This is a genomic window from Burkholderia sp. PU8-34 (assembly GCF_053427725.1).
Genome location: NZ_JBSAXC010000021.1, coordinates 1 through 57,355, shown reverse-complemented (window position 1 = coordinate 57,355; position 57,355 = coordinate 1). Strand labels below are relative to the sequence as shown.

General features: G+C 68.0%; 45 protein-coding genes and 4 pseudogenes (1 of these 49 cut by a window edge). 19 read left to right on the top strand and 30 right to left on the bottom strand.

All coding sequences use genetic code 11. The features are described from left to right. The 3 genes in view from ACV22Z_RS31640 to ACV22Z_RS31630 are tightly spaced (at most 38 nt apart) and all read right to left on the bottom strand, a layout consistent with a single transcriptional unit that may run on beyond the window. Positions 1-95 carry the 5' end (the start) of an SDR family oxidoreductase gene (locus ACV22Z_RS31640; protein ID WP_448080176.1) on the bottom strand. 664 nt of this gene lie to the left of the window's left edge, so the window shows 95 of its 759 coding nt (coding positions 1-95); it begins with the start codon at positions 93-95; its stop codon lies off the left edge, out of view. Positions 96-133: 38 nt separating this feature from the next. After that, complete coding sequence (locus ACV22Z_RS31635; RefSeq protein WP_448080175.1) at positions 134-346, bottom strand: SDR family NAD(P)-dependent oxidoreductase; 213 nt, start codon at positions 344-346, stop codon at positions 134-136. Positions 347-349: 3 nt separating this feature from the next. Further along, positions 350-766: a nuclear transport factor 2 family protein gene (locus ACV22Z_RS31630; RefSeq protein WP_448080174.1), complete on the bottom strand. Its 417-nt coding sequence runs from the start codon at positions 764-766 to the stop codon at positions 350-352. A gap of 453 nt (positions 767-1,219) precedes the next feature. Here ACV22Z_RS31630 and ACV22Z_RS31625 point away from each other — a divergent pair, with 453 nt between their 5' ends. Both ACV22Z_RS31625 and ACV22Z_RS31620 read left to right on the top strand, forming a co-directional pair. Continuing rightward, positions 1,220-1,429: a hypothetical protein gene (locus ACV22Z_RS31625; RefSeq protein WP_448080173.1), complete on the top strand. Its 210-nt coding sequence runs from the start codon at positions 1,220-1,222 to the stop codon at positions 1,427-1,429. A 140-nt stretch (positions 1,430-1,569) separates the two neighbouring features. Further along, a complete protein-coding gene (locus ACV22Z_RS31620; protein WP_448080172.1) occupies positions 1,570-3,066 on the top strand; it encodes an FAD-dependent oxidoreductase in 1,497 nt (498 codons plus the stop codon). 184 nt (positions 3,067-3,250) lie between these two features. Here ACV22Z_RS31620 and ACV22Z_RS31615 read toward each other — a convergent pair whose 3' ends face one another. Beyond that, entirely contained in the window at positions 3,251-4,930 is a 1,680-nt protein-coding gene (locus ACV22Z_RS31615) for an acid phosphatase (RefSeq protein ID WP_448080171.1), read from the bottom strand. 470 nt (positions 4,931-5,400) lie between these two features. Between ACV22Z_RS31615 and ACV22Z_RS31610 the strand changes: the two genes are divergently transcribed. From ACV22Z_RS31610 to ACV22Z_RS31600, 3 genes are all read left to right on the top strand, one after another. Continuing rightward, positions 5,401-5,910, top strand: coding sequence for a BCAM0308 family protein (locus ACV22Z_RS31610; protein ID WP_448080170.1), 510 nt, complete (start codon positions 5,401-5,403; stop codon positions 5,908-5,910). A 46-nt stretch (positions 5,911-5,956) separates the two neighbouring features. Continuing rightward, positions 5,957-7,924, top strand: coding sequence for an ATP-dependent zinc metalloprotease FtsH (gene ftsH, locus ACV22Z_RS31605; RefSeq protein WP_448080169.1), 1,968 nt, complete (start codon positions 5,957-5,959; stop codon positions 7,922-7,924). 120 nt (positions 7,925-8,044) lie between these two features. Beyond that, a complete protein-coding gene (locus ACV22Z_RS31600) occupies positions 8,045-8,512 on the top strand; it encodes an OsmC family protein (protein WP_448080168.1) in 468 nt (155 codons plus the stop codon). Positions 8,513-8,541: 29 nt separating this feature from the next. Here ACV22Z_RS31600 and otsA read toward each other — a convergent pair whose 3' ends face one another. The 5 genes from otsA to ACV22Z_RS31575 form a co-directional block, all read right to left on the bottom strand. Then, positions 8,542-9,948, bottom strand: a complete 1,407-nt coding sequence (otsA, locus tag ACV22Z_RS31595) for an alpha,alpha-trehalose-phosphate synthase (UDP-forming) (protein WP_448080167.1) — start codon at positions 9,946-9,948, stop codon at positions 8,542-8,544. Between the two features lie 261 nt (positions 9,949-10,209). Beyond that, a complete protein-coding gene (locus tag ACV22Z_RS31590; RefSeq protein WP_448080166.1) occupies positions 10,210-11,994 on the bottom strand; it encodes an adenosylcobalamin-dependent ribonucleoside-diphosphate reductase in 1,785 nt (594 codons plus the stop codon). A 370-nt stretch (positions 11,995-12,364) separates the two neighbouring features. Continuing rightward, entirely contained in the window at positions 12,365-14,005 is a 1,641-nt protein-coding gene (locus ACV22Z_RS31585; protein ID WP_448080165.1) for a methyl-accepting chemotaxis protein, read from the bottom strand. A gap of 498 nt (positions 14,006-14,503) precedes the next feature. Beyond that, positions 14,504-16,531, bottom strand: a complete 2,028-nt coding sequence (locus ACV22Z_RS31580) for a TonB-dependent receptor (protein ID WP_448080164.1) — start codon at positions 16,529-16,531, stop codon at positions 14,504-14,506. Positions 16,532-16,809: 278 nt separating this feature from the next. Further along, on the bottom strand, positions 16,810-17,106 hold the full coding sequence (locus ACV22Z_RS31575) for a hypothetical protein (RefSeq protein ID WP_448080163.1): 297 nt from the start codon (positions 17,104-17,106) through the stop codon (positions 16,810-16,812). Here ACV22Z_RS31575 and adhP point away from each other — a divergent pair. Continuing rightward, on the top strand, positions 17,105-18,133 hold the full coding sequence (gene adhP, locus ACV22Z_RS31570) for an alcohol dehydrogenase AdhP (protein WP_448080162.1): 1,029 nt from the start codon (positions 17,105-17,107) through the stop codon (positions 18,131-18,133). The two genes, ACV22Z_RS31575 and adhP, sit on opposite strands and share 2 nt — an antisense overlap. An 87-nt stretch (positions 18,134-18,220) precedes the next feature. Here the strand turns inward: adhP and ACV22Z_RS31565 are convergent, their stop codons facing one another. From ACV22Z_RS31565 to ACV22Z_RS31535, 7 genes and pseudogenes are all read right to left on the bottom strand, one after another. Beyond that, positions 18,221-19,357: an ABC transporter permease gene (locus ACV22Z_RS31565; RefSeq protein WP_448080161.1), complete on the bottom strand. Its 1,137-nt coding sequence runs from the start codon at positions 19,355-19,357 to the stop codon at positions 18,221-18,223. A gap of 2 nt (positions 19,358-19,359) precedes the next feature. After that, positions 19,360-22,161, bottom strand: a complete 2,802-nt coding sequence (gene rbbA, locus ACV22Z_RS31560) for a ribosome-associated ATPase/putative transporter RbbA (RefSeq protein ID WP_448080160.1) — start codon at positions 22,159-22,161, stop codon at positions 19,360-19,362. Then, positions 22,158-23,231 carry an HlyD family secretion protein gene (locus ACV22Z_RS31555; RefSeq protein ID WP_448080159.1) on the bottom strand — a complete coding sequence of 358 codons (1,074 nt, stop codon included), beginning with the start codon at positions 23,229-23,231 and terminating at the stop codon, positions 22,158-22,160. Before ACV22Z_RS31555 ends, rbbA begins: the two co-directional genes overlap by 4 nt. Before the next feature lie 59 nt (positions 23,232-23,290). After that, positions 23,291-24,115: pseudogene (locus ACV22Z_RS31550) on the bottom strand (TolC family protein); the annotation flags it as partial. Positions 24,116-24,490: 375 nt separating this feature from the next. Further along, entirely contained in the window at positions 24,491-25,939 is a 1,449-nt protein-coding gene (locus ACV22Z_RS31545; RefSeq protein ID WP_448080158.1) for a sialidase family protein, read from the bottom strand. 588 nt (positions 25,940-26,527) lie between these two features. Next, positions 26,528-26,959 (bottom strand): MarR family winged helix-turn-helix transcriptional regulator, encoded by a 432-nt coding sequence (locus ACV22Z_RS31540; RefSeq protein WP_448080157.1) that lies wholly within the window; start codon positions 26,957-26,959, stop codon positions 26,528-26,530. Continuing rightward, entirely contained in the window at positions 26,956-27,873 is a 918-nt protein-coding gene (locus ACV22Z_RS31535) for an alpha/beta hydrolase family protein (protein ID WP_448080156.1), read from the bottom strand. The genes ACV22Z_RS31540 and ACV22Z_RS31535 overlap by 4 nt, the downstream gene beginning before the upstream one ends. Positions 27,874-28,199: 326 nt before the next feature. Here ACV22Z_RS31535 and ACV22Z_RS31530 point away from each other — a divergent pair, with 326 nt between their 5' ends. Together ACV22Z_RS31530 and ACV22Z_RS31525 are read left to right on the top strand one after the other, a co-directional pair. Next, positions 28,200-29,165: an ABC transporter substrate-binding protein gene (locus ACV22Z_RS31530; RefSeq protein ID WP_448080155.1), complete on the top strand. Its 966-nt coding sequence runs from the start codon at positions 28,200-28,202 to the stop codon at positions 29,163-29,165. Beyond that, positions 29,116-29,310 (top strand): annotated as a pseudogene (locus ACV22Z_RS31525) (LLM class flavin-dependent oxidoreductase); the annotation flags it as partial. The gene ACV22Z_RS31530 and the pseudogene ACV22Z_RS31525, both read left to right, overlap by 50 nt. Positions 29,311-29,541: 231 nt before the next feature. Here ACV22Z_RS31525 and ACV22Z_RS31520 read toward each other — a convergent pair. The 7 genes from ACV22Z_RS31520 to ACV22Z_RS31490 form a co-directional block, all read right to left on the bottom strand. Next, a complete protein-coding gene (locus ACV22Z_RS31520) occupies positions 29,542-30,483 on the bottom strand; it encodes an ABC transporter substrate-binding protein (protein ID WP_448080154.1) in 942 nt (313 codons plus the stop codon). Between the two features lie 49 nt (positions 30,484-30,532). Continuing rightward, complete coding sequence (locus ACV22Z_RS31515; protein WP_448080153.1) at positions 30,533-32,335, bottom strand: amino acid ABC transporter permease/ATP-binding protein; 1,803 nt, start codon at positions 32,333-32,335, stop codon at positions 30,533-30,535. 79 nt (positions 32,336-32,414) lie between these two features. Next, positions 32,415-33,764: an LLM class flavin-dependent oxidoreductase gene (locus tag ACV22Z_RS31510; protein ID WP_448080152.1), complete on the bottom strand. Its 1,350-nt coding sequence runs from the start codon at positions 33,762-33,764 to the stop codon at positions 32,415-32,417. 27 nt (positions 33,765-33,791) lie between these two features. Beyond that, a complete protein-coding gene (locus tag ACV22Z_RS31505; protein WP_448080151.1) occupies positions 33,792-34,829 on the bottom strand; it encodes an LLM class flavin-dependent oxidoreductase in 1,038 nt (345 codons plus the stop codon). Positions 34,830-34,900: 71 nt separating this feature from the next. Next, positions 34,901-35,842 (bottom strand): ABC transporter substrate-binding protein, encoded by a 942-nt coding sequence (locus ACV22Z_RS31500; protein ID WP_448080150.1) that lies wholly within the window; start codon positions 35,840-35,842, stop codon positions 34,901-34,903. A gap of 70 nt (positions 35,843-35,912) precedes the next feature. Then, the gene (locus ACV22Z_RS31495) at positions 35,913-36,467 is read right to left on the bottom strand and encodes a GNAT family N-acetyltransferase (RefSeq protein ID WP_448080149.1); all 555 of its coding nucleotides are present in this window, start codon (positions 36,465-36,467) and stop codon (positions 35,913-35,915) included. Between the two features lie 287 nt (positions 36,468-36,754). Next, positions 36,755-37,780, bottom strand: coding sequence for a succinylglutamate desuccinylase/aspartoacylase family protein (locus tag ACV22Z_RS31490; RefSeq protein WP_448080148.1), 1,026 nt, complete (start codon positions 37,778-37,780; stop codon positions 36,755-36,757). Positions 37,781-38,125: 345 nt separating this feature from the next. Between ACV22Z_RS31490 and ACV22Z_RS31485 the strand changes: the two are divergent. After that, positions 38,126-38,524: pseudogene (locus ACV22Z_RS31485) on the top strand (cytosine permease); the annotation flags it as partial. Positions 38,525-38,686: 162 nt separating this feature from the next. On the opposite strand, the gene ACV22Z_RS31480 reads toward ACV22Z_RS31485, so the two are convergent. Then, the gene (locus ACV22Z_RS31480) at positions 38,687-38,959 is read right to left on the bottom strand and encodes a hypothetical protein (RefSeq protein ID WP_448080147.1); all 273 of its coding nucleotides are present in this window, start codon (positions 38,957-38,959) and stop codon (positions 38,687-38,689) included. 301 nt (positions 38,960-39,260) lie between these two features. Beyond that, complete coding sequence (locus tag ACV22Z_RS31475) at positions 39,261-40,808, bottom strand: diguanylate cyclase domain-containing protein (RefSeq protein WP_448080146.1); 1,548 nt, start codon at positions 40,806-40,808, stop codon at positions 39,261-39,263. Positions 40,809-41,085: 277 nt separating this feature from the next. Between ACV22Z_RS31475 and ACV22Z_RS31470 the strand changes: the two genes are divergently transcribed. From ACV22Z_RS31470 to ACV22Z_RS31460, 3 genes are read left to right on the top strand one after another with little or no spacing between them, the layout of a single operon-like run. Then, the gene (locus ACV22Z_RS31470; protein WP_448080145.1) at positions 41,086-43,965 is read left to right on the top strand and encodes a xanthine dehydrogenase family protein molybdopterin-binding subunit; all 2,880 of its coding nucleotides are present in this window, start codon (positions 41,086-41,088) and stop codon (positions 43,963-43,965) included. Beyond that, positions 43,962-44,666 (top strand): (2Fe-2S)-binding protein, encoded by a 705-nt coding sequence (locus tag ACV22Z_RS31465; RefSeq protein ID WP_448080144.1) that lies wholly within the window; start codon positions 43,962-43,964, stop codon positions 44,664-44,666. The genes ACV22Z_RS31470 and ACV22Z_RS31465 overlap by 4 nt, the downstream gene beginning before the upstream one ends. Next, a complete protein-coding gene (locus tag ACV22Z_RS31460; protein ID WP_448080143.1) occupies positions 44,663-45,916 on the top strand; it encodes a c-type cytochrome in 1,254 nt (417 codons plus the stop codon). The genes ACV22Z_RS31465 and ACV22Z_RS31460 overlap by 4 nt, the downstream gene beginning before the upstream one ends. Before the next feature lie 466 nt (positions 45,917-46,382). Here ACV22Z_RS31460 and pal read toward each other — a convergent pair whose 3' ends face one another. The 5 genes and pseudogenes from pal to ACV22Z_RS31435 all read right to left on the bottom strand — a co-directional run bounded on the left by pal (position 46,383) and on the right by ACV22Z_RS31435 (position 51,079). Further along, a complete protein-coding gene (gene pal / locus ACV22Z_RS31455) occupies positions 46,383-46,874 on the bottom strand; it encodes a peptidoglycan-associated lipoprotein Pal (protein ID WP_448080142.1) in 492 nt (163 codons plus the stop codon). 280 nt (positions 46,875-47,154) lie between these two features. After that, entirely contained in the window at positions 47,155-47,799 is a 645-nt protein-coding gene (gene petA, locus ACV22Z_RS31450; RefSeq protein WP_448080141.1) for a ubiquinol-cytochrome c reductase iron-sulfur subunit, read from the bottom strand. A gap of 68 nt (positions 47,800-47,867) precedes the next feature. Further along, on the bottom strand, positions 47,868-48,305 hold the full coding sequence (locus tag ACV22Z_RS31445) for a carboxypeptidase-like regulatory domain-containing protein (protein ID WP_448080140.1): 438 nt from the start codon (positions 48,303-48,305) through the stop codon (positions 47,868-47,870). A gap of 553 nt (positions 48,306-48,858) precedes the next feature. Next, the gene (locus ACV22Z_RS31440) at positions 48,859-50,127 is read right to left on the bottom strand and encodes a porin (RefSeq protein ID WP_448080139.1); all 1,269 of its coding nucleotides are present in this window, start codon (positions 50,125-50,127) and stop codon (positions 48,859-48,861) included. 399 nt (positions 50,128-50,526) lie between these two features. Continuing rightward, a pseudogene (locus ACV22Z_RS31435) lies at positions 50,527-51,079 on the bottom strand (toxin). A gap of 280 nt (positions 51,080-51,359) precedes the next feature. On the opposite strand from ACV22Z_RS31435, the gene ACV22Z_RS31430 reads away from it, so the two are divergent. The 7 genes from ACV22Z_RS31430 to ACV22Z_RS31400 all read left to right on the top strand — a co-directional run bounded on the left by ACV22Z_RS31430 (position 51,360) and on the right by ACV22Z_RS31400 (position 57,141). Next, positions 51,360-51,926, top strand: coding sequence for a TetR/AcrR family transcriptional regulator (locus ACV22Z_RS31430; RefSeq protein WP_448080138.1), 567 nt, complete (start codon positions 51,360-51,362; stop codon positions 51,924-51,926). A 220-nt stretch (positions 51,927-52,146) separates the two neighbouring features. After that, the gene (locus ACV22Z_RS31425) at positions 52,147-52,572 is read left to right on the top strand and encodes an organic hydroperoxide resistance protein (protein WP_448080137.1); all 426 of its coding nucleotides are present in this window, start codon (positions 52,147-52,149) and stop codon (positions 52,570-52,572) included. A gap of 43 nt (positions 52,573-52,615) precedes the next feature. Then, positions 52,616-53,653 (top strand): alpha/beta hydrolase, encoded by a 1,038-nt coding sequence (locus ACV22Z_RS31420; protein WP_448080136.1) that lies wholly within the window; start codon positions 52,616-52,618, stop codon positions 53,651-53,653. Positions 53,654-53,901: 248 nt separating this feature from the next. Further along, positions 53,902-54,471 (top strand): TetR/AcrR family transcriptional regulator, encoded by a 570-nt coding sequence (locus ACV22Z_RS31415; RefSeq protein WP_448080135.1) that lies wholly within the window; start codon positions 53,902-53,904, stop codon positions 54,469-54,471. A 58-nt stretch (positions 54,472-54,529) separates the two neighbouring features. Continuing rightward, a complete protein-coding gene (locus ACV22Z_RS31410; RefSeq protein WP_448080134.1) occupies positions 54,530-55,375 on the top strand; it encodes an SDR family NAD(P)-dependent oxidoreductase in 846 nt (281 codons plus the stop codon). A 223-nt stretch (positions 55,376-55,598) separates the two neighbouring features. Continuing rightward, the gene (locus tag ACV22Z_RS31405; RefSeq protein WP_448080133.1) at positions 55,599-56,456 is read left to right on the top strand and encodes an SDR family NAD(P)-dependent oxidoreductase; all 858 of its coding nucleotides are present in this window, start codon (positions 55,599-55,601) and stop codon (positions 56,454-56,456) included. A gap of 4 nt (positions 56,457-56,460) precedes the next feature. Beyond that, positions 56,461-57,141 carry an NAD-dependent epimerase/dehydratase family protein gene (locus ACV22Z_RS31400; RefSeq protein ID WP_448080132.1) on the top strand — a complete coding sequence of 227 codons (681 nt, stop codon included), beginning with the start codon at positions 56,461-56,463 and terminating at the stop codon, positions 57,139-57,141. The last annotated feature ends 214 nt before the right edge of the window (positions 57,142-57,355 follow it).

Genomic DNA, 57,355 nt, shown 5'->3' with positions numbered 1-57,355 from the left:
CGCGCGCCTTCGGCTGCAAGCAGCAGCGCATCCGCGCGGCCGACGCCGCTCGCCGCGCCGGTGATCAGCGCGACCTTGTTTGCGACTCGATTCATGGTCGGAGGGATTCCTGTGTATGAAAGGGAAGAACGGCTCATGCAAGACCGGGCGCGCGGCCGGCCTTCACCGCGTCGGTCAGCTGCCGCTGCGCGCGGTCGAGCGCGTCGCGGCGGCGGCCCATCAGCACGACGGACGCGCCGTCGGCGAGCAGCGCGCGTGCGCTGGCCGCACCGATGCCGGACGAGCCGCCCGTCACCAGCGCGGTCTTGCCGTCGAGCGGAAGAGAGGCGGGAAGAGAAGCGCGCATCGGTCAGCCCTCCAGCGGCAGGTCCTGCGCCCAATCGACGTGCAGCGTGCGCGCGGCGAAGCGCCATGCGCCGCCGTCGAACACGCAGCGATCGTGATAGCGCAGCCCCCAGTCGAGCTTGCGCTTCACGCCGTCGCGCACATACACATGGCACGCGACACCGTACGTCTCGACGGCCGCCTCGCCGCCGTCGAGCGTGACGAGCTGGTTGTGCACATGGTGCTGGGTCGTGTCGTAGCGCGAGATCGCGCCCATCCCGGCGACGATCGCGTCGCGGTCGCCGAACGCGAAGCCGGGGCCGGCGAGACGCGCGTCGGGGGTGAAGAGGGCGGCGAGCTGCCGCCAGTCGCGCCGGTCGACCGCCTGCGCATAGCGGCAGGCGAGTTCGTGCAGCGCGTGACGGGGATTCGAATCGGTCATGCCGGACTCCCGTGAAAGGACGGAGAAGGTGGCCGCGCAGCCACGGCGAAACGTCGGATGCGGCCGCATGGCGATGCGCAGGTTCGCATCCGGGCGGACGGGATTCATCACCCATACGGAGCAGGGACCGGCCCCGGGAAAACACGGAGCCGGCTCCGGGAAAGCGCGAGGCCCGCTCTGCAGCACGCACTCATCCCGCGGCGCAGCAACGCGCTTGCACACGCCCGGCGGGCGCTTGGCCGCACCGATGCTGCGCTTCAACGCGACGACGAACCTTCCGCTCACGATCGATGCTGCGACGCGTCATGCGCGGCCTCAGCCGCTCCGTGTTTGCCCTTAGTCGAAACGGACGATGGCCGCCGCGCTGCCGGCCGCTACCGTGCAGTCATCCGGAGCGGCGCCAGCCGTGCCGGACCCGAGACCGCACACACGGCGCATCTGGAGGGGACGATCATGAGACTGACGAATCGCATGCTGGGCGCACTCGCCGCAGGCACGCTCGCCGCCATCGCGATGGCACATTACGCGGCCGACGAGACGGCGCCGCCGCCGTATGCGCAGGGCACCCTGCAGTGCCGCTCGGTCGACGCGAACGGCTTGCCGACCGGCTGCGTGCCGATCGATCCTGCGCACTTCGGGTTCGCCGCGCTGCGCGGCATGTGACCGCTGCGCAACGCACGGGCAGGCGGCGCGCACCGCCGCGCGCCCGTTCGACTGCCCGTGAGCGGCGCCGCCGCCGGGCAGGGTTCCGCATTCGTTCAATCGTCGGCCCCGTCGACTTCCTTCACGCAGCCTCTCTCCCCATGTCCTCCGAATACTCGCTGACCCGCCCCCTGAACCTCCGTGACGTGCGCCATTGGGATGCCGATCACGACGTCGTGATCGTCGGCTTCGGCGCGGCCGGCGCGTGCGCGGCGATCGAAGCCGCAAGCGCCGGCGCCGACACGCTGATCGTCGAACGCGCGTCGAGCTACGGCGGCACGAGCGCGCTGTCGGGCGGCGAGATCTACCTCGGCGGCAGCGGCGGCACGCCCGCGCAGCGGCAGGCCGGCTTTCGCGACGACACGGAGGACCTGTTCCGCTACCTGATGCTCGCAGGTGGCCGCGACGCGGACGAGGCAAAGGTGCGCGCGTACGCGAACGAGAGCCTCGCGCATCACGACTGGCTCGTCGCGCAGGGGCTCACGTACAAGAACACGTTCATCGCCGAGCGGATCGTCGAGCCGGAAACCGACGACTGCCTGATCTGGTCCGGCAGCGAGGAGGCCTGGCCGTTCAGCGAGGCCGCGAAGCCGTGCCCGCGCGGCCACACGCCGCAATGGCCGGGCTGGGGCGGCGGCCAGATGCTGATGAACGTGCTGGCCGAACGCGTGCAGGCGCTCGGCGTCGCGACGCGCTACGACACGCGCGCGCTCGCGCTGATCGTCGACGATGCCGGTGACGTGTGCGGCGCGGTGCTGCGCGCGTATGGCGAGACCGCGTTCGTGCGCGCGCGGCGCGCGGTGATCCTGTGCGCGGGCGGTTTCGCGATGAACCGCGACATGGTGCGCCGCCACGCGCCGCTGCTGCTGCGCTCGGCCGATCCGATCGGCAGCCCCGGCGACGACGGCGCGGGCATCCTGCTGGGCGTGAGCGCGGGCGGCGTGGCGATCCACATGGACCAGGCGTTCGTCAGCCTGCCGTTCTATGCGCCGGAATCGCTGATCAACGGGATTTTCGTCAACGAACGCGGGCAGCGCTTCGTCAACGAGGACGGCTATCACGGCCGCACGGGCCAGCACGCGTTCCAGCAGCCCGGCGACCGGATCTACCTGCTCGTCGACCAGGCGAGCTATCAGGAACCACCCGCGATTGCGCGGATCGGCATCGCGGCGGCCGGCGAAACCTGGGAAGAGGTCGAGCGCGATCTGCAGATGCCGGCCGGCACGCTGACCGCGACCGTCCACGTCTACAACCGCCATGCGGCGCAAGGCGTCGATCCGCTGTTCCACAAGGCCGCGAAATGGCTGAAGCCGCTGAACGAGCCGCCGTTCGTCGCGCTCGACTGCCGGATCGACTACGCGTTCTATCCGCATTTCACGCTCGGCGGGCTCGACACGCTGCCGACCGGGCAAGTCGTCGACGCGACGCGCACGCCGGTGCGCGGCCTGTACGCGGCCGGCCGCACGACGTGCGGCTTGCCGCGCTGGGGCGCCGGGTACAGTTCGGGGCTGTCGCTCGCGGACGCGACGTTCTTCGGGCGGCAAGCGGGGCGTCACGCGGCGCGTGAGGACCGCGCCACGCTGAAGGATGCCGCGTAGCCGGGCTGCCGGCCCCCGACACGACGTCCGTTCACCGCCGGCGCATCGGCAGGACGCCGCCGCGATGACGACGACGGCCTGATCGGCGGCTGCGGCAGGCAAGGGGAAGCGACGAGGAAACCACGCAGAAAGGACGAGGAAACGACGGCGAGCGCGATCGGTCGCGCCGTCGTTTCCGTCGCGCTCAACCGATATCGAGCGCGTTCGTCAGATCCCCCGGCGGCATCTGTCCGCGCGCGGCGAACGCCCGGTCGCGCGCCATCACGCCGTCGAGCGGCGCGAGCCCGTGCACGCGGCTGATGAAGCGCAGGATCGAGTTCGTGTCGTACATCGTGTGGTCCACGTAGCCCTTCTTCGCGAACGGCGCGATCACGAGCGCCGGAATCCGCGAGCCGGGGCCCCAGCGGTCGCCCGTCGGCGGCGCGACGGGATCCCACCAGCCGCCGTTCTCGTCGTGCGTCATCACGATCACCGTGTTTGCCCATTGCGGCCCGCGCCGGATGTGCTCGATCACGGTCGCGATGTGCCGGTCGCCCGATTCGACATCCGCATAGCCCGCGTGCATGTTCAGGTTGCCCTGCGGCTTGTAGAACGTGACCGCAGGCAGGCGGCCCGCATCGATGTCGGCGAGGAAGCGGTTGGTCGACGGATCGTCGCCGAGCCGCGCGTCGCGCAGGTGGCGGCGTCGCGCGTCGGTGCCGGGCGCGTACTTGACGAAGTAATTGAACGGCTGATGGTGATACTGGAAATCGGGCACGGTGCCGGTGTCGCGATGCTCGAGCGCGAATTGCCACGCGCCGCTGTACCACGCCCAGTCGACGCCCTTGTCCGACAGCCGGTCGCCGATCGTCGCATATGCCTGCGGCGGCAGCACGCGGTGATCGGCCGGATCGGCATAGGTCGGGTTGCCGTTCTCGGGCGGCGGCACATAGCTCGGCTGATACGGCGGCGCCATCGTGTTCACGCCGTAGCCGTCGGGCGTGAGCGGGTTGTCGCGCGCGAACTTCGGCGGGCCGTCGAGCGCGGACGCCGGCGAATCGGCCGCCAGCTTCAGGCGCGTGCCGGCCGGGTCGTCGCCTTCGACGGCCGACAGCAGCTTCGCCGCTTGCGGATGCTTGTGCGCGTCCGGATACAGCGGCGCCTGCGCGGAAATCAGGAACATGTGGTTGAGCCACGAGCCGCCGAAAGCCGCCATGAAGAAATTGTCGCAAAGCGTGAATTCCTGTGCGAGCTTCCACAGCCGCAGCGTGTCCGCCGAATTCCGGTAATGCCCCATTACGAGGCCGCCCGAATCGGCCCACGCGGCGAACTGGTCGTTGCGGCCCGCGTTGATCTGCATCTGGTTCTGGTAGAAGCGGTGCCACAGGTCGCGCGTGATCACGCCGTTCGGCAGCGGCTTGCCGTGCGAGTCGCCGATCAGGAACGGCGCGTTCGGCAGCTTCTCGATGTCATGCTCGGCAATCATGTAGCGGCGGCCGTCGACCTCCTGCGCCAGCGGCACGAGCCCACCCCAGATCTTCGGCAGCACCGGCAGCGGCGTCTTGCCGTCGCGGTCGAGCTGCTGCGCATGCTCGCGCGATACCGTGCTCAACGGCGTCTGCACGCCGGGGAAATCGCCGTACAGGTTCGCGAAGCTGCGGTTCTCCGCATAGATCACGACGATGTTGCGCACGTGATGGCGCAGCGCGTCGTCGAGCCGGAGATCGGCCTCGGAGCGCGGCGCCGCGCTGGCCGATCGCGTGCTTTCGCAGCCGGCGAGCGCAACGCCGGCAACGCTCGCGCCGAGCGCGGCGATGCCGCCGAGCACGCGGCGGCGGTCGGGATCGTCGGGGAGGTCGTCGGGCCGGTCAGGGGTCTCGTTCACGTCGTGGGCTCCTCGGATGAGCGGGTGGATGGTCGTCGAATGCGTGGCAGGTCGGCGCGGGTGCCGCCGATGGTGACACCGATCGCGGCGCGCGCCAATTTGTCATGAAAATGTCACGAACGCGACTATAGCGCGATGAGGGTCGGGGTCAATGGAACAGGTCGGACAAAACAGCGCCGCGCACAGCGCTGCGAGACGCGCGGCAGCGAGCTAGACTGGATTTACGAGCCGCGTGCGCGCGCTCCGATGGCGCCGGCTGCCAGGCGCCACCGGCTGCGCGAACCGCGTGGCGTCGCGCGCGAGCCGGTGAAGCCGCCGGCCGCCGCGCCGCCGTGTGGGTCACGTGGAACCGCGCAGGCGGGACCACGATGCGGCACGAGAGAGTTGGTTGACGGCGCGCGCGGTTCGCGGGCCCGCGCATGACCGCGCGAACGCGCAAGCGCCCATTCATTTGACGAAACGAGGCGACGATGAACCACTCGAACTCCACTCCGATGCAGTCGGCCCTGCGGCGCGACCAGCGGCCGCCCGCCCATACCGACGACAGCTATCACGCGCCGAAGCGGCTCAAGACCGCGACCCGCTGCACGACGTGCGGCGCATCGTACGACGACGGACGCTGGACCTGGCACGCAGCGCCGGACGACGCAAAGGCGCAACAGTGTCCGGCCTGCAAGCGCACCGAAGATCGCGCGCCGGCCGGCGAACTGACCCTGAGCGGCCCGTACGTCGAGCGCCGCCGCGCGGACATCCTCGCGCTGCTCAACAATCAGGCGGACGACGAAACCCGTGCGCACCCGCTCGAACGGATCATGGAAATCGATGACGGGGATGCGTCGATGACCGTGCGCACGACCGGCGTGCACATGCTCCGGCGGCTCGGCAAGGCGATGGTGCGCGCGCACCACGGCAAGCTGACGCTGCATTACCCGGACGGCGAAGGGATGCTGCGCGCCGAATGGAAGCGCGCGGACGCATGAGCGCACGGAGCGTACGACGCCGCGCCCGCGTGTCCGGCCCGATGCCATGGACAGGAAATTCGACTATCCGGGACTGCTGATCGCGATCGGCTTCTTCGTGCTGTTCGCGGTGCAGTTGCTGATGCTGCACCCCGCGTCGACGTCGATCGCGTACAGCGATTTCCACCAGCTCGTCACCGCACGGCTCGTCGACGATCTCGAGATCAGTCCGGTGTCGATCTCCGGCACGCTGCGGATGCCTCAGGCGGCCGCGCTGCTGCCGGCGTCCGAGACGGCAGTCGTGAAGGAGGGCGGCGCACCGTGGCGCTTCACGACGAACCGCGTGACGGACGACCACCTGATCGACACGCTGACGGCCGCCGGCATCCGCTATCACGGCACGCCGGACACCGGCTGGCTCGCGTCGCTCGCGTCGTGGGTGCTGCCGCTGATCGGCTTCATCTTCATCTGGAACATGATGCTGCGGCGGCGCGGCGGGCTGCAGGACTTCAGCGGCATGGGCAAGAGCCAGGCGCGCGTGTACGTGCAGCAGGCCACCGGCATCACATTCGACGACATCGCCGGCATCGACGAGGCGAAGGCCGAACTGCAGCAGCTCGTCGCGTTCCTGCGCAATCCGGAACGCTACAGCCGGCTCGGCGGCAAGATCCCGAAGGGCGTGCTGATCGTCGGCGCGCCGGGCACCGGCAAGACGCTGCTCGCCCGCGCGGTCGCCGGCGAGGCCGCCGTGCCGTTCTTCTCGATCAGCGGATCGGCGTTCGTCGAGATGTTCGTCGGCGTCGGCGCGGCACGCGTGCGCGACCTGTTCGAGCAGGCGCAGCAGAAGGCGCCGTGCATCGTGTTCGTCGACGAGCTCGATGCGCTCGGCAAGGTGCGCGGCGTCGGCATGATGTCGGGCAACGACGAGCGCGAACAGACGCTCAACCAGCTGCTCGTCGAGATGGACGGCTTCCAGGCCAATTCCGGCGTGATCATCATGGCCGCGACCAACCGGCCCGAGATCCTCGATCCGGCGCTGCTGCGCCCGGGGCGTTTCGACCGGCACATCGCGATCGACCGGCCCGACCTGGGCGGCCGCAAGCAGATCCTCGGCGTGCACGTGAAGCACGTGAAGCTCTCATCCGGCGTCGATCTCGCCGAGCTGGCATCGCGCACGCCGGGGTTCGTCGGCGCGGATCTCGCGAACATCGTCAACGAGGCCGCGCTGCATGCAGCCGAACTCGGCAAGCCGGCCATCGAGATGGCCGACTTCGACGAGGCGATCGACCGTGCGATGACGGGCATGGAGCGCAAGAGCCGCGTGATGAACGAACAGGAGAAGGTGACGATCGCGTATCACGAGGCCGGCCACGCGCTCGTCGCGCAAAGCCGCACGCATTGCGATCCGGTCAAGAAGGTATCGATCATTCCGCGCGGCGTCGCGGCGCTCGGCTTCACGCAGCAGGTGCCGACCGAGGATCGCTACGTGCTGCGCAAGAGCGAGCTGCTCGACCGGCTCGACGCGCTGCTCGGCGGGCGGGTTGCCGAAGAGCTCGTGTTCGGCGACGTGTCGACCGGCGCGCAGAACGACCTCGAACGCGCGACCGCGATGGCGCGGCACATGGTCACGCAGTACGGGATGAGCCAGACCATCGGCCTCGCGACGTTCGACGATGCCGCACCGCGCGCGGGGATGCCCGGCTGGCAGCCGAGCGACGGCCGCTGCAGCGAGCACACGGCGAAGCTGATCGACGACGAGGTGCGCGCGCTGCTCGGGGACGCGCATGCACGGGTTGCCGCGACGCTCGGCGAGCGCCGCGATGCGCTCGAACGGATCGCGCGCCGCCTGCTCGAGTGCGAAGTGCTCGAACGCGACGAATTGCAGGGGCTGATCGCGCCGCCTGCCGACTTGCCACGCCGCGCTGCGGCCGACGCGGAAGCGCAGCAGGGCGCCGCGACGAGCGGGCCCGATGGCGCGCGCGCCGATGTGCATGACCTGATGACCTACGACGCGCCGCGCAAACCTGACCGCTGACGATCATTCACCGGATCAAGCCCGGAAAATGCCGATTGCACCGCGCGCGCCGCCGTGCGAAGAATCGATCGGCATCCGGCGCGTCGGCTCGCCTATCCCCCTTTTTCCGACGGAGTCGCCATGAGCGAAGAGCGTGTGTCGGTCGAAGTCGCACAACGCGACCGTTACCGATTCGAGGTCCGGTTTCCCGGCACGGACCTGCCTGTCATGCTGACCGACGAGCCATTGCCGCTCGGGCGGGGCGAGGGACCGAATCCGGTCCGCCTGCTGGCCGCGTCGGTTGCGAACTGTCTCGCCGCGAGCCTGTTGTTCGCGCTCGAGAAAAACAACACCGATCCGCAGCCGGTCACCGCGCAGATCGACGTCGACATGGTGCAGAGCGAAACCGGACGCGTGCGCGTCGGCGGAATGGCAGTGCGGCTGATGATCGGCAAACCGTGGGCCGATCTCGCGCTGGCGTCGCGCGCACTCGAGCAGTTCGACGCGCTGTGCGTCGTCACCGAAAGCGTGCGCACGGGCATACCTGTGTCGGTCGACGTGTGCGACGTGAACGGCGCGATCCTCGCGGACGTGCAGACGAGCCTTTGAGCGCGCTTCAGGGCTGCATCACGGCTGCTTCATGGCTGCGTGGCCGCCGCGGCCTCGGACGCCTCGGCGAGCGCGTCGAGAAAGCGCGTGCGCCACCAGTGCACGTCGAACTTGCGCACGGTCGCCATCAACGCCGAGTGACGCTGGCGCCGCTCGTCGAGCGACATCGCGAGCGCGCGCTGGATCGCCTGCGCGGTGCCTTGCGTATCGTAAGGATTGACGAGCAGCGCATCCTTCAGCTGCTCGGCCGCGCCGGCGAACCGTGACAGCACGAGCACGCCCGGATCGGTGTCGTCCTGCGCGGCGAGGAATTCCTTCGCGACGAGATTCATGCCGTCGCGCAGCGGCGTGACGAGCGCGACTCGGCTCGCGCGATACAGGCCCGGCAGCCGCCGGCGCGCGACGGTGCGGTGGATGTAGCGCATCGGCATCCATTCGAGCTCGCCGTAATCGCCGTTGATCGCGCCGCACAGGCTGTCCATCTCGCGCCGCAAATCGTCATACGCGCCGAGATCCTCGCGGCTCGGCGCGGCAATCTGGATCAGCGTCGCGCGGTTGCGGTTTTCCGGATACTGTTCGAGCAGCTGGCGAAATGCGTGCACGCGCTGCGGCAGCCCCTTCGTATAGTCGAGACGATCGACGCCGACGAGCAGCTGGCGGCGCGAATACTCGTCGCGCATCCGCTCGAACATCGCGATGCCGTCGCGATCGCCCGCGAGCGACGCGAATTCGTCGACGTTGATGCCGATCGGAAACGCGCCCGCCGACAACGTGCGGCCGAACGCGTGCAGCCGCCCGTCGGGCAGGCGCGCGGCGCCGGCTTCCGCTTCGACGTAATGCTCGAAGTGCAGCAGGTCCGCTTCGGTCTGGAAGCCGACGAGGTCGTACGCGAACAGCGAGCGCATCAGCCATTCGTGCTCCGGGATCGCCGCCATGATCGGCGGCGGCGGCATCGGAATGTGCAGGAAGAAGCCGATCGGGTTCATGCAGCCCATCGCACGCAATTCGGCCGCGAGCGGAATCAGCTGGTAATCGTGCACCCACAGCACGTCGTCGGGCCGCAGCAGCGTGCGCAGCTTGCGCGCAAAGAGCTGGTTCACGCGGCGATAGCCGTCAGCGAAACGTCGGTCGAATTGCGCGAGATCGAGCCGGTAGTGGAAGACCGGCCACAGCACGTTGTTCGAGTAGCCGAGGTAGTACGCGTCGTAATCCTGCGGATCGAGATCGATCGTCGCGAGCAGGATCCCGCCGACATTCTGCAACTGCACGTCGTCGCTGCGCCCGGGCGTATCGCCTTCGCCACGCAACCGTCCGCTCCAGCCGAACCATACGCCGCCGGTTTCCTGCAGGCTGTCCTTCACGGCAACGGCGAGCCCGCCGGCAGCGGCTTTGCGTGGATCTGCGATGCGATTCGATACGACGACGAGACGGCTCACCAGCTCTCCTGACGAATTGTGGGGAAGGGACTTGTGCGGCCATGCGGCGCGAAAGTTGCCGCCGTCGGCGCAATCGCGCACGACGGGGCCGCAATGATCGGACAGGTGTCAAGGCGCGCGACCCGCCGCCCGATCGGGAGTGCTTTTTTTAGGATACTCGGCATTCATCGGTTTTAAAAGCCTGCATCGTGCATGGGGTTACTCGAATCCTGCGATGTATACGCGGCGTCGGTGCCAATGCGCACCGATGCGCGGTGACGTTCAACACGCGTGCGTCTCCGTTTGCCCGGCGATGCCGCCGACGATCACCGACGCGAACGACGGATCGGGACGGAAGATCGTGATGCCTTTCAGGCGTTCGCGCCATGCGGCGAAGAACAGCGCGTCGACCTGCGCGAGCGAGCAGCGCCGGTCGACGTTGACGGTCTTCGAGATCGCCGCGTCGACGCACGGCTGCAACGCGGCGAGCATCGACACGTGATCGGCCGGATCGATGTCGCCGGCCTTCACGAAGTAGTCGGGCAGCGGCGCGTGATCGCCGTGCAGTTGCCGGAACAGCCGGTACGCATGATTCTCCGCACGAATCGCATGCACGTGGTTGTCGCCGGTGCGCACGTGGCGGCGCTGCACCCAGTCGATCGCGGGCTCGATGCCGTGCGAGCAGTTGTCGCCGAACGCGAGACTCACGCTGCCCGCCGGCGCGAACGACAGCAGATGACTGTTGCGCAGCCCGTGACGGGCAATCGCCTGGCGCACCGCGAGCGGCAGCGGCGCGCGATGCGCGGTGCTGTCGAGATAATCGGCGGGATCGTACGCGGGAAACACGCCGCGCTCGGCGGCGAGCGACGCCGATGCGGAGAACGCGTGCTGGCGCATCGTCAGCGCGATCTCGCGCGCGACCATCCGCGCGGCGCCGCTGTCGTAGCGCAGCCGCAGCATCGCCAGCGCATCGGCGAGCCCCGTCACGCCGATGCCGATGCGCCGCTTTTCGTGGGCTTCGCGCGCATGCGCCGCGAGCGGCCAGACCGTCAGGTCGATCACGTTGTCGAGCATGCGCACCAGCACGCGCGCCTCGTCGGCGAGCGTCGCGAAATCGAAATGCGGCTCGCCGTCGATGCCGAACGGATGGCGCACGAGCCGCGACAGGTCGATCGGCCCGAGCACGCAACTGCCGTAGGCGGGCAGCGGCTGCTCGCCGCACGGATTCGTCGCATCGATGCGCTCGCGCGCGCGCAGCGAATCGGCCGCGCCGATCGTGTCGAGAAACAGCAGCCCCGGTTCGGAACTGTCGCGCGCCTCGTTCACGATCACGCGCCACAGCGCGCGCGCCGGCAACGTTGCGTAGACCCAGTTGCCGTCCGGCAGCACCGTTTGCGTGCACGACGGCGCGCACGGCGGCACGCGATGACGCAGGATCCACGGCAGGTTGTCCGCGACCGCTTCCATGAACGCGTCGGTCACGCCGACCGACAGGTTGAACGTCGGCCAGCACCGCCGGCCGCGCTTCGCGCCGACGAACGCGACGATGTCCGGATGGTCGCAGCGCAGTACCGCCATTTGCGCGCCGTGCCGCGGCCCCTGGTACGGCAATGCGCGGCACAGCAGGTCGAAGCGGTCGATCGCCGCGCATACGTCGGGCGTATCGGGGCCACGCCGCTCGTAGGCCGCCGCGGGCGGCAGCGACGAAAAATCGTAGCCGACGCCGCCGCCCATCAGCAACGTGATGCGCGCTTCGTCGAGCGCCCGCGCAAGCGCCGCATGCACGGCCATGACCGACGCGTCGTCGGGCATCGCGACCGGATGCACGAAGCAGTTCACCATCGTGCCGTCCGGGCCTGCGCCCGCGTTCGCCATGATGCGGCCCGCGCCGATCGCGCCGCGCTGCATGTTGCGATAGAACTGCTGCTCGACGCGCGCGCGCGACGTCATCGGCTCGGCGAGCGCAAGCGCATGCGCGACGCGCCGGAATACTGCGGTGCGCGTCGTCTCGCCCCCACGCGCATAGCGATCGGCGAGCACTGCGGCACATACCGGCTGTTCGTCCATGGCGGCGCTTTCATGCGTGCGATAAGGACACTTTACGAAGCGCGCAAACGCCATTTTTGATTAAACGCAATTCGTCCACGGTAGGAAGAATGGCGGATCGGATGTCGGCTCGACAAGCCGTGCGTGCAGCGATCGAACGGGGCGCCGGTGCGATGAATCGGCGTGATGTGAAGTGTCGGCAGACGCTCCACGTCAGTGCGCGCGTCGTTGCAACAGCGCGTTCGTCGGACGGAGCGCAAACGTGTGCGCGCTGCCGACGCGCGCGTTTACGCGTGTTTGCGCATGTGTGCACCGTCACGCTCGAGCCGGCGACGCAGTCGCGGTACTCGAGCGCGACAATCCTGCGCACCCACGCACACCTCGCTGCGCGTTACGCCGCGGCCGACTGCCAGTCGCGCGCGCCGGCGGCCGCTGCGTGCGATGCGTGCGACGCGAATCGCGCGCGCTCGCCACCCGGCATCCGGAACGCGGCGACCGTCTCGGCGAGTTCACGCCCCTGCGCGTCGAGCGACTTCGACGCGGCCGCGGCCTGCTCGACGAGCGCCGCGTTCTGCTGCGTCGTCTGATCCATCTGCGTGATCGTCAGGTTGACCTGGTCGATACCGCGGCTCTGCTCGGCGGACGCGGCCGCGATTTCGCCCATGATGTCGGTCACGCGCGCGACCGCCTGCGTGACATCGGTCATCGTCCGGCCGGCTTCGCCGGCGAGCGTCGAGCCGTCGCGGATCGTCTGCACCGACGCGGTGATCAGCGCCTTGATCTCCTTCGCGGCTGTCGACGAGCGTTGCGCGAGGCTGCGCACCTCGCTCGCGACGACCGCGAAGCCGCGCCCCTGTTCGCCCGCGCGGGCCGCTTCGACCGCCGCGTTCAGCGCGAGGATGTTGGTCTGGAAGGCAATCCCTTCGATGATGCCGGTGATGTCCGCGATCTTCGACGAGCTGTCGCCGATCTCCGTCATCGTGTCGACGACGCGCCCGACCACATCGCTGCCGCGCTGCGCGACGTCCGACGCGTTCGCGGCAAGCGCGCTTGCCTGCTGCGCGTTTTCCGCATTGAGGCGCACCGTCGACGTGAATTGCTCCATCGTCGCGGCCGTCTCCTGCAGCGACGCGGCCTGTTCCTCGGTGCGCTGGCTCAGGTCGAGGTTGCCCGACGCGATCTCGCCGACTGCGGTCGCGATGCTGTTCGACGAATCGCGCACGCGGCTCACGATGTCGATCAGCCGTGCATTCATCGTATGCAACGCGTCGAGCAGGTCGCGCGTCTCGTCGTTGCCGCGCACGTGGATTTGACTGCCGAGATCGCCGTCGGCCACCGTGCGCGCGACGTCGACCGCCTTGCCGATCGGCCTGGAGATCGCCCGCGTGATCCACAGGCCGCCGCCGACCGCGAGCACCACCGCCAGCACGCTGATCACGACGAGCAGGTTGCGCTCGCTCGCATAGCGGGCCGCGAACGCCTGCGCGATCACGAGTTCGCGCGCGCGTGTGTGAGTCGCGTATGCGTCGGTCGCGTGCACGAGCTGCGCGAGCAGCGGGCGGCAATGGTCATTGATTTCAGCGATCGCTTCGTCCTTCTTGCCGCTTTGCGCGAGGCCGACGATGTTCAGCGCGACCGGGCCGTAGCTGCGCTCGATGCGTGCGATGTCGTCGACCAGTTCGCGCGCCCGGTCGGTCGCGCCGCTCCCGGCCCCGACCAGCTCATTCAGCTTCGCGAGGCGGTCCTGCACATCCTTGTGCGCACGCTGCACGTCAGCCAGTTCGAGTTCGACATCGGCCGGCTTCGTGACGAGCACGAGGTTGCGCGCCGCGATCGCACGCTCGTCGACCGCCGTGCGGATCTGCGCGGCCAGGTTCGCGCGCGCATTGACGCCGTTCATGTACCGCGAAAACTCGTCGTTCGTATCGGACAGTGCCTTGAGCGCCATGCCCGACACGATCACGACGACCGCGGCAAGCAGGCCGAAGCCGCCAAGCAGTTTTGCTTTGATGGACAGTCTGGCGATTTTCACGTTTGGCCTCTCGGAGGAAGGAGTAGCGGTAGGGTTGTTGTTGTTCAACCCGCTATCCGGGTCGTGCCGGCATTAACGGGTATTTTTGATCGACCTTTACCCTTCCTAAACCCTGATTTTTTCAAATTCACCGTTTTCGGGCGGGCCATCCGGCTCGACTGTTGCGGGATTTGAAAAGGCCAAAATCATTCGTGATTGAATTATTTATTGTCGAACAAGCAGCGAGGCCATTGCCGAAAACTCAACCGACCCGATTAAATCTGAATTTCACCAGTAAATACATTTCAATTTGCCTGATTGCATCCTTTCAATATGACTTTTATTGCTGCGATCGTTCGCAATACGCAATTGGAGCGCGGCCTGCGTGCATGACGTGACGCAGGCCCGTTTACCGGAGCGGCTGGTCGGCTGCACACCGCCACTCGCGCCGGCGTCCAGCCGGACAGGGCGGCGCGCATGCGCACCGCCGCTGCTGCGTGACGTCGACCGCCGGCGCGGTCAGAACGTCGTCCGCAAGCCGGCCATCACGCTGCGGCCGCCTTCCGGCGCGAAGCCGCGCACGACCGAGCTCGCGTAGCGGATGTCCTGGTTCGTCAGGTTGTCGCCGCGCAGGTACGCGAGCCAGTGCGTCGCGCCAACCCGGAACTTGTAGGTCAGCATCACGCCGAGCGACGTATAGCCGGCGGTCGGCAGGTCGTTGTCCGGCACGCGGTGCTGCGCCCACGCGTGCGTGACCTGCGCACGCGCGCCGAACGGCCCGTACCCGTAGTCGGCCGCGAGCGTCGCGCGCAGCGGCGCGATGCGCGGCAGCGGCTGGCCGGTGTCGACATTGCGCGCATGCGTGTAGTCGGCGATCAGTTCGAGATCGACCGTATGACCGCGCCGCGCGAACGCGCGCCACTTGCCGTCCAGTTCGACGCCGTAGAACTCGGCGCGCACGCCACGATAGACGGCCTCGTACAGCGCGCCGTCGGTGCCGGGCGCGACCGGCTCGCCGTCGCCGTCGACGACGCGGCCCGTATTGAACTCCGTCAGGTAGTTCGAGAAACGGTTGTAGAACATGCCGACGCTGCCGCGGTTCGGCCCGCTCGCGTAGCGCAGCGACAGGTCGGTCGACACCGCTTTTTCCTTTTGAGCGTTCGGATTGCCGATCAGGAACTGGCCGGTCGCGTCGTGCGGGCCGTTCGAATACAGCTCATAGAACGTCGGCGCGCGCTCCGTGTACGCGACGTTCGCGGCCACCGACCACATTGGCGTCAGCGCGAACAGCGCGCCTGCGGACACGCTGCCTGCGTTGACGTCACGCGGCTGCGCGCCGGCGAATTTCTCGACGCCCGCCGGATCGGGCTGCAGCTTCACATGCTCGTAGCGGCCGCCGACGCTCAGCTTCAATGCGTCCGACACCTGCCATTCCTCGAGCCCGAACAGCGCGACGCTCGTCGTGCGCGTGCTCGGCACGAGGGTTTCGTCGCCGAGCGCGGAGAACGTGTTCTGGCCGAACTGCACGCCGAGCGCCCCCTCGAACGGGCCGACCTTGCGGTGGCGCGCCTCGATGCGCGCTTCGTAACCACGATTGCGGAACATCGTCGCGGTTTCGCCGTGGTCGACTTCCTTGTGCCGGTAATCGGTGTACGCGAAGTCGAATTTGAGCTGCGAGAACGGCCCGCGCAGGTTGCGCAGCTCGGACGCGACCGTGAGGCGCTCCTGGCGCATCCGCAGGCGCACGTCGTCCTCGGCGACGGAACCGTAGTTCGACTCGTAGCCGCTGTACGACAGGCCCGTGAAGCCGTCCGCCCACGTGTACGATGCACCGACCGCGCCGCCGTGCACGCGGCCGTCGCTGTTCGGCACGCTGCCGTACGGCTGCGGCGCGTCCGGGCCGTCTAGCGCCCGCTGCGCGTCGCTATGCGCGTAGCCGGGAATTCGCAGCTTGCTCGTCTCGCGGTCGAACGCGTCGATGTGGAACGCGAAGCGGCCGTTGCCGCCTTCGACCTGTGCGGCGCCCGCGCGCACCGAATTCGCGCCGCCGTAACGTGCATCGAGCGCGCCCGTCACGCCTTCGATCGCGTCGCGCGGAATGCGGTTGTCGATCGTATTGACGACGCCGCCCACCGCATTGCCGCCGTACAGCAGCGCAGCCGGGCCGCGCACGATCTCGACGCGCTCGATCGTCAGCGGATCCTGCGGCACCGCGTGGTCGAACGACAGCGACGACGCGTCATACGCGGCGACGCCGTTCTGCAGCAGCCGGATCCGGTCGCCGTCCATCCCGCGGATGATCGGGCGGCCGACCATCGGGCCGTAGGTCGTCGTCGACACGCCCGGCAGGCCGTTCAGCGTTTCGCCGAGCGAATCGGCCTGGCGGCGCGTCAGCGCATTGCCGGACAGTTGCGCGGTTGGCGCGATCAGTTGCGCGTCGCCGAGCGGGTTCGCGGTCACGAAGATCGGCGCGAGCGCCACGCCGGCGGACTCGTTGGCTTCGGCGGGCGTATCGGTCTGCGCGTGCGCGACGGTCGCGAGCAGCATCAAGGAAAGCGGGGAGAGCGGGCGGAGGGGTAAACGAGGCTGGTCGCGCATGGTCGGTGTGGTCGTTCGGGTGAAGTCAAACCAGGCCACCGCGCGCGCTGGAAACGATATATTGTTGCATTCGCCGCGCGCAGTAACCCATCGGGATCGGGCCTGATGACGGGACTTGCACGTACGTGCCGGCGTAGGTGCCATGTCCCGGCGACGGCCGAGTCGGCGAAATGATACGTTATATCATTTCAAATTCAAAACGGAGGCTTTCATCCCGACTCGAGCAATCACGCGAAACCGGGGACGACAGCCGTTTTCGGCAGGCCTTCGGTCAGGCCGGTGAGGGGATGGAATCCGCACGCGCCGGCCGGGCAATCGTTCGCGCGTCCGGTTGAAATCGCCTGAGTCCGGCATCTGTTTTCACGCCCGCCGCCGTCGCGTCCCGCGCGCCGAATCCGCGCGCTGCGGCGTTTCGCGACAGGCTTTCGCCGCCACGCGCGGCCCGGCGCGTTGACGCGCATCAACCGTCCGCCATCCCGCGCGCGGATACTGGGGCGTTCATCGACCAGACAGGAGCGACGCATGACGCAAACCATGAAAGCCGCGGTGGTGCACGCGTTCGGCGAACCATTGCGCATCGAGGAGGTGCCGGTGCCGACGCCCGGCCCGGGCCAGATCCTCGTCAACATCAAGGCGTCGGGCGTCTGCCATACCGACCTACACGCGGCCGACGGCGACTGGCCGGTCAAGCCGTCGCTGCCGTTCATTCCGGGGCACGAAGGGGTGGGCGTCGTCGCGGCGGTCGGCGCTGGCGTCACGCATGTGCGCGAGGGCGACCGCGTCGGCGTGCCATGGCTGTACACGGCCTGCGGGCATTGCGAACACTGCTACAGCGGCTGGGAAACGCTGTGTCACCAGCAGCAGAACACTGGCTACTCGGTCAACGGCAGCTACGCGGAATACGTGCTCGCCGATCCGGACTACGTCGGCCATCTTCCCGCGCAGGTCGCGTTCGACGAGATCGCGCCGATCCTGTGCGCGGGCGTGACGGTCTACAAGGGCATACGCGTGACGGACACGCGACCCGGCCAGTGGCTCGCGATCTCCGGGATCGGCGGGCTCGGGCATGTCGCCGTGCAATATGCGCGCGCGATGGGATTGCACGTCGCGGCGATCGACGTCGCGCCCGAGAAGCTCGCGCTCGCGAAGCAGCTCGGCGCGGAGCTGACGATCGACGCGTCGACCGACGATCCGGCCGCGGTCATCCAGAAGACCATCGGCGGCGCGCACGGCGTGCTCGTTACCGCGGTGTCGAGGAGCGCGTTCGCGCAGGCGCTCGGGATGGTGCGGCGTGGCGGCACGGTCGCGCTGAACGGCCTGCCGCCCGGCGATTTTCCGCTGCCGATCTTCTCGACCGTGCTGAACGGGATCACCGTGCGCGGCTCAATCGTCGGCACGCGGCGCGACCTGCAGGAATCGCTCGACTTCGCGGCGGACGGGCTCGTGCGCGCGCACATCCATCGCGACCGGCTCGGCAACATCAACGACGTGTTCGCGAAGCTGCGCGCGGGGCAGGTCGACGGGCGCATCGTGCTGACCGACATGCAGTGATCCCGACGGCGTGCCGGCCTTGCCGCGACAAAGCGCGCGGCTCCCCGGCACGCCGCATTCCGTACCGCGTGCGGACCACCCGTCCGGTCACGCCATCTGCCCGATGGTCTTGCGGAACCGCTTCAACGACAGCAGGAACAGCACGCCCCCGATCGCGAACAGAATCGCAAACTGCGGCCACACCGCGTCGAGGCCCGCGCCGCGATACAGGATGCGTTGCGCGAGCTCGACGAAATGGGTCGTCGGCGCGGCGAGCATCACGTCCTGCACGGCCACCGGCATGCTCTCGCGCGGCGTCAGCCCACCGGACAGCAATTGCAGCGGCAGCAGCACCAGCACGAGCAGCATGCCGAACTGCGGCATGCTGCGCACGAGCGTCGCGAGAAAGATCCCCATCGACGTCGTCGCGAACAGGTGCAGCGCCATGCCGGCGACGAACAGGCCGAGCGAGCCCGGGATCGGCACCTGCAGCGCGCCTTGCACGACGAAGACGAGCGACGCCAGCGCCGCGACCGTCACGACGAGCCCCATCGACCAGACTTTCGCGAGCATGATCTCGGCGGGCGTGACCGGCATCACGAGCAGGTGTTCGATCGTCCCGTGCTCGCGCTCGCGGATCAGCGCCGCGCCCGTGAGGATCATCGACAGCATCGTGACGTTGTTGATGACTTCCATCAGCGCGCCGAACCAGACCTCGTCGAGATTCGGATTGAAACGCATGTGCACCGCGAGATCGACCGGAAGATCGGAGCCGCCGCGATAGCGGCGCACGAACGCGTCGATCTCGCCCGAGACGATCTGCTGCACGTAGCCGCTGCCCGTGAACGCCTGGCTCATCCGTGTCGCGTCGACGTCCAGCTGGATCGTCGCGGGGCGTCCCGCCAGCATGTCGCGCTGGAAGTTCGGCGGGATGTCGAGCGCGAACGTGTAGTCGCCGTCGTCGAGCCCTCGATCGGCCGACGCGGCCCCGACCATCGCGGGCGGCGTGAACTGCGGCGGAAAGAACGCCGCCGCGAGGCGAGCGGACAATGGCGACGCGTCCTCGTCGACGATCGCGATCGGCGCCTTGTGCAGCGTGTCGGGCCGCGCGGTGGCGGCGGCGTAGATCGACACGCTGAACGTGTAGACGATCAGCACGAGCAGGATCGGGTCGCGCGCGAGGCTCCACAGTTCCTTGATCCCGAGCCGGTAGATGGTCAGCAGACTGGTCAGCAGACGCTGCATGATCAGGTTTCCTGCTTTCTGAGCAACGCGACGGTGGCGATCAGGACGACCGGCACCGACGCGAGCATCGGCCAGAACTGCGTCCACAGATCGCCGAGCCCGAGCGCCTTGTTGTAGACGCCGCGGCTGATCGCGAGCATGTAGGTGGCCGGATAGATCGTGCCGATCCATTTGCCGCTGCCTTCGAGCGACGACAGCGGCGTGAGCAGCCCCGAGAACTGCACGACCGGAATCAGCGTGCCGATGATCGTCATGAAGATCGCGGCGATCTGGCTGCGCGTGAACGTGGACGCGAGCAGGCCGACACCCGTCGCCACGACGTTGAAAATGAGCACCGCGAGCAGCAGCGTCGCGAAGCTGCCCTTGATCCGCACGCCGAACGCGAGGTCCGCCAGCACGACCATCAGCAGGAAGTTCAGCATCGCGAGCACGATGTACGGCGCCTGCTTGCCGATCAGGAATTCGGTGCGCGTGACGGGCGTCACGTACAGGTTGACGATCGAGCCGAGCTCGCGCTCGCGCACGACGGCGAGCGCCGTCAGCATCGCGGGCAGCATCAGCAGCAGCATCGGCATGATTGCCGGGATCATCGCCGGCAGGCTCTTCACGTCGGGGTTGTAGCGATAGCGCACGGCAATGTCCACTGCCGGCGACAGCGATACGCCGAGCCGGCGCTTCGCTTCGTCGCGCAGCCAGTTTTCGTGCATGCCCGCCACGTAGCCGCGGATCGTCTCCGCGCGCATCGGCATTGCGCCGTCGATCCACATGCCGATCTGCACGCGCCGGCCGCGCGCGACGTCGCGCGCGAAATCGGGCGGGATCTCGATCGCAAGCGACAGCTTCCCGCTGCGCATGCGGCGATCGAGGTCGTCGTAACCCGACAGCGGTGCGCGCTGCACGAAGTAGCACGAGCCGGCGAGGTTCTGCGTGTAACCCTGGCTCAGCATCGTCTGGTCGCGGTCCAGCACCGCGAACGTGAGGTTGTCGACGTCGAGGCTGATGCCGATGCTGATCACGCACATCAGCACGAGCGAGCCGAGCAGCGCGAGCGTCGCCCGCACCGGATCGCGGCGCAGCTCCAGCACTTCGCGCCACATGTAGCTGCCGGCGCGCGCCAAACTGAACGCGTGAGCGGGGCGGGCCGACGCGCCGGGCGCCGGTGCGTCGGGCAGCCACCGCGCGTCTTCCGGCGCGGCCGCCGCCGCGTCGCTCGTGCGTTGCGCGTCCATCAGATAGCCGATGAACGCGTCCTCGAGCGTGCGGGCGCCGCGCTGCCGCACCAGCTCGGCGGGCGCGTCGCTCGCCAGCACACGACCGGCGTGCATCAGCGAGATCCGGTCGCAGCGCTCGGCTTCGTTCATGAAATGCGTCGAAATGAAGATCGTCACGCGATCGCGCCGCGCAAGTTCGATCATCAGCCGCCAGAAGCTGTCGCGTGCCACCGGGTCGACGCCGGACGTGGGCTCGTCGAGAATCAGCAACTCCGGCTTGTGCACCATCGCGACCGCCAGCGACAGCCGCTGCCGCATGCCGAGCGGCAGGCGCTCGGGCAGGGTGTCGAGCGCGCCGGCAAGGCCGAAGCGCTCGGTCATCTCGGCCACGCGTGCGGGCACGTCCGCTTCCGGCACGCCGAACAGGCGCGCATGCAGCACCAGGTTCTGCCGCACGGTCAGTTCCCCGTACAGCGAAAAGCCCTGCGACATGTAACCGACCCGGCGGCGCGTGTCGATGTCGCCGGCTGCGACGGGCTGGCCGAACAGCTTCGCGTCGCCGTCCGTCGCGGGCAACAGGCCGGTCAGCATCTTCATCGTCGTCGATTTGCCGCAGCCGTTCGAACCGAGAAAGCCGAAGATCTCGCCGCGCCGGATCCGGAAGCTCACGTGATCGACCGCGACGAAGTCGCCGAACCGCATCGTCAGGCCGTGCGCCTCGATCGCGTAGCCGGCCGCGTCGTCCGCCTGCAGCGGCGTCACCTGCACCGGTACGTAGCCGCGCCGCCGCTCGTCCGGCAGCAGCGCGACAAACGCCGATTCCAGCCGGTCGCAGCCGGTGCGCGCCAGCAATTCGGCTGGCGTGCCCGTCGCCAGCACGCGGCCGGCGTCCATCGCGATCAGCCAGTCGAAGCGCTGCGCCTCGTCCATGTAAGCGGTCGCGACCAGCACGCTCATCGACGGGCGGGCCGCGCGGATGCGGCCGATCAGCGCCCAGAACTGCGCGCGGGCGAGCGGATCGACGCCGGTGGTCGGCTCGTCGAGAATCAACAGGTCGGGGTCGTGGATCAGCGCACAGCACAGGCCGAGCTTCTGCTTCATCCCGCCCGACAGCTTGCCGGCCGGACGGTCCAGGAACGGATCGAGGCCGGTGCTGCGCGTCAGGCTGTCGATCCGGCGCCGCCGCTCGGCCGCGTCGTGACCGAACAGGCGCGCGAAGAACTGCAGGTTTTCCTCGACCGACAGCGTCGCGTACAGGTTCTTGCCGAGCCCCTGCGGCATGTAGGCGATCCGGCTGCAGACGCGATCGCGGTGCGCGGCCGACGCCATGTCGCCGCCGAGCGCGATCACGCGTCCTTGCTGGATGGCGCGCGCGCCCGACGCGAGCGCCAGCAGGCTCGACTTGCCGACGCCGTCCGGGCCGATCAGTCCGATCATGCGTCCGGCGGGAATGTCGAGCGTCACGCCGTCGAACGCGCAGGCCGGGCCGTAGCGCAGCGTCACGCCGGACAGGCTGACGACGCTGCCGGTGCCGCTGCCGGAGGCGACCGGCGCCTCCGCGACCTGGCCCGCTTCGTCCTGTGCGGGCGTCACTGCGGCACCTTGACCGCGAGCGTGTCCGGCCAGCTCGCGTGCGGATCGATCTTCAGCCACGCGACGCCCGGCAGCCCGGTCTTGACGAGCCTCAGGTGCCGCTGCAGCAGGTCGCGGTCGATGCGCGCCTTCACGCGGAACATCAGCTTCTGCCGTTCGCTGGCCGTCTCGACCGTCTTCGGCGTGAACTGCGCGGTGCTCGACACGAACGACACGCGCGCCGGGATCACGTACTGCGGCGCGGCGTCGAGCACGATGCGCACGTCGGCGCCGAGCGGCACCTTGCCGACGACGGTCTCCGGCAGGAAGAACGTCATGTAGACGTCGGACAGATCGACGACATTGAGCACCTTGCCGCCGGCCGGCAGCACCTCGCCGGGCTCGGCCACGCGGTACTGCACGCGGCCGGCGCGCGGCGATGCCAGCTGGCTGTCCGAGATGTCGGCCTGCACGCGCGCGACGGTCGCCTGCGCGGCCGTGACGCCCGAACGGGCGGCCACGAGCTGCGCCTTCGTCGCGTCGATCGCGGCCTGGGCCGCTTCGACCTGCGCGCGGGCAGCCCGCACGGTCGCCTCCATGCTGCGCGCGCGGGCGCGGTCGTCGTCCAGCTCCTGCATCGACGATGCGCCTTCGCGCGACAACGTCTCGGAGCGCGCGAGCCGCCGCCGGGCGGCGTCCAGCTCGCTTTCGCGCTGCACGACCGCTGCCTCGGCCGCCGCCTTGTCGCTGCTGCGCTGCGCGACCTGCGCGTCGACGCTCGCGGCCGTGTTCAACGCCTGCTGCTCCTTCGCACGGGCCTCGTCGAGCTGTGCCTGCAGCACGACCACGTCCATGCTCGCAAGCGGCTGGCCGGCCTGAACGAAATCGCCTTCATCGACCAGCATCGCGCTGACGCGTCCCGGGAGCTTGGTCGCCACGTCGATCTCGGTCGCCTCGATGCGGCCATTGCCGCTCACGAGCCCCGCGTCGGCGCGGCCGTCCTGCCAGCGCGTCCAGCCGTAATAAGCGGCACCCAGCGCGATCACGGCCACGCCGAGCCCGATCAGATGTTGGCGTTTTAACGTCTTCATTGCGTATTACCCGAATCGGTCGAATCGTGAGTCGAGGACGCCGGCGCGTCGTTGCCGCCAGCCTGCGCGGTGCCGCCGAGCGCGCCATACAGCGCGTCCGCGGCGGCCGCGCGCGCCTGGCCGAGTTGCGCGCCGAGCGATTCCGCCTGCTGCAGCAGGATCTCCGATTGCGTCAGGTCCAGCCGCGAGATCGCGCCTTCGTCGTAGCGCCGCCGGAAAATCCGCAGCGACTCGCGCCGGCTGCCGATCGTCTCGCGGGTCAGCACGATGCGCTCGTCGAGCGCACAGACGGCCAGATACGCGTCGGCCACCTGCGTGATCAGGCTGAGCGACACCGCCCGGCGGGCCGCGTCGCTCGCCAGATACCGTTCGAGCGCGGCGTCCTTCAGGTTGCGCACGCGGCCCCAGAAGTCGATCTCCCATTGCGTTTCCGCGAGCTGCACATCGTAGAGCTGCCCGATGAACGGCGTCGGCATGAGCAGGCCGCCGGGCGCGCGAAACCGCGCATACGCGGCGCCGGCGTTGATCGACGGCCATTGGTCCGCGCGCCGGATGCCGTACACGGCGCGCGCCTCGTCGACCCGCGCGACGGCCGCCCGCAGATCGCGGTTGTTCGCGAGCGCCTGCGAGATCAGCGTGCGCAGGCGTGCGTCGGTGAAGTACGTGCGCCAATCGGGTAGGGCGACCGCGGGCGCCGCTTCGCCGGCCTTGCCGTCCGGATAGGTCGCCGGAACCGGCTGCGCGGGACGCGCATAGTGCGGTGCGAGCGACAGGCAACCCGACAGCAGTCCGCCGCACGTCAGCGCGGCCGCGACGCACGCGGCCCGCGCAACGGCGGCGCGCGCCCGTGCAGGCGGCGGGTCGGGGAGCGCAACGTGGCGCATGGAATTCCTCGGAATGGGTTGGAATGCTTGCATCGCGCCGCCATCGTGGCGGCGCCCGACAGGAGCAGGCCCACGCATGGCTGATGCGCTTGTCCGTTTGCCGGAACGCGCTCAGTTATATCTGACGATTGCGGTTGCCGCCGTTGATCTGGGTCAGGCGAATGGCAGGGCGTTTCGAGCGTTTCCTCGCTTGACATGCACGCGACTCAGCGCAACCGGAGCCTGCCGGCATGCACGAGGTGCGCCAATGGAAACGCAGCGTGCCGTGCGGGGCGGCACGACGGCAGGACGGGGACGGGACGGCGCGCCGGCGATCGCCGGCGCGAGCCCATCACGTGTTGCGAACCGGCTGCCGCGAAGGCGGCCGGGCGACCGTCACGGCGCGAAGAACACGTCGGTGCGGTTCGCGAGATTGCCCGAGTTGGTCTGGATGAAGAACGGATGGAACGACGACGACGGGCCCGCATCGAGGCCCTGGTAATCGCCGATGAAGAAGCCCTCCGCGTTCGGCGCGATCTTCAGGTCGAACGGCCCGCCGACGCGACGCTCGGCGACGAAGGTCTTGCCGCCGTCGAGCGAGATCTTGCGCCAGAAGTTGGTCGGCAGCGTCGTCGTGTTGCCGGCCAGCAGGGCGCGGAAGTCGTAGTAGGTGACCATCACCGCATTCGCGTTGTCCACGCGCACCGACGGGTTGAACGCCGCACGCCCGGTCGGCGTGTTCACCTGCAGCGGCGCACTCCATGTCGCGCCGCCGTCGGTCGATGTCGACAGCGCGATCTCGTCGTATTTCCCGCCGTTGAAGCGCGAATCCTGCCACACGACGTAGAGCTGGCCGGTCGCGGGATCGATCGCGGGTTCCGGGATGATGTCGCCGGTGCGCACCGGCTCGCCCGTGTTCGGATCGGTCACGCCGACCGTCTGCAAGCCGGCGATGATCTGCGGCTTGGTCCAGGTGTGCCCGTCGTCGGTCGACTTGACGAACGCGACCTTGCCCGCGGCCTTGCTGAACGGCGGCTGGATCAGGTCGAAGAAATCGTAGAGGGTGCCGGTCTTCGGATCGACGACGATCTGGTTGCCGATCGTCTGCTGCCGCGACGGTACGTCGACGATGTTCCTCGCCTTGCTCCAGGTCTTGCCGCCATCGGTCGTCTTCGAGAAGTACGTCGGCCCGCGAAACGCCGCGGTGTGCAGGTTCGCGTACGGATTGCCGTTCGGCAACTGGAGGCGGTCCCACACAGCATACGCGGTGCCGGCCTTCACCGGGTTCGCGGTGACCGACTCCTTGTCGTTGAAGAACTGCGTCGTCGGTTCGTTGTTCTGGATCAGCAGTGCCGGGCTGCTCCACGTCTGGCCGCCATCGGTCGACACCGACGCCGCGACCGCATTGCTGTTGTTCGACTGGTTGAACGAGATCGACACCGAATACGCGGTGCCGTCCGGCCCGATCGACACCCACGGATCCGACGCGCGCTCGTAAGGCAGCCCGCCCGGCGCGCACGCGCTGAACGGCTGCGTCGTCTGCGCCCAGCTGGCGCCGCCGTCGAACGAGTAACCGGCGACCAGGCCGTGCGCGCCACCGTTCGACCAGCGGTCCTGCTGCCAGACGCCGATCATGTTCGACGGGTTGGCTGGGTTCACCGCGAGCCACGGCTCGACCTCGGCGTTCACGTACACGGTGCCGGGGCCGCCGATCGTGCAGGCCGCATACGGGCTCGGGCCCGACACGCGCACGGGGTCCGCGTGCGCGAAGGCCGCGAACGCGAGCACGGCCGCGGCGGCGGTCAGCCGGGTGACAAACGGATGAGGCAGGGTAGTGCGTAGCATGAACTGCTCCTCGTTGACGTGCGGAAGCAGTGGCCGGACAGGCCGCGGCAACGCGCGCCGTCACGCGCCGTCACGCGGCTGCATGCCGCGTGCAGGGCCGCGTACGGAGCGTGAACGCACGGCGAAACGCGCGCAGTGGCATATTGCGCGGGCGCACGTCGTTCAGGTTGCCGCTTCAGCCATCGCATTCCGCCTTCGCTGGGTCCGCCAGCGTATCGGTTAAGACTCCTGTTGATTCTCGTTCCTTTTCGGACCCGCGCGTCATGGCCATCGCGCGGGCGTCCCCAAGTCTTTTCGATCGGACGAATACGTCGAAGCGGTTAGCAATGTAGGCGAACAAAACCCCGAGCAGCAGGCAATTTTTTGTAACTGTGCGAAGTCGGCAAGCGTTGCCGGAACACGCGCCGTCGATCAGAAAATATTGCGGCAAATCGGCGCGAAAAAATGCGGTCTCGCAAGCACAAAAAAATCGAAACGAAAAGCGAATTGAATTCGATTCGCTTCGTGGGCCGATCTCGTAACCGCGTCATTTGCGTGACGCAATCCCGATCGCGTCACGCACGTGGCATCTCCGCACCCGCGACCCGATCACCGCTCGGCCGGAAAACGCGTCTGCAGCGCGCCGAGCCAGCGCGCGACGACGTCCAGTTCTTCATCGGAAAACCCGTCGCACAGCTTCTCGTTCAATGCCCGCAGCAGCACGCGCGCCTTCTTCAGCGCCGCGTGGCCGTCGTCGGTCAGGAACAGCCGCGTGGCGCGCCCGTCGTCCGAATCGTGGTGACGCGTGAGGAGGCCGGCTTTCGCCATCCGGTCCGCGAGGCCCGTCATCGCGGACGGCGCGATCTGCAGCGCCGCGCCGACCTCGCCGATCAAGGCGCCGTCCTGCTTCACGAGATAGAAGAGCACGCCGGCCTGCGCGGCGCTTGCGCGCGCATCGGTCTCGGCCTTGCGGTCGACCCAGCGCTGCACGCGCCGCTGGCCGATGTTCAACAGGAAAAACAGTCGTCGTTCGTCGCTCAAGCTCGCGTCCCGGCTGGCGTGGAAGGGGAAGAAGGGCATGCGTCGCGCGGCCCGTCGAGCGCCTGCGCGAGCCAGTCCGCGACGCCCGGCCACAGCACCGTGCCCGGACGGCTGCGAAAGAAGCCCATGTGCCCGACCGGCCCGCTGCCTGCTGCGCGCGGGTCGATCTGGCGGCGCTCGACCGTCGCATGCGTCAGATAGCTTAACAGCAGGTCGATGGCGACCGGGTTCGCCCACGGGTCGTCGTCGAAGCCGAGCGCGAGAATCGGCAGCCGCTGCGCTGCGAACCGCTCGGCGGCGCCGAGCGTCGGGTCGTCGAAGAAGTAGTGCGGCAGCGTCGTCCAGCCGCTCCATTCGCGGAACACGCCGGCCGGCATGTCCTCGCCGAGCCCGAGCCGGCTGCCCGGCACGTAGCCGAGCAGCGCGGACGTCAGCGGCCCCAGCACGCGCAGGATCAGCCGCACCTTCAGGCGCTCGGCCGCCCGCGCGATCAGCCGCGTGCTGCCCGCATGCGACGCGACGAGCACCGCCGCATGCAGATGGCGCGTTCCCGCGCTCAGGCCGATCGCGTGGCCGCCGACGCTGTGGCCGACCGCGAGCAGCGGCACGCCGGCAAACGCATGACGCGCCCAAGCGGTCGCCGCCTCGACGTCGAGATCGATCCAGTCGCGCATGCGCGCGCGCAGGCGGTTCAGGCGCGTGGGACGCGATGCGTCGATGCCGCGGTAGTTGTAGGTCAGCGCCGCAAAGCCGCGCGCCGTCAGGTAGCGGGCGAAACCCGCATACAGCCGCTCCGGCACGGCGGTCGCCGGATGGATCAGCACCAGCGCGGACGGCTCGGCGTCCGGCAGCCACAGCGTGCCGCGCAGCGGGTAGCTGTCGGCGGCGGAAAACTCGATCGATCGGGAAGTCATGGCGCCCTCGTTTCGACAGGTATTTCACGTGCGAAATATATCGCCGAATGTATTTCGCTCACGAAATATCTATCGAGGAAACGCTCGAATCCATGCGCCCTGGGCAGGCCGCGCATGCATGCGCGGTCACGGCCCGCCATGTCATAAAACGCTCGCATATTTACTTAGCAGAATATTGCGTTTGTCTTATGACGCGGGCAAACGTATCGTCCCCGGTTCAAACCGTCCATTGCGCACCATGCACCCCATACCGCGCGCGACGGGCCACGAGCGGGCGCCGCCATGCGCGGCCGCAGGCCGTTCGACCATCCATCCGGGAGATCACGTTGCTGAGCCGAATCGTCACCGCGCTCGTGCTGGCGCTTGCCGCGCAGCCGGGCATCGCGAAAGACACCGTCACGCTGCGCGTCGGTGAACAGAACTACTTCAATATCCAGGCGTCGATGGAGGCGTCCGGTGTGCTCAAGGACCTGCCTTACACGATCGAGTGGAAGCATTTCCAGGCCGCCGCGCCCGTCGCCGAAAGCCTGAACGGCAATGCGATCGACGTCGGCTTCCTCGGCGATTCCGCGCTGCTGACGCTCGCCGCGCGCGGCGCGCCGGTCAAGGTCGTCGCCGTGTCGCGCCAGAGCCTCGACGGCGTCGCGATTCTCGTGCCGAAAGACTCGCCCGTGCGCAGCGTCGCGGATCTCAAGGGCAAGACGATCGCCGTGTGGCGCGGCGCGTGGAGCCAGCAGCTCGTGCTGCGTGCGCTCGAACACGCGGGGCTGCGCGCCGATGCGGTCAAGTACGCGTACCTGATGCCGATCGACGCGACCAACGCGCTCGCGAACGGCTCGGTCGACGCGGTGTCGCTGTGGGAGCCGTTCGTCAGCACGCTCGCGCTGCGGCAGGGCGCGCGGCCCGTGGTCACCGCGCAGGGGCTGATGCCCGCGCTCAGCTTCATTGCGGCGAACGAGCAGGCCGTCACCGGCAAGCGCGCGGAGATCACCGATTTCCTGCGCCGCGTGGTCGCCGCGCGCCAATGGGTCGACAGCCATCCGCGCGAATACGCGGACCTGTGGGCGAAACGCGCGAAGCTCGAGCCGGACGTCGCATACCGCTGGCTCAACAACGCGCACCAGCGCATCGGCCCGCTCGACGCGGCCGCCGCGAAAGACGCGCAGAACACCGCCGATTTCCTGCACAAGGCCGGCGTGATCCCCGCTCCGTACGACACCGCGAAGCTGCTCGATCGCTCGTATGCGGGCGCATTCGCCGCGCCCGCGCAGACGGCGGCCGCCGCGCAATGACCGCACCGAAGCGCATCGCCGCGCGGCGGTGCGCGCGATACCCGACATCCCCATCTTCGAAGGACATCCCGACATGCCAGTCGACATCATCCGCATGATCACCACGACACCCGGCGCGGAGGTCGACGTGCCCGGCGGCGGCGCTGGTAAGGCGATGCATTGATTTCCGCGATTCATGCGCATATCGCCGAACTGGATCGGCAAGGGGCGGCAGGTGTGAGCCGCGCGACGAGCGGGGACGGGGCAAGCGCTCGGCACGTCGACGGCGGGGCGGACGGATAGCCGAAGCCGCAGCCGGCTTCCGCGCATCGCAGCGGGCCGTTTCGGGCGCCCGCTTTCTTGGTTCAACGCATCCGCCAGCCGCGGAAAGCCTCCCTCAGAACGACGGTAACCCCGCCGGATTCGTCTCCGCACGCGCGACGGCCTCGCTCTGCAATCCCCAGCGCGCAAGCGCCTGTCCGTAGCGTCCGCTGCCGATCAGCGTGTTGGTCGCGAGCGTCAGCGCGGGCGCCAGGCCGCTGCCCCGGCGCGTCGCGATCGCGACGTCCGCGTTCGCCGGCCAGCCGGCATTCACGACACCCACCCGCCGGATCCTGCCGTCGCGCGCGGCCTCGTACGCGAGCGCCGCATTGGGGTTCAGCTCGGCATCGGCCCGCCCCGACAGCAGCGCGACGCGGGCCGCCGCCTCGTCGTCGAAATACACGAGCTCGGTTGCCTTCAGCCCCAGCGCGACGTTGCGGCGGCTCCATTCGAGCAGGATTCGCTCCTGGCTCGTCCCCGCGCCCGTGATGATGCGCAGCCCCGCGACATCCTTCGGCTCCGCGATCTTCGCGATCGGGCTCGCGGTGCGCACGTAGAAGCCGTGCAGCCCGAGCCGGTAGGTCGTGAAATCGTATTTCTCCTTGCGCTTTTCGGTCACGCCGACGTTCGATATCACCGCGTCGTACTTGCCCGAGGTCAGGCCGAGCGGCCAGTCGGCCCATGCGATCGGCACCAGCACGAGCGTGCGCCCGAACGCGTCGGCGACAAGCTGCGCATAGTCGGGATCGGCGCCGACCACGGTGCGCGCGTCCGTCGCATAGGTCGACACGGGCGGCGCGTGCGGCGAGATCGCGACGGTGAACGCGCCGTCGCGCACCCAGCGATAGCCGCTTGCCGCGCGGATCGCGGCCGTATCCAGAGGCGCCCGCACGCGGCCCGCCTGGCGCGGATCCAGATCCGCTGCCGGTGCGGCGGCAAGCGCCGTGCGGAAAAAAGGCAAGGGCAAGCCGGTGGCGGTAGCAAGCGCGGCCGTCAGAAACAGGCGTCGGTCGATCATCGGTTCGGATCTCGCAAGTTGAAAGCCATCGAGCGGGCGCACGCGGCCATCACAGCACCCGCGACAGGAATTCGCGCGTGCGCGGATGCGTCGGCGTGTCGAGCACGACGGCCGGCGGCCCCGCCTCGACGATGCGCCCGCGCTCCATGAACAGCACGTTGTCGGCGACCTCGCGCGCAAAGCCGATCTCGTGCGTGACGATCACGAGCGTCGTGCCGGAACGCGCGAGCTCCTTGATCACGTCGAGCACTTCGTTGACGAGTTCCGGATCGAGCGCCGACGTCGGCTCGTCGAACAGCAGCACCTTCGGCCGCAGCGCGAGCGCGCGTGCAATCGCGACGCGCTGCTGCTGGCCGCCCGATAGCTGGCGCGGAAACACGTCGGCCTTGTCGACGAGCCCGACGCGCGCGAGCAACGTCCGCGCGGTGTGCTCGGCCGCTTCGCGCGTCGCGCCGCCGACGGCGACGGGTGCCTCGATCAGGTTTTCGAGCACGGTCAGGTGCGGGAACAGGTTGAAGTTCTGGAACACCATCCCGACCTCCGTGCGGCGCTTCAGCACGTCGCGCTCCTTCAGCTCGTACAGCACGTCGCCATCGCGCCGGTAGCCGATCAGCTCGCCATCGATGTCGATGAAACCGTCGTCGACGCGCTCGAGGTGATTGATCGTGCGCAGCAGCGTCGACTTGCCGGAGCCCGACGGCCCGACGATCACCGTCACGCTGCCGCGCGGCGCGACGAACGACACGTGGTCGAGCACGCGCTGCGTGCCGAACTGCTTCGAGACCCGATGCACGACCACCTCGCCACCCCGGCGCGGCGCCACCACACTGTCGGACGAGGCCGCCACGGCGTGCGTCACGCGTGCGCTGCGTGCCCCAAGTGCCCCGCGTGCCGATATCCGCCGCCACAGCGCGCCGGCGCGCGCGAGCACGAAGGTGAGGGCGGACGGCGGCGGGTTGCGCAGCGCCCCGCGCGCATAGTGCCGCTCGACCTGCACCTGGATCGCCGACAGCACGGTGAGGATGATCAGATACCAGACGGTCGCGACCATCAGCAGCGGAATCACCTCGAGATTGCGGCGGTAGATCACCTGCACCGTGTAGAACAGCTCCGGCATCGCGAGCACGTACACCATCGACGTGCCCTTGGCGAGCATGATCAGGTCGTTGAACGCGGTCGGCAGGATCGCGCGCATCGCCTGCGGCAGCACGATCCGCATCGTCTGGCGCCCGCGCGGCAGGCCGAGCGCCGCCGCGGCCTCGAGCTGGCCCTGGTCGACCGCGAGGATGCCGCCGCGGATCACTTCGGCGGAGAACGCCGCATGGTGCAGCGTGAGGCCGAGCACGGCCGCGAAGAACGGGCTGATCAGCTCGGTCGTCGCGACGTCGAAAAACGTGATGTCGGTGAACGGCACGCCGAGCCGCACGTGCTCGTACAGGTAGCCGAGATTGTTGAGGATCAGCAGCAGCACGATCAGCGGGATCGAACGGAACAGCCACACGAACGTCCACGCGCTCGCCGCCAGCAGCCGCGACCGCGACAGCCGCGCGAGCGCGACGAACGCGCCGAGCACGAGGCCGAGCAGTGCGCCGAGCACGGTCAGCAGCAGCGTGCGCGCGAGCCCGGACAGCACGGGCGGCGACAGGAACCACTCGGCGAACACCGGCCAGCCCCATTGCGGGTTGCCGAGGATCGAGTGCAGCGCGATCGCGATCAGCACGACCGCGAGCACGGTGCCGGCCGTGGCCGAACGGTGCCGGACCGGCACTACCGCCAAGCGGGTGCCGGCGTCGCGCGCGTCGGTGGAAGAGAGCGGCGGCAGCGCGCCGCCGAGATGGGTGGTGTCGCTCATGTCGATGCAGTTCCTCGAATCGGTCGATACGCCGCGCGGGGCAGCGGAACAGTTGGGCAGCCGTGCAGCGGCGCGGCGCTCAGGCGTGCGCTTCGGCGGCGGCGTCGTGTGCTGCGGGCGCCACGGCATGGCGGCTCGCCTTGCGCGGCAAGCCCAGGTGATCGCGCAGCGTGCTGCCGGCCAAGTCGCGGCGATAGCGGCCGCGCGCTTCGAGCTCGGGAATCACGAGTTCGACGAAATCGTCGACGCCCTGCGCCTGCACCGGAAAGCCGAGGATGAAGCCGTCGGCCGCGCCCGCGTCGATCCAGCGGACGATCTCGTCGGCGACATGCGCGGCCGTGCCGATGAAGGTCGGCCGCGGCGTCGCGGCCGCGAGCGCGGTCTCGCGCAGCGTGAGCCGGTTGCGCTTCGCGTCGGCCTTGATCCGGTCGGTGGTCGAGCGGAAGCTGTTGCGGCCGATGTCGCCGAGTTCGGGAAACGGCGCATCGAGCGGGTATTGCGTGAAATCGTGGTGATCGAAGTAGCGGCCGAGATACGCGAGCGACTCGTCGATCGTCAGCAGGTTGCGGATCGCGTCGTATTTCTCTTCGGCCTCGGCCGCCGTGCGCCCGACGATCGGCCCGATGCCCGGGAAGATCTTCACGTCGTCGGCGCGGCGGCCATGCTCGACCGCGCTCTGCTTCACGCGCTGCGTGAACGCGCGCGTCTCGTCGAGCGACGGCGAATGCGTGAACACGGCATCCGCGTACTTGCCGGCGAGCCCGATCCCCGCATCCGACGAGCCGGCCTGGAAGATCACCGGCTGCCCCTGCGGCGAGCGCTGGATGTTGAGCGGCCCCGCGACGTGGAAGAAACGGCCGTCGTGATCGAGCGTGTGCAGCTTGTCGCGCGCGAAGAACTGGCCGGTCGCGCGGTCGCGCACGAACGCGTCGTCGTCCCAGCTGTCCCACAGCCCCTGCACGACGCTCAGGTATTCGTCGGCGATCTCGTATCTCAGTGCATGCTCCGGATGCGTCTTGCCGAAATTCCTCGCGGTGCCTTCGAGCGGCGTCGTCACGACGTTCCAGCCCGCACGTCCGCCGCTGATCACGTCGAGCGACGCGAGCTGCCGCGCGACCGTGAACGGTTCGCTGTACGACGTCGAGATCGTGCCCGCGAGGCCGATCTTCTTCGTCGCGGCCGCGAGCGCGGACAGCACCGTCAGCGGCTCGAAGCGGTTCAGGAAATGCGGGATCGACTTCTCGTTGATGTAGAGGCCGTCCGCGACGAATGCGAACGCGATGCCGTGGTCCTCCGCCTTGCGCGCGATGCGCGTGATGAAGTCGAGGTTGATGCTGGCGTCCGGCGGGTTGCTCGGATGCCGCCACGCGTTCATGTGGCTGCCAGCGCCTTGCAGCATCAGGCCGAAAGTGATGGATCGTCGGGTCATGGGCGTGTCCTGTGTCCTGCGTGGCATTCAGAGGGAAGGAGGCACAACGGCGGCAGCGGCCACCTGCGCCGGCGCGGCCGGCAGCGCGCCGCCGAGCCATTCGATCGACGCGAGCCGCGCCGCGTAGTCGGTCACCGGCGAATCGATCACGAACTCGTCGACGCCGAGCCGCCGGCTCAGCGCATCGAGCGCGCGGTGCACACGTTCCGGCGTATCGGCGAGCACGGCCGGGCGCAGCTCGTCGATCCGGTAGCCGGTCGCGCCGCTTTGCCGCGCGAATTCGGCGGCCGCCTGCGCGCTGCCGAGATTGAAGCTCTGGCCGCTCGCGAGCTGCAGCTTGAAGATCTTCAGCGGGCCGATCAGCCGTTCGGCCTCGTCGCGCGTCGGTGCGGCCACCGCATACAGCGCGACGAGCGGCCGCGTGCCGCCCGCATCGCGATACGCGTCGAGCGAGCGCTCGAGGTTCGCGTCGTCGCCGTTGAAGTGCCCCGCATGGCAGAAGCGCCAGCCGTGGCGCGCGGCAAGCGCGGCGCTGTCCGGCGAGCCGCCGAGCAGGATCCGCTCCGGCGGCTGTGGCGGCACCGGCAGCGCGACCGCGCCCGCGAGCGGGTGGTCTTCGGCGACGCCCCAGCCGAGGAAGGCGTCGAGCTCCGCGAGCTGCGCGGCGAAATCGGGCTTCTTCGACCGGTCGTGAAACCATTGCAGCGCGCGGGTCGTCAGCGGCAGCCCGCCGGGCGCCTTGCCGATCCCGAGATCGACCCGGCCCGGCGCGAGCGACGCGAGCAGCTTGAACGATTCGGCGACCTTGAACGGGCTGTAGTGCTGCAGCATCACGCCGCCCGAGCCGATCCGCAGGCGCGATGTATGCGCGAGCAGATGCGCGACGACGATCTCGGGCGCGGAACTCGCGAAGCCCGGCGCGCCGTGATGCTCGGCGACCCAGAAGCGGCGGTAGCCGAGCTGTTCCGCGCGCTGCGCGAGCGCGACCGTGAAGCGCAGCGCGTCGGCGGCGTTCGAACCGTCGGCGATCGGGCTCTTGTCCAGCAATGAAAGCGAATAAGACATGGTGTGCGGCGTTCCTGCCTGCGGTATTGATGGAAGGGTGTCGATGGACGGGGATCAACCGCTGCGGCGAATCAGGACTTCGGCAGCCCCGGCGGATTGGTGCGCGCCTCGTCGATCGCCTCGGAACCGAGATTCCAGCGGTCGAGCACCTGCCGGTAGCGGCCGTTCTTGATCACCCCGTTCAGCGCGAGCGTCAGCGGCTCGGCGAGGCCGCTGCCCTTGCGCGTGGTGATCGCGATGTCGGCGGTGCGCGGCCAGCCGCCGCTGATCGCGCCGACGAGCCGCGTCTTGCCCCGTTGTGCGCTCTGGTACGCGAGCACCGAGTTCACGCTGAACACCGCATCGGCGCGGCCCGACTGCACGGCGACGATCCGCATCGCCTGGTCGTCGTAGTACTGCACCTGCACGGGCTTGAGGCCATGCGCGACGTTCTCGCGGTCCCATGCGAGCAGGATCTTTTCCTGGTTGGTGCCGGCGTCGGTCACGACGCGCAGCCCCGCGACGTCCTTCGGCTCGCGGATCGCCGCGATCTTGCTGTCGTTGCGCACGTAGAAGCCGACCTGGTCCTTGCGGTACGTCGAGAAGTCGAACTTCTGCTTGCGCTCCTCGGTGACCGTCACGTTCGAGATCACCGCGTCGACCTTGCCCGATTCGAGCGCGAGCGGCCAGTCGGCCCAGGCGAGCGCGACGATCTTCAGCTTGCGCCCGAGGCTGTCCGCCACGAGCTGGCCGATGTCGGCGTCGAAACCGATGACCGTGCGCGCGTCGGTTGCGTACGAGCTGATCGGCGGCAGGCTCGGTGCAATGCCGATCGTGAACGTGTCGGGCTCGGCGAACCTGAACGCGGCAGGCACCGCGCGCTCGGCCGCCGGGTCCGCGACGCCGCGCGGTCGGCCGCGCTGCTCGGGACTCAGGTCGAACGTCGCGGCGGTCGCGGCGAGCGCCGTGAGGCCGATCAGCGCGGCACTCAGCGTGCGCATGGCGAAAGAAGCGAAAGGGGTGGCTCGTTGCATGAAGGTGTCCTGTCGGTCGGATACGGGAAATACGGGAAAGGGTGTCGAACGTTAAAAGCGCGATGCGCGTTCAGCGGGGCAGCGCCGGCTCGGGCGCCCACAGATCGGCCAGCGTCGCCGTGCGCGACGGCTCGACGAGGTCCTTGCCGAACGGCAAGTGGACATACAGCTCGGGATCGATCGACGGATCGAACAGGCGCGTGTAGCCCGTGTCGTCGTAGAGCGCCCACGCTTCGGGCTGGCGAAAGCCCGTCGTCAGGTAGACGCGGCGATAGCCCAGGTGCGCGGCGCGCGCTTCGAGCGCCTCGACGACGCGCCGTGCGAGCCCCTGGCGGCGCAGGTCGGCGCGCGTCCAGATGCGCTTCAGCTCGGCCGTCTGCGCGTCGTAGCGCTTGAACGCACCGCCGCCGATCGTTTCGCCGTCGCGCAGCAGCAGCACGAACGCGCCTTCCGGCGGCGCGAACCGTTCGGCCGGATAGCGGGCGAGTTCTTCGCGCGCCGCTGCGCGGCTGTCGGGGCGGTACGCGTCGTAGCGCGTTGCGTATTCGTCGATCAGCGCGTCGATCAGCGGCTGGGCGCGGACGTCGAGCGGGTTCGTATCGATGATGCGGTCGGTCATGGCCATGGGCGTCACGAGTGGCGCGCGACGCGGACGTCCAGGTCCGGGCTCAGGCAGACGGCCAGTCCGTTATCGCGGCGCAGTTGTCGATGCAGCAGCGGAGCAGGCCGGGCTTGAAGCGTGGGCTGGCGGCCGCTGCGGTTTCGAACACGTTACTGCCGCGACCGGCAAAGGCGAACGAAGCAATTGCGATATGGATTTCGCTGCGTGCGTCAGAAGGCTTGCACGCGATGTGGGATGTGTTGCGGGTGACGCGGGGTGGGTGACGCGTGATACCAGGGCGCATCCGCGTATCAGGCCGGCGCGGCAGTCGGCTCCGCGAGCTGGAACAGGCAGTCGCCGCGCTGCACCTGCGCCGGAACGCGCTTGCAGACGACTTCACCGTCGCCCTTGAACCGGCACAGCACGGGCTCGCGCAGCGGCGTGTCCGGAAAATGGATCCATGCGGCCGGCTGCCCGGCGCGCACCTGGTCGCCCAGCTCGACGAGCGGCTCATACAGCCCGCGTTCGTACGCATAGACGAAATGACGGTCGCCGTCGACGCGCATGAAACGCGTGACGGTCGGCGGCGCGTCGGGCACGAGCGCGCCATGCAGCAGGCCGATGAAGCCGAGGTAGTGCAGCAGCCCGTGCCGGCCGAGCCGCACCATCGCCGGATCGGCCATCCCTGCGCCGCCGAGTTCCGTGACGATTGAAATCGCGCCTTGCCGGCGCGCGGCCGACGCCGAATGCACGGGGTTCGGCGCATGCAGCAACGCGTTCGGCAGACCGAACGCGACCAGCAGCGCATTGAGCCTTGCGGCTTCGTCGGCGTCGAGCGGATCGATCGCGAGCATGTTGCCGCCGTGATAGAGCAGCGAGCTGCCGCCCGAATGCAGATCGACGAGATATTGCGCGCGCGACAGCAACGCATGCTCGATGTAGTGGGCGATCATCTGCGTCGGCGTGCCGGCCGGGTCGCCGGGAAAGCTGCGATTCAGGTTGCCTTCGTCGAGCGGCGACACGCGCAGGCCCGCATCCGCCGCGGGGAAATTCGCCATCGGCAGCAGGATCAGTTGCCCTGTGACCGTCTCCGGCTCGATCTCGCGAATCAGCTGCGACACGATGATCTGGCCTTCGTATTCGTCACCGTGGTTGCCGGCCATCACGAGCGCAACCGGGCCGTCGCCGTTGCGGATCGACGCGATCGGAATCGGCTGCCAGCCGTACGCGGAGCGGTGCACCGAATGCGGCAGCCGCAGGTAGCCGGCGTGCTTGCCGGGTGCGTCGAGGTCGATTTCGCAGTGGATCGGGTTGCGGCCGTGCAGAGGGGCAGTCATGGTCGGGGACGGATGACGGTCATGGGATGCCCAATCTTATCGGGAAACAGGGACGGCCGGTGACGCGGGCCGGCGACGCGACGCTGGCGACGTGTGCTCCGCGACGTGCAGCCGACGGCCGCGCGCCACGACACTCACCGCCCCGCACGCGCCTGCATCGCCTCGGCCACGGCATCGCGCACGCAAGCTGCCATGCGCTCGGACGCCCGCGTGCGTGCGGCCCGCGCGGGCCGCGCGATCACGAGCGGCTGGGTCACGGTCGATTCCCGGATCGGACATTCGACCACGAGCGGCGAACGCGTCGCCGCCGGGCTCTGCGTGATCAGCAGCGACACGCCGAGCCCGCTCGCCACCATCGCCCGCACGTTCCTGAAGGCGTTCTCGTCATTCCTGCTGTTCCTGCTCGTGTTCTTCACGCCGTGGAGCGCGATCAATCTCGTCGACTACTACTGGGTCACGCGCGAGCGCTACGACGTGCCCGCGCTGTTCGATCCGAACGGCCGCTACGGCCGCTGGAACCTTGCCGGCATGACCGTCTACGTGATCGGCGTGCTCGTGCAGATGCCGTTCGTCGCGACCGGGTTCTACACGGGGCCGTGGGTCGATGCGCTGGGCGGCGTCGACGTATCGTGGATCGTCGGCATCGTCGTGCCGGGCATGCTGTATTACGCGGTGTCACGGCTGTCGCGGTCGAGCGCGCCGGACCGGCTGATCCTGCCCGATCCGCTCGGCGACGCGGAATGAAATCGGTGAGCAAGGCTCGTGTTTCACTCGGCGACGCGGAATGACGTCGGAGAGCCCGGCTCGTGTTTCATCCAGGTAACGCGGGCAGGCGGGCCGGAACCGGCCGTGCCGGCGCCCGCCCGCGCCGCGAAACGAACAGCGGGGAACCGCGGCGCGGGGACGTCAGCGCCCGTCGGTTTCAGCCTCGATACGTCCTTCCTCCCACAGCGCCCAGAAACGGCTGCCCGCGCGATACGGATTCGCGCGGCGCGCGGCGTAGTCCTCGACGCCCTGGCGATACGCGCCGTACAGCGTCAGCGGCGGGTTCGTCACGCATGCCGCTTCGCGCGGATCGGGACGGCGGAAGGAAGTGAGGCGCCTGATCAGCGTCGCGCCGTCGATCACGCTGGCTTCGCTGATCGGCTCGTGACGGCTGATGACTTCGACGGTGTCCATGTTGCGCTCCCCGGGTGTTTTCTTTGTTACCCGTTGAACAGCAATAAGGGTGCCAGCCTGGAATAACCCGCCGATGCGCCGATCGTGCCGCGTTCTGCCGCGAATTGCGTGGCCCGATTCGCTCGATCTGCCCGATGTTACGGAACATGTAACGTGACACGGCCGTCGTCACCCGCGTGCGGCGCATCAAATGTAGCGCGGATGAAACCGGTCAAAGCCGGCCGCGCAACCGAATGCCGGAAACAACGAAGGAAGGAAGGAAGGAAGGAAGAAGCGCTCGCGCGTTCCGCCCGCGCCGCGCTCAACCGGCGGCGGCCGGCGCGACGTTACGGCTGCCGTTCGAATAGAAGCGGTAAATGCCCTTGCCGGACGACTTCGCGTCGTACAGCGCGCTGTCGGCTTGCCGGATCAGGTCCTCGGGCGTTTCGCCTCCACCGCCGAACGCGATCCCGATGCTGATTCCGAGGCTCACCGTTTCGCCGATCGCCAGCCCATACGGCACGGAGATCTGCTCGATGATCTGCTCGGCGAGGGCCGAACAGGCGGCCATCGTCGTGTCGTCGATCGCGACGATGAACTCGTCGCCGCCGATGCGCGCCGCCAGCTCGCCGGGCGGCAGCGTCTTCCTGAGGCGCGCGGCGACCTGGGTCAGCACGTCGTCGCCGGCGTGATGGCCGAAGCGGTCGTTGATCGCCTTGAAGCCGTCGAGGTCGAGATACATGACGGCGAGCGCCATGCCGTGTCGCCGCGCGCGCCTTGCGAGCATGCGTTTCAGTTCCGTGTGGAGTTCGCGCCGGTTCGGCAGGCCCGTCAGCGCATCGTGCCGCGCGAGGTGGCGGATGTGCTTCTCCGCGCGGCGGCGATCGGTGACGTCCTCGACGATGATCACCGCGCTGCCGTCCGGCACCTGGTGACGCGTCATCTCGAGCTGCCGCCCGTCGGCGAGCGTGATCTCGAACGGCACCGGTTCGCGGAACAGCCAGCCGCGGCACTTCGCGGCGAGCTCGCTGTCGTCCGGCTCCGCGGCCAGCCCGGTGCCGAGCGCCGCGACGACGTCCGGAAACGGCGTGTTCAGCATGATCTCGCGCGGCGAGCCGAACAGTTGCGCGGTACGCCGGTTCGCGACGATCACGCGGTTCTCGCCGTCGACCATGCACAGGCCGTGCGGCATGTGCGTGAGTGCGGCGTCGAAGCGCGCGACGAGTTCGGCATTGCGTTGCCGCGTGGCCAGCAGCGCGACCAGCACCTTGTAATGGCGCTCGACGACCGTGCGCATCGCGACGAGGTAGATCGCGACCGGCGGCAGCAGCAGCCATGCGCCGCTGCGCGGGGCGAGCAGCGCGCCGACGCCGATCGGCAGCACGCCGAGCGTGATCTGCGTCATCGCGAGGCGCGGCAGCGCAGCATTGCGCGACCCGATCCCGCCGAACACGCCGCCCGCGACCATCACCGACAGCGTGCCGAGCTCGACGTCGACGGCCTGCAGGCAGCCCATCGTGCCGAGGCCGAGCAGGAAGCATGCAGCGAGCGATACCGGCGCGTAGTGCGTCGCCCAGTATTCGGTGCGCGGGTCGCCGGCATTGCGGTGCACGACGTAGGCGCGCGCAATCGCCAGCCTTGCCGCAAGCAGGCCGAGATCGGCGATCAGCCACAGCAGGCACCAGGTTCGCTGCAGCCGCATCAGCGCGACCGCCGCGACGAAACTGCTCGCGAGGCCCGACAGGAACATCGGCCGGATGTCTTCGAACAGCGTGGAGAGCAGGGACGGGCGCATCGCCGCCGTCACGCGGTGATTGCCGGAAGGAGGGGTGGCGAGAACGGAGTGCAGGAGAGATGCCCTGACTGCCATGATCGATGACCTCGACACGATGACCGCTGGCGGCGCCCGCAGCGGATCGTTGCGGGCGAAACCGGTGGGCCGGATGCGCAAGACATTACCATGAATCATTGCCGACCGGTCGGACGATAAACGCCGCCCCCCGTCTGCATCGCGTTATATGCATTCCAATAAGTAATACATGCGAGAAATGCTATAGCCGCCATACGGCAAACGATGCCAGAATGCGCGCCGCTCCGAAGGCCGCGACGTCCGCTCGCCGTCGCGAGCCGCACCAGGAGGTCCCCCCATGAAAAACCACGGCCTGTCACGGCGAGGTTTTCTGAAAGCCAGCGTGCTGGCGGGCGTCGCAGTCTACGTCGCGCCCCTCGGCAGCCGCGCATTCGCAGCACTCTTCGAAGAAAAACTCCTCACACCGGTCAAATGGGATAGCGTCACCGGCATTCCGCGTTTTCGCATCGACGGCATTGCCAAGGTCACCGGCTCGAAAGTCTTCGCCCGCGACGTGCGCGCCGCGGACATGCCGCACTGGCCGCAACAGCAGTCGCACGCGCTGATCCTGCGCGCGACGCAGGCCGACCGCACTTATGAAGGTTTCGACCTGTCGCTGCTCGGCGACGACCTGCAGCCCGACCGCATCGTCACCGCCGACGACCTCGCGCGCGACGGCGTCGCGTTCCCGACGTTCTACGGCGACGACATGCTGCTGCCCGCCGGCAAGACGCCCGCGTATCTCGGCCATGCGGTCGCGATCCTGATCTATCACGACTTCGCGCGCTTCCGCTTCGCGAAGAACCTGCTGAAGTTCCGCGACGACGTGATCCGCTACGGCGCGGTCACGGGCCCGCTCGAGCGCGACCCGTGGGGCACGTTCCGCTACGTGCGCGTCGGCGGCAAGACCGCGTACGACGACGACGTCTACTCGAGCCTGAAGGACGCGCCGATCTTCCCGAGCATGATGCGCAAGCACCTGCCGGTGTGGCCGGACGGCAAGGAGCACGGCAAGCTCGACGAGCAGGGGATGTTCCATGCGGCGCGCATCGCCGACGAGATCGACCATCCGTCGGCCGACTGGCTCGTGTTCGACCGCGAGTACAACACGCAGTCGGTCGACACGTCGGCGCTCGAACCCGACAACGCGAACTGCTGGTACGACGCCGCGACGCAGTCGCTGCACCTCGTCGTGCCGACCCAGTCGCCGCTCGAAGTCGCGGAAAACGCGGCGGCGATGGTCGCAAAGTGCCGCTTCCCGGTGAAGAAGCTGTTCGTGCATCCGTGCTACACGGTCGGCTACGGGTCGAAGGACCACTGCAACGTGCCGTTCTACGGGCTCGTCTGCGCGCTGTACGCGGACGGCCGGCCGGTGCGTTTCGCGAACGACCGCTTCGAACAGTTCCAGACGTCGCTGAAGCGTCACGCGTTCAGGATGCGTTACCGGATCGCGGTCGACCGCAATACCGGCATGCTGCAATCGTTCAAGGGCGACTTCGAGGCGAACGGCGGCGGCCGCATGAACTTCTCGCCGTCGGTCGCGATGGTCGGCGCGACGGCCGCGCAATCGATCTATTACTTCCCGAAGAGCGATCTCGCGGCGGTCGCAATCGCGTCGCGCGCGATCGACGCCGGCTCCGCGCGCGGCTACGGCACGCTGCAGAGCATGGCCGCAACCGAGATGGCGATCGACGAGATTGCCGCGCAGCTGCAGCTCGACCCGATCGAGTTCCGCCTGAAGAACGCGCTGCGCTCGGGGATGAAGAACACGCAAGGCGCGATTCCCGCCGGCGCGCTGCGCGTCGACGATGTGCTGGAACGCGCGAAGCAGCATCCGCTGTGGACGCGCCGCGCCGCGCGCAAGGCCGAATTCGAGGCCGCGCATCCCGGCCAGCGCTACGGCGTCGGCTTCGCGTGCGTGCAGAAGGATTTCGGCACCGGTGCGGAAGCGTCGTTCGCGAAGGTCGAGTTCGACGAGAACGGCCAGGTCACGCTGCATCACACGGCCGCCGAGATCGGCACCGGGATGTCGACGTCGCAGGCCGTCGCGGTCGCGAAATGGCTTGGCCGCCCGGCGACGGACGTGCGCGTCGCGCTGACCGACTGGCCGGACCTGCCGGTCGAGACGAGCGGCGATCCGTACCTGATGTCGCAGGCCGACCAGGACAAGCTGAGCGCGAACCCGCGCTGGTCGCCGAGCTACGCGTCGCCGTCGAGCGCGACGAACTCCGCGTATTACTTCACGCACAGCACGCGCGAAGCCGCGCGCGCGGTGTTCAGCTACGGGCTGTGGCCGGCGGCGATGTCGATCTGGACGCGCGGCCTCGGCGGCGGCCAGGCTGCGCCGTACACGATCCGCGTCGAGGACGCGCGCTGGGTCGACGGCAAGCTGACGGCCGACGGCCTCGAGCCGCTGACGTTCGAGCAGCTTGCGAAGCAGGCGCATGCGCTCGGCCTGCCGACCGGCGCCGTCGTGCACGTGTTCAACCGCTGGCAGTGGACCGACGCCGAGTTCGAGATCGGCGGCGCCACCGAGCGTCTGCCGATCGACGGGCTGTCGCTGCGGATCGGCGCGCCGAAGACGGGCGACGCGAACGGGCCGGTGCCGGGCACCGCTGCGCCGGCCGGCGCGACCGCGATCCGCGGCACGCTGCCGCCGACCGCGAACGGCTACCGCGTGCTCGACCGCAAGCGCGTGTTCATTCCGCCGACGAGCCGCAACAACGCGGCCGTCACGTACTACACGGCGGTCGGCACGCTCGTCGAGCTGGCCGTCCATGAAGCGACCGGCAAGGTCGAGCTGCTCACGCACCACTCGATCATGGAGTGCGGCAACCAGATCTCGCCGCAGCTCGTGTCGGGCCAGTTGCAGGGCGGCCTCGCAATGGGCATCGGCCACGCGCTGCACGAATACCTGCCGCTGTACGAAGACGGCCCCGGCAACGGCACGTGGAACTTCAACCGCTATACGCTGCCGCGCGCGTCCGACGTCGCCGTGTGGACGCAGACGGGCGAAGTGCTGCCGCCGCTGTCCGAAACCGATCCGCCGAAGGGTGTCGCCGAAGTGGTGATGATCCCGGTCGTCGGCGCGATCGTGAACGGCATCGCGCACGCGATCGGCCATCGTTTCACCGACTTGCCGGTGATCCCGCAAAAGATTCAGGAGGTGCTCGCATGACGACCGCACAGACCGCCACGTCAGCCGCCGCGTCGGCGGCCAGCGCCATCGCTCCGGCCGCCGCCACGCCCACCGGTGGCGCCAGCGCGCCGGTCTCGGCATCCGCCGCCGCACCGGCACCGGCTGCCGCGCCCGTCCAGCGTCCGCTCGTCCGGTTCCAGCCGAAGCCGCTGTCCGTCAGCATCAACGGTAAGTCCGTCGGCCCGATGCAGGTGCCCGAAGGGCTGATGATGATCGAGTTCCTGCACGAGTACGCGGGCCTGACCGGCTCGCGGCTCGGCTGCGGGCAGGGCATCTGCCACGCGTGCGTCGTGATCCTCGACAAGCCCGACGGCACGAGCGAGGAAGTGCGCACCTGCATCACCGGCGCGCACTTCTTCCACGGCCGCGCGATCCGCACGGTCGAAGGCCACGCGAAGCGCAACGATGCCGGCGAAGTGGTCGAGCTGTCGCCGATCCAGCAGAAGTTCCTCGAACATTTCAGCTTCCAGTGCGGCTACTGCACGCCGGGCTTCGTGAACGCGGCCACGGTGCTGATCGAGCGGCTGAAGCGCGAGCCGGTCGCGAAGGCCGACGTCGAACGCACGATCACGGAGGCGCTCGACGCGCACATCTGCCGCTGCACGGGCTACGTGCGCTACTACGAAGCGGTGAAGGACGTCGTGCTGACGACGCCGGGACTCGTGAAGGACGCCGCATGACACGCACATTCGCCCATCGAGTCGCGCGCGCCGTGCGCGTGCCCGCGCTGGCAGCCGCCTGTGCACTGGCACTCGCCGCCTGCGGCGGCCACGACGCGCCGACCACGGCCGCCGCCGCGCCGGCGGCCGACCAGATTGCGCGCGGCCGCTATCTCGTCAAGGCCGCCGACTGCGCGGCGTGCCACACCGCGAAGGACGGCGCGCCGTTCGCCGGCGGCGCGAAGCTCGATTCGCCGTACGGCACGTTCTACGGCTCGAACATCACGCCGGACAAGGATCACGGGATCGGCGGCTGGAGCGCGGACGATTTCTACGCCGCGTTGCACGACGGCAAAGCGCCGGGCAAGCGGCTGTATCCGTCGATGCCGTACACGTCGTACCGGCAGCTCACGCGCGCCGATACGGACGCGATGTACGCGTACCTGATGTCGGTCAAGCCGGTCGCGCAGGAAAACCGTCCGCACGAGCTGAAGTTCCCGTACAACCTGCGGTTCGGCATGGCGATCTGGGATCTGTTCTTCCTGAAGGACAGCCTGGCCGATGCGTCGACCGGACAGTCCGCCGACTGGCAGCGCGGCCGCTATGTCGCGAACGCGCTCGGCCACTGCGCGGAATGCCATACGCCGCGCAGCGTCACGGGCCAGCTCGACGGCGCGAAGCCGTTCGCAGGCGCGGCGCTGGGCCGCGTCGCGGCGCCGGACATCACGCCGGCGGGCCTCGCCGCGCGCGGCTGGACGGGCGCCGACCTGCAGACGTTCTTCAGCGTCGGCATCGCGCCGCAAGGCTCCGCGTTCGGCGAGATGTACCCGGTCGTGCACCTGAGCACGCAGTACCTGACGAAGGACGACCTGCGCGGGCTGTCCGTGTACCTGCTCGGCGACACGCCGCCGGCGCCGCAACCGGTGAAGGCGGTATCGGCCGACGCCGCGCAGCTCGCGGCGGGCCGCTCGGTGTATCTCGCGGTCTGCGCGGGCTGTCATGGACTGAACGGCGACGGCAAGCCGCACGTCGCGGTGCCGATGAACGGCAACTCGACGGTGCGACAGGGCGATCCGCGCAACCTGCTGGTCGCGATGCTCGACGGCATCGACGAGCAGAAGTTCGCCGGCGTCGAAAACATGCAGTCGATGGCGGGCTTTGCGGGAACGTTGAGCGACGACGAACTCGCGCAGCTCGCGAACTACCTGCGTGCGACGTGGGGCGGGCAGCCGGCCAGCGTCACGCCGGCCGACGTGAAGGCGATGCGCTGACGAGGAAAGGGCGGGGCGTCGCGGAACGACGCGCCGGTTTCCGGCGCTGGTGCGCGGCGTCCCGCGTGGCGAAAGCCGAAGGGTCAGTAGCCGCCGCCACCGCCACCACCTCCGCCGCCCCCGCCACCTCCACCCGCACCGCCTCCGCCATAACGGCCGACGGCGTGGTTCTGTGAACCACCGCTGTCCGACATGCATCCTGCGGACAGCAGGAGCGCCAGCGCCGCGACCACGGCTGCGATCAACGTAGTCGATCTCATCTCTACCTCCTATCGATGGGCAGGCGGCCAAGCCGTACCGTTCGGCGAACCGGTGCGGCCGGGCAGCACACGATGCCCGCGAGAACACGAAACGTTCGGCGCGGCCCGCTTATTCCATGTCATGTCGCGCGATCGGCGGATGGCGGTTGGCGTCCGGGTCGAAAGCGGGCAGGAGGGTGTCGCGCGCGGGTTCCGGCTGCATTCGATCAGCGATAGACGAGATCTGCGCGGCGGTTCTGCGCCCACGACGCTTCGTCGTGGCCGGTCGCCACCGGCTTTTCCTTGCCGAAGCTGACGGCTTCGAGCTGCGTCTCCTGCACGCCGAGCGTGACGAGCGCGCTCATGACGGCTTGCGAGCGGCGTTGCCCGAGCGCAAGGTTGTATTCGGACGTGCCGCGCTCGTCGGTATTGCCCTGGATCAGCACGCGCTGCGCAGGGTGGCGGCGCAGGTAATCGGCATGCGCCTGAATCAGCGTCTGGAACTCCGGCTTGATCACGTTGCTGTCGAAATCGAAATACACGCTCCGCTTCGCGATCGGGCTGTTCGGATTGTTGAGCTCGTCAGCTTCCGTCGTGACGACGGCCTGGTTCGCGGCGTTCGGATTCATGCCGGCATTCTCCGGCGTCTTCACCGCGTGGTGGCAACCGCCCAGCAGTGCCAGGACCACGATCACCGCGTATCGGTTCGTTTTGCTCATCGTTCGTCTCCTGCGGTTGACTGCGTTGAAAGCTCGCGTGTGCGCGCCCGCGATCCCCCCGAGGCCCAGGGCCCGACGGGGTCGCGTCAGCAGACAGAAGGGAATTGAAAGATTGTCGCGCCCAGCTCGCTTAGTGCATGAATCCCTGCAGACAGCTTAGGAAAAATGTCACAACGTAACCACTTTCGCCGCATCCGTTGCGCGATTCGTGCTCGCGCGGCAGCACATGGCCGGGCTTCGGTGCAGACCGCGCTCGTATGCGCGAAGCCGGGCAACTCCGCTACGCTTCGCCGTGCTCATCCTGCCCGATCACCAGTTCGGTCGGCGACGCGAGCATGTAGCGCGGCACGTCGAGGTTCTGCGGTGCCGGTTTGTCGCGGAACACGCGCCCCGCGAGATCGTAGGTCGATCCGTGGCACGGACACAGGAAGCCACCGGGCCAGTCGTCCGGCAGGTTCGGCTGCGGCCCCGGCTGGAAGCGCGGAATCGGCGTGCAGCCAAGATGCGTGCAGACGCCGACGACAACGAGAAGGTTGCGATGGTCCGCGCGGGCGCGATATGCGTTCTTGCAGTAGTCCGGCAGCGGCATCGAGAACGGGTGCCGCGTGTCGGGATCGGCGACCATCGGCGCCGCCCTCGTGACGGCCGCGAGCATCGCGCCCGACCGGTTGACGATGAACACGGGCTTGCCGCGCCATGCAGCCGTCATCATGCTGCCCTCGGACAGCCGGCTGATGTCGACCCTGACCGGCGCACCGGCCGCAAGCGCGCCGGCCGGCGGCGACAGCGAATCCGCGAACGGAAACGCGGCTGCGGCGCAGCCGATCCCGCCCGTGACGGTCGTCGCGATAAGCCACCTGCGCCGCATCACGTCGACGGTTTCAGGCGATTGCCCAGGCGGCGATTCAAGCGGTTGCTCGTCCATACGTTCGCTCCGCCAGCGGGATCATCGCGCCACGAGGCCGGTCGCACCGGTTTCGTTCGCGCCACCCGTCACATGTTCCAGATGAACACTTCGTGCACGTGCGACGTCGCCTGCACCTGCACGCTGCGGCGCTGTGTCTGACCGTTGTACGTCGCTGTCACCGAGTACCGCCCGTCGGGCAGTGCCGCGAGCAGGAACGGCCCGTTCGTGACCGTCGACAGCACCTGGCGGCCATGCGAGTCCGTCACGTTCACGGGGATATCTGCAAGATAGTCGTTGTAGCCGCTGCCGGCGCGGCCCGCGAACTCGAGCACCAGCGGATAGCGGCTCATCTGCTGCTTGATCGCGGCAGACTGGTCGCTGCCTATGCCGCCGGACACATAGGTCACCTGACCCGCATGAGCGGGCGGCGGCAGCGACTCATCGTCGGCCGCCCACGCGGACTGAACGCCCAGGCCGAGCGCCACGACCGCGACACCCAGCGTCAATGTCGATAGGGGTTTCATGATTGCCTCCCTCTGTCCTGCGAGATGCGGAACCGGGCATGGGGATACGCGTTGGATTCGCGTCCGCATGCGCGAACATGCATTCACGATGGCGTTGAGCAAGCCGCGCGGCGGCGTGTGCGGCGGGATGTGCGGCCGGGCATCGAAGCGGTAGCGCCGCAAGCGGCGGCGAGAGCAGGGGACGACCCCATGAAAGCGTGCGGCACGCACCGGCTGGCGCGATGCCTGCTACGCGTCGAGTTTGCCGTCAGGAACGATGCCGAAGGCGGTCCGCGACCCGCGCGGGGTTGCCGCGACACGGTACGACACTTCCAGCGTAGGCGCCGAGGATTAAGGCAGGCTTAAGCGCGCACTTATCGGATGAATGCGGCACGGGCCGGCGCATCGCGCCGGAGATGTCGCGCGCCACGGATGGGGGCGGGCAGATACGGCGTTGCGCGGCAAACAGCGGCGGGCGCGCGACGATCGGCCCGCTGCGCAGCCGGCCGCACGACAACGGAACGCCGCGCGGCCGGCTGCCGGCGCCCTGATGCATCGGGCGCCGGGAGACAGGTCAGAAGCGGTGCCGCAACCCCAGCGCGACGACGACCTGGTTGCTGTTGGCCGACGGCGTCAAGGTCCAGACCGTCGCATTGAACGCGGGGTTGCCGTTGCCGCCGCTCACGCTCTGATAGACGCCCTCGACGTACGCGTCCGTGCGCTTCGAGAACGCGTAATCGGCTTGCGCGACCACCTGGTTCCACTTCGGGCGGGTCTGCCCGGTGCGGGAATCGAAGCGGCCCATCGTGTAGGTGTACGCGGCGCCCAGACTCAGTGCGTGCGTGACGAAGTAGCGCCCGTCGATCGTGAAGTTGTCGAAGACCAGCGAGTTGCCCTTCAGCGCGGCAATGCCGCCGCCTTGCAGCACGCCGGTCACGCCGTCGGTCGCGGAGTGCGACCATCCCGCGCCGACCGAATGCGGCCCGAACGCGTAACGTCCGGCAATGGACCAGATCTGCTGGCTGCCGCCCGTGATCGTCGCCGAGCCGTCCACGGTGCTCAGTGCGCCGTCCGGATTCGCTGTGTTCCGGTCCCGGTTGATCTTCAGGTAGCCTGCGCCGAGCTTCAGCGGCCCGTTCGCGTACGAGAGCCCCGCACTCCATGCCGCGTTGTTGCCGAACTGGCCCGCCGTGTTCGAGAAGCCGTACATCGCGCCGAACGTCAGGCCGCGATACGTCGGGCTCGTGTACTTGACCGCGTGGTTGATGCGGATGTTGCGGTTCGAGTCGTCGTTGTCGTACGGATGCACGGCCAGGTTGCCGCCCCAGCCGGGGCCGGAGGCGCCGAGCGGCGTCACGAAATCGAGGATCAGGTCGTACTGGCGGCCGAACGTCAGCGAGCCGGCCGTTGTCGAGCTGACGCCGACCCACGCCTGACGGCCGAACATGTCGACGCCTTTCTGCGACAGTGCGCCGGTCGTGCCCGAGAAACCGTTCTCGAGCGCGAAGATGGCGGCCATCCCGCCGCCGAGATCTTCGCGGCCGCGCAGCCCCCAGCGTGCCGCGTTCAACGCGCCGCTCGTCATCGCAAAGTTGCTGCTGCCCGGCGAACCGGCCCCGTGGGTCCGCTGGTTGTTCGCGTACGTGATCGACGTGTCGATCAGGCCGTACAGCGTGACGCTGCTTTGCGCATTGGCGGCGCCCGCGCCGAAGCCGGTCAGGCACGCGACGACGATCGTCCCCGCGATGCTGCCGGCACGCCGGCCGCAGGCGACGGTGGCGATCGTGGTCAGTCGTTCGGAAAGGGTGTGGTTGCGTGTTTTCTTATATCTGTAGGAATGCATAGATTTTCTTGTCGGTCGATCCGGCCGGGATGCCAGCCTGTCGCGTCGGCGGACAATGAATGGACCGACGGACAGAACCGCGATTATTGGAGATCGCGTGACCGCCGATTAAGGCGCTGCCCAGGAAAGGTCCTCTGCAGGATCGCGCAGAATCGCGCAGAATCGCGCGGGTCGCTCACGCTATCTCGTTCAAGCCGAACGTGCGCGTTTCCGGCTGCGGGAAGAAGTGCGGTACCGGCGCGGCTGACAATGCCGCGCTAGCGGCGCTGCTCGACGCACTAGCGGCCGGGGCCGATGCCCGTCGCGCGCTTGACGCGGATGCGCTCGCGCCGGTATGGCACGTCGAAGCGGCGTTGACCGTCGATGCGCTCGACGATTTCGTCGAACCGTTGCGGCCGCTCAGCGAGCGGCTGACTGGCGTTGACTGGCGCGGGCATGCAACCTGATGAATGCCTTCGTGCGTGCCGGCTCGGTAATCTCCGTCCACTGAAGATGCGCGTACTTCGGATCGTCGCGCAGGCTTGCGAACTTGACGCGATTCTTATCGAACGTCGTGTACGACCACAGAAGCACCGAATCCCTGGAGCAGAATGCCATCCGCAGCGATTCGCGGTTTCCGTGTGAAAGCTCGGTGCGCATGATGCCTCGGCTTATCGTGCGCCAGAGCACGCGGGAGAAAACCGTCCACCGGCCGAAGTTGAGCCAGACGATGTGCGTGGCTCTCGACCAGAGCACGTCACGCACGGCGCTGTAGTTTCCGTCCGCGACCCATCGGTCGCCTGTCGTCGCCGCGAGCACCGCTTGCTCGAACTGTTCGTGCGGAACGGCTGTCCAGTCGGGGCCCCCAGTACAACTGATCGAGTTCGATGTACGGACAACCAGCGGACGCGGCCAGCGCACTCGCGAAGGTGGATTTTCCCGATCCGCTTGTTCCGACGACGACGAAGCGCATGCGTCCCCGCTGAGATCAAGTTGTGACGGCGCGTATTGTGCCTCAGGCGCCGCGTCGCTGTCGGGCGCCTGCACGCCGGCCGCGCTCGCCGCGCGCCGCATCATGGAGACGTGATGAACGGCACTCGCCGGGTTAGAGCGGCGACTCCAGAACAGCCACAGTGACTGGCGGGGCCCGGCAAGGCCCTTATGCAGCGGGGCCGCGCGGGCTTTTCGAATGTCCGTCGTGTTGCCGCTGGCGGTGCTTGACAGTCTATCTACCAGTAGATATAGTTCGATCCATGGAAACGAAGCCGACCGTCCGCGAACAGATTCTCGATCACGCGATCACCTTGATGATGCTGCGTGGGTACAACGGGTTCAGCTATCGCGATCTGTCCGATCTGATAGGCGTGAAAACGTCCAGCATTCACTACTATTTCCCGTCGAAGGACGACCTTGTCCTGGAAGCGGTCGGGGAATACAGCGATGAGGTGCTGGCGGCCATGCGCCTGATCGATCCCGAACTGCCGGCCGACGTGAAGCTCAGCCTGTACACGAAGCTGTTCGGCAAGACGCTCGGCGACGGGAACCAGATCTGTCTGTGCGGCATGCTCGCGGCCGATATCGAATCGTTGCCGGAGAACGTGCGGCAAGCGGTCCGGGCGTTCTTCAAGGCCAACGAGAACTGGCTCGCGGATGTGCTGAAGCAAGGTGCGCAGGAGGGTACGCTGACGTTCAGCGGCAGTCCGGAAAACGCGGCACGCACACTCTATGCGGCGTATCAGGGCAGCGTGCTGGCAAGCCGCCTGTTTCAGACCCGGGCGCGTCTCGAAGATATCGAGGCGGTCTGGAAAGCGGGGCATTGAAAACGTTGGAAGGGCGGCTTGCCGCCTTTTATTTGGACTTTCAGTCTATCTCCTAGTAGATAGACTACGCTGCTTGTGGCGGACGCTTCGGCATCCGCATTTTTTGGGGCAGGGTGTCTACCTACATGTAGATAGATATCCTGCGCCGACCGAAGAGCCCGGCGAGGTGCCGGCCTTATTTGACTGTCGTTGGATTGATCCATTGGAAAAGGAGTCTGTCATGTCGATCGAAAACGTTCTCTACCGTGCTCACGCAAAGGCAACCGGCGGCCGCGACGGCCGTGCCGTGGTGCCCGAGAGCAATCTGGACCTGAAGCTCACGACGCCGCGCGAGTTGGGCGGCGCGGGCGGCGCAGGCGCCAACCCCGAGCAACTGTTTGCCGCCGGCTACAGCGCGTGCTTCATCGGCGCGATGAAGTTCGTCGCTGCACGCGACAAGATCGCGATCCCGGCGGACGCGTCTGTCGAGGGCAGCGTCGGGATCGGCGCGATTCCGAACGGCTTCGGCATTGAGGTGGAACTGAAGATCTCGCTGTCCGGCCTCGATCGCGAGACTGCGCAAACGCTGGTCGACCGCGCGCACATCGTGTGTCCGTATTCGAACGCGACACGCGGCAACATCGACGTCACGCTCACGCTGGTTTGAGGATCTCCGGTCTCTCGCACGCCCATCTATTCAGGAATCCATCATGAAAATCGTCAAGCCCCTGCTGATCGCAGCAGCAGCCGCCACCGTTGCGGCGGCAGCGTCGACCGCATTCGCCGCCGAGCCGGCCACGGCAGTTCATCCCGACGCGGTCACCACGCAGTTCCTCGCGGCGCTCAACAGCCAGAAGGGGCCCGGCCTCGAAACGCTGCCCCCAGCGAAGGCGCGCCAGGTACTTGTCGACGCGCAGAATGGCGCGAAAGTCGACCTGTCCGGCATCGACGTCACGAACCGCACGATCGAGCAGGACGGCATCAGCGTGCCGATTACGATCGTGCGTCCGCAGGGCGTGACGGGCACGCCACCGGTATTCATGTTCTTCCACGGCGGCGGCTGGATTCTTGGCGATTTTCCGACGCATGAACGGCTCGTGCACGACCTCGTCGTCCAGTCGGGCGCGGTCGCCGTGTTCGTCAACTACACGCCGTCGCCGGAAGCGCATTACCCGGTTGCCATCAACCAGGCCTATGCGGCGACGAAATGGGTCGCCGCGCACGGTGCCGAGATCGGCGTCGACGGCAGCCGGCTCGCGGTGGTCGGCAACAGCGTCGGCGGCAACATGGCGGCCGTCGTGTCGCTGATGGCGAAGGACAAGGGCGGGCCGGCAATCCGCTTCCAGGGGCTGCTGTGGCCTGTTACCGATCACAACTTCAACGACGGGTCGTATAACGCTTACCAGAAGGATCATTTCCTGACCCGGCCGATGATGAAGTGGTTCTGGGACGCCTACACGAAGAGCGATACGCAGCGCAACGACATCTACGCGTCGCCGTTGCGTGCGACCGACGCGCAGCTGAAGGGACTGCCGCCGGCGCTAATCCAGGTCGCTCAGTTCGACGTGCTGCGCGATGAAGGTGAGGCATACGGCCGCAAGCTGGATGCGGCGGGGGTCGAAGCGACGACGACACGGTACGACGGCACGATCCATGACTTCGGGTTGCTCAATGCGCTCGCCAACGATCCGCCGACGAAGGCAGCGCTCAAAGCGATGGCCAACGAGCTGGCGACGCGTCTGAAGTAAGGTAAGCGATAGCCGGACGCTCATGCGATGCCGATCGCGTGAGCGTCCGTCAGTCGTTGTCGGCGTGGGGGAGAGCGCAAGGTCGGATTTTCGTCCGAGTCCTACCACCTGCCGTATGGCCAGCCGCGGCAACGATTGCGCATGTCGGCAGACGACACGGGATCCGGTCAGGTCATTGCCTGCTTGCGCTATCTCGAAAAGCATCTATAATTGAGCGCTTACTCACTCTATCTTTCCGCAGATACGCGATGGCACGTCCTTTGAGTCCTGAAAAGCGCAACGCGCTGCTGCTGTCCGCAACGCAGGCCGTTGCCGAGCAAGGCGTGCAGGCGTCCACCGCGAGCATTGCCCGGGGTGCCGGCGTAGCCGAGGGCACCTTGTTCACCTACTTCGAGAGCAAGGACGTGCTGTTCCAGGCGTTGTATCTCCACCTCAAGCGGGGCCTGGCGGAAGTCATGATGCCGGACTTTCCGCACGACGCCGACTACCGGCACCGCATGGAGCACATTTTCCAGCGTTATGTGAGTTGGGGGCTGACCCATTCGGCCGCGCGGCTTGCCGTCGCCCGGCTTTCGGCATCCGGGCAGATCGTGGACGACACCCAGGCGCAGGGCATGGAGCCGTTTCTGGCGGTGTCGCAGATGATGGACGACGCGGTGCGCGATGGTGTGCTTGCGGATGCGCCGATCGCCTTTCTGTTTTCCGTGATCGAGGGCATTGCCGATACTACAATCGACTACGTCGGCAAGCACCCCGATGACGCCGAACGTCACCGGCAGTTGGGATTCCAGGTCGTATGGCGGGCCATTACGGCATAAAAATTTTCTGTTTTTATTGAGTGCGTAGTCACTCATTATTCGCAAGGAGAACGGCGTCATGTCCAGTCAGAAGTGGTTCATTACCGGTGCGTCCGGCGGTCTGGGGCTCGCGCTCACGGAACACGTGTTGACCCAGGGGCATCGAGTGGTTGCAGCGGTGCGTCGTGTCGACGCGATGCAGGTATTGAGGCAGGCCTATCCGGATCAGCTCGAGGTGGAGGCGGTCGATTTGACGAGCCGCGACCAGGTTGGGGCCGTCGCGGCGCGACATGCCGATGTCGACGTCGTCGTCAACAATGCGGGCGGCGCCGTGATCGGCGCGATGGAGGAAATGAGCGAAGCCGACATCCAGCAGCAGATCGGGCTGAATCTGCTGGCGCCGATCGATGTCACGCGCGCGTTCCTCAGTGCGTTCCGCGCAAGAAGGAGCGGCACGCTCATCTATGTCAGCAGCGTCGGCGGACGTGCAGCGTTCCCGAGCGGCTCGCTGTACCACGCGGCGAAGTTCGGTCTCGAAGGCTTTGCCGAGGCTGTAAGCCAGGAAGTGGCCGAGTTCGGCATCAAGACCCTCATCATCGAACCGGGCTCGATCAAGACGGGCTTCGTGGCAAATATCCGCTGGACCCGGCAACTCGACGACTACAACGACAGCGCAGTCGGCAAGCTGCGCCGCTGGATCGAGGAAAACGGCGAAGAGAGTGCTTCGGGCGATCCTGTGAAAATGGCGGACGCCATCTACACGATCAGCCAGATGCCTGAGCCGCCGCTGCGCACCGTCCTCGGCGCGGATGCCTATGCGGTACTGGAAGCCAGCTATACCCGAAGCCTGGCCGCGCTGCAGGCGCAAAAGGCGCTCGCCGAGTCGGTGAGGTTCGAGGGCAAGGCCGGCTTCATGCCCGAGTGAGCATTGCCGGAAGGCCCGGCGGGCAGTTGCGAAAGCGCGGTGCTCGGCTGTCGACGAGCATACGGCAGCAGGGCGGGTGCTCGGAAGCGTGCCGCACGGCAGAAACGAAACGCGCGTCTGATTCATTCGACAGACGCCTGAATTTGCGGGCGATGCTGCATTGTTCGAGGATCACCCGCGCTCTCATGGCACCCATATTGGTGCACGTCAAAGGTAGACGATCATGTCCAAAGTCTGGTTGATTACGGGTGCGTCCCGAGGTCTGGGCCGCTCCATTCTCGAAGCCGCGTTGCAGGATGGTGGCATGGTGCTGGCAACCGCGCGCGACACGGCGCGATTCGCCGAATGGCAGGCGCTCCACGGCGAGCGACTGGCCACGTTCGAACTGGACGTCACGAACGAGCAGCAGGCGAACGCGGCCGTGTCCGAAGCGGTGCGCCGGTTCGGCAGGCTGGACGTGCTGGTCAACAATGCCGGCTACGGCCATATTCAGCCCTTCGAGCATGTGCCGGCAGACGCATTTCGCGCGCAGGTCGAAACCAATCTCTTTGGCGTAGTGAATCTGACTCGTGCGGCGATTCCGGTGATGCGCGCGCAGGGTGGCGGCTACATCTTTCAGGTTTCGTCGGCAGGCGGCCGGATCAGCACCCCGGGTCTGTCGGCCTACCAGGCGGCCAAATGGGCCGTGGGTGGATTCAGCGATGTAATCGCCAAGGAGGTCGCGCCGTTCGGGATCCGGATCTGTACGCTGGAGCCCGGCGGCATGCGCACGGAGTGGGGCCACGAGGCGCGCACGAAGCTGGCAAACCTTCCTCAGGATTACGACGCATCGATGGCCGCCTTCAAGGCGCTGATGGAAACGTACGTCGGCCATGAAGTGGGCGACCCCGAGCGCATCGCGAAGCTGATCGTGGCGCTCACATCGCGTGCAACGGTGCCCGCGCGGCTGGTGCTCGGCTCGGACGCCTGGCAGATCGTCGAAGCCCAGGAGCAGGAGCGTCGCGAGACGATGCAACGCTGGAAGCCGGTCACCGTCGCCGCCGATTTCGGCGCCACCTGGCCCGAATGGCCGTCGGAGTAAGGCCATGCGTATCGTCCTGATCGGCGCAACCGGCATGATTGGCCAGGGGGTATTGCGTGCATGCCTGCAGGCGGCGGACGTCACGGAAGTTATCGTGGTCGTCCGGCATGCGCTGCAGGGGTACGAGGATCCGCGTATCAAGGTCTTCGTTACGCCCGACCTGCTGCGCTTCGAGGCCGCAGACGACATCTTCGAACAGGTCGATGCGTGTTTTTTCTGCGCGGGCGTCTCGTCCTTTGGCATGTCCGAGGCCGCATACCGTGCGGTGACCTACGATCTCACGCTACACGTCGCGCAACAGCTGCTTGCCCGCAACAATCAACGCATGACGATGGTGTATGTGTCCGGCGCCGGCGCGGACAGCAGCGAGCAAGGTACGACCATGTGGGCGCGCGTCCGTGGGCAGACTGAGAACGCGTTGCACCGGATGCCGTTCTGGCAGGTGGCCATTTTCCGGCCGTCGGCGATCATTCCCGAGGACGGCATCCAGTCTCGGACCGCAAGCTATCGGTGGATGTATGCCGTACTCAAGCCTGTTCTGACGTTGGTCCGCAGCGTCTCGCCGGATCACGTGCTGACCACCCGGATCGTCGGCGACGCGATGCTCAACGCCGTGCGTCGGGGCGTGCCGCGATTCATTTTGAATCCGGCCGACATCAACCGACTGGCGTCTGCGCAAGTGTGACTCGGTTGCACGGACAGGCGCGACGGTTGCGCGGCTGCCTGGAGCTTCGGGGAGCGATGTCGCGGAATCCACGGGCCGCGGGCTGTCATCTGCGTGCGAACTGTCTTTGAAGCTCCCGGCGCCGACAACCGGCGGCCGGATAGCTTACCGAGGTCAAAACACGACATTTCTAAGTAGCCAGAACACGACATTTCTAAAAAGCTACTACATAGAT

Excerpts from the sequence above, each read along its gene's own strand:
- ACV22Z_RS31410 (WP_448080134.1), top strand. The coding sequence starts at position 54,530 with ATGTCCAGTCAGAAGTGGTTCATTACCGGTGCGTCCGGCGGTCTGGGG.
- ACV22Z_RS31505 (WP_448080151.1), bottom strand. The coding sequence starts at position 34,829 with ATGTCTTATTCGCTTTCATTGCTGGACAAGAGCCCGATCGCCGACGGT.
- ACV22Z_RS31475 (WP_448080146.1), bottom strand. The coding sequence starts at position 40,808 with ATGGCAGTCAGGGCATCTCTCCTGCACTCCGTTCTCGCCACCCCTCCT.
- ACV22Z_RS31470 (WP_448080145.1), top strand. The coding sequence starts at position 41,086 with ATGAAAAACCACGGCCTGTCACGGCGAGGTTTTCTGAAAGCCAGCGTG.
- ACV22Z_RS31515 (WP_448080153.1), bottom strand. The coding sequence starts at position 32,335 with ATGAGCGACACCACCCATCTCGGCGGCGCGCTGCCGCCGCTCTCTTCC.
- ACV22Z_RS31510 (WP_448080152.1), bottom strand. The coding sequence starts at position 33,764 with ATGACCCGACGATCCATCACTTTCGGCCTGATGCTGCAAGGCGCTGGC.
- ACV22Z_RS31555 (WP_448080159.1), bottom strand. The coding sequence starts at position 23,231 with ATGAAGACGTTAAAACGCCAACATCTGATCGGGCTCGGCGTGGCCGTG.
- pal (WP_448080142.1), bottom strand. The coding sequence starts at position 46,874 with ATGAGCAAAACGAACCGATACGCGGTGATCGTGGTCCTGGCACTGCTG.
- ACV22Z_RS31545 (WP_448080158.1), bottom strand. The coding sequence starts at position 25,939 with ATGCTACGCACTACCCTGCCTCATCCGTTTGTCACCCGGCTGACCGCC.
- ACV22Z_RS31590 (WP_448080166.1), bottom strand. The coding sequence starts at position 11,994 with ATGGACGAACAGCCGGTATGTGCCGCAGTGCTCGCCGATCGCTATGCG.
- ACV22Z_RS31490 (WP_448080148.1), bottom strand. The coding sequence starts at position 37,780 with ATGACTGCCCCTCTGCACGGCCGCAACCCGATCCACTGCGAAATCGAC.
- ACV22Z_RS31440 (WP_448080139.1), bottom strand. The coding sequence starts at position 50,127 with ATGCATTCCTACAGATATAAGAAAACACGCAACCACACCCTTTCCGAA.
- ACV22Z_RS31500 (WP_448080150.1), bottom strand. The coding sequence starts at position 35,842 with ATGCAACGAGCCACCCCTTTCGCTTCTTTCGCCATGCGCACGCTGAGT.
- ACV22Z_RS31495 (WP_448080149.1), bottom strand. The coding sequence starts at position 36,467 with ATGGCCATGACCGACCGCATCATCGATACGAACCCGCTCGACGTCCGC.
- ACV22Z_RS31610 (WP_448080170.1), top strand. The coding sequence starts at position 5,401 with ATGAACCACTCGAACTCCACTCCGATGCAGTCGGCCCTGCGGCGCGAC.
- ACV22Z_RS31625 (WP_448080173.1), top strand. The coding sequence starts at position 1,220 with ATGAGACTGACGAATCGCATGCTGGGCGCACTCGCCGCAGGCACGCTC.
- ACV22Z_RS31465 (WP_448080144.1), top strand. The coding sequence starts at position 43,962 with ATGACGACCGCACAGACCGCCACGTCAGCCGCCGCGTCGGCGGCCAGC.
- ACV22Z_RS31635 (WP_448080175.1), bottom strand. The coding sequence starts at position 346 with ATGCGCGCTTCTCTTCCCGCCTCTCTTCCGCTCGACGGCAAGACCGCG.
- ACV22Z_RS31520 (WP_448080154.1), bottom strand. The coding sequence starts at position 30,483 with ATGATCGACCGACGCCTGTTTCTGACGGCCGCGCTTGCTACCGCCACC.
- ftsH (WP_448080169.1), top strand. The coding sequence starts at position 5,957 with ATGGACAGGAAATTCGACTATCCGGGACTGCTGATCGCGATCGGCTTC.
- ACV22Z_RS31565 (WP_448080161.1), bottom strand. The coding sequence starts at position 19,357 with ATGCAGCGTCTGCTGACCAGTCTGCTGACCATCTACCGGCTCGGGATC.
- adhP (WP_448080162.1), top strand. The coding sequence starts at position 17,105 with ATGACGCAAACCATGAAAGCCGCGGTGGTGCACGCGTTCGGCGAACCA.
- ACV22Z_RS31600 (WP_448080168.1), top strand. The coding sequence starts at position 8,045 with ATGAGCGAAGAGCGTGTGTCGGTCGAAGTCGCACAACGCGACCGTTAC.
- ACV22Z_RS31415 (WP_448080135.1), top strand. The coding sequence starts at position 53,902 with ATGGCACGTCCTTTGAGTCCTGAAAAGCGCAACGCGCTGCTGCTGTCC.
- ACV22Z_RS31400 (WP_448080132.1), top strand. The coding sequence starts at position 56,461 with ATGCGTATCGTCCTGATCGGCGCAACCGGCATGATTGGCCAGGGGGTA.
- petA (WP_448080141.1), bottom strand. The coding sequence starts at position 47,799 with ATGGACGAGCAACCGCTTGAATCGCCGCCTGGGCAATCGCCTGAAACC.
- ACV22Z_RS31480 (WP_448080147.1), bottom strand. The coding sequence starts at position 38,959 with ATGGACACCGTCGAAGTCATCAGCCGTCACGAGCCGATCAGCGAAGCC.
- ACV22Z_RS31630 (WP_448080174.1), bottom strand. The coding sequence starts at position 766 with ATGACCGATTCGAATCCCCGTCACGCGCTGCACGAACTCGCCTGCCGC.
- ACV22Z_RS31580 (WP_448080164.1), bottom strand. The coding sequence starts at position 16,531 with ATGCTGCTCGCGACCGTCGCGCACGCGCAGACCGATACGCCCGCCGAA.
- ACV22Z_RS31620 (WP_448080172.1), top strand. The coding sequence starts at position 1,570 with ATGTCCTCCGAATACTCGCTGACCCGCCCCCTGAACCTCCGTGACGTG.
- ACV22Z_RS31430 (WP_448080138.1), top strand. The coding sequence starts at position 51,360 with ATGGAAACGAAGCCGACCGTCCGCGAACAGATTCTCGATCACGCGATC.
- ACV22Z_RS31575 (WP_448080163.1), bottom strand. The coding sequence starts at position 17,106 with ATGCGTCGCTCCTGTCTGGTCGATGAACGCCCCAGTATCCGCGCGCGG.
- ACV22Z_RS31445 (WP_448080140.1), bottom strand. The coding sequence starts at position 48,305 with ATGAAACCCCTATCGACATTGACGCTGGGTGTCGCGGTCGTGGCGCTC.
- ACV22Z_RS31405 (WP_448080133.1), top strand. The coding sequence starts at position 55,599 with ATGTCCAAAGTCTGGTTGATTACGGGTGCGTCCCGAGGTCTGGGCCGC.
- ACV22Z_RS31420 (WP_448080136.1), top strand. The coding sequence starts at position 52,616 with ATGAAAATCGTCAAGCCCCTGCTGATCGCAGCAGCAGCCGCCACCGTT.
- ACV22Z_RS31425 (WP_448080137.1), top strand. The coding sequence starts at position 52,147 with ATGTCGATCGAAAACGTTCTCTACCGTGCTCACGCAAAGGCAACCGGC.
- ACV22Z_RS31535 (WP_448080156.1), bottom strand. The coding sequence starts at position 27,873 with ATGACTTCCCGATCGATCGAGTTTTCCGCCGCCGACAGCTACCCGCTG.
- ACV22Z_RS31460 (WP_448080143.1), top strand. The coding sequence starts at position 44,663 with ATGACACGCACATTCGCCCATCGAGTCGCGCGCGCCGTGCGCGTGCCC.